The sequence below is a fragment of the Lysinibacillus macroides genome (assembly GCF_001281525.1).
GTDB lineage: Bacteria > Bacillota > Bacilli > Bacillales_A > Planococcaceae > Lysinibacillus > Lysinibacillus macroides.
Genome location: NZ_LGCI01000005.1, coordinates 797238 through 854908, shown reverse-complemented (window position 1 = coordinate 854908; position 57671 = coordinate 797238). Strand labels below are relative to the sequence as shown.

Below are 57671 nucleotides of genomic sequence, written 5' to 3'. Positions count from 1 at the left end.
AAGCACTTTCGCTGTAATTTTTTTAATTTTAGGTGCACCAGCCCAATAGTTTTCATTCGCTTCAAAAATGGCATATTGATCAACCTTATGTTCCGCTAATTGATAAGGTCCTGTTCCATGGAATCCATTAATGCCATCTTTTGTTTCTCCATTTTCAAAATCTTTTGGTGACAAAAATACATATGGACGTGTCATAGCTAGTTCATCTAATGTTGGATAATAAGCTTCAGATAATGTTAATTTCACTGTATGTTCATCTACAACATCTACACTTACAATTTTGGTTGATAATTTAATCCAGGCATGCTTTTCTTTATTGTTTTGTACAGCCTCCATATTTTGTTTCACGGCATCAGCATTAAATGGCTCACCATCATGAAATGTAACGCCCTTTCTTAAATGGAAAGTATAAACTGTTCCATCCTCTGATATATCCCAATCCTCAGCTAATAATGGCTTAATACCCTTTTCCGTATTTTCTACCAGAGACTCATATACCATGCCTTGTGCTGACATAGAGCCCGGATATAAATGGGGATTCATATCATTAATATCCTTTACTGTGGCATAGACTAGCTCATCTGCTATTTCGCTACTTTCTTCTTTTGTAGTAGTGCAAGCCACAAGAATAGATGAAATACATACGACAAAAATAATACAATAAACTTTTTTTAACAAAATTGCTCTCTCCCTTTGCTCAATATTTTTAGGAACCTTCATATTTATAGGAGGATCAGAACATTTGATATGTATAAGATGGAATTTATCCATAGATGTTATAATCATAATTTGTTTAAATAGTAAATATATTGTATATTTTCTTTTTATATAGTTTTTAATCATAATTTTATTTCGATCTTTTCCCACTATATTTCGCAAAAATAGTATATTTGTTATTCAAACAATGAAGCTTTTCTTAGGGGACAATTTGATGACAGTAGTACACGAATAAATAAATTATATATACCACTCCTATAAATAGTAATGATAACTATTATCATTAATATTTTTAAATTTATCACATTTCTTGGTAATGTCAACCTATTAAATATATTTATTTTGGCAATTCCCATAAAAATTGCTCTATTAATTCCACCGCTTCAAGGGCTCTATCCGTCATTTTCCCATTCTATCCTTCTGTTCGGAGCTTTCCACTACTTTCATCGCGCTATCCTTCACTCTGAAGTTTCTATCCGCCACTTTTTACATTTTATTCCCCTCCTCGAAGCTTTCTACCAATTCCACTATACTGCTCTCCTCCATCTCAACAAAAAAAAGCGAGGATGCATTATTATGCATCCTCACTACCATTGCTTATTTAAAGTTTTTTAATTGATCACCAATGACATCGCCAAATGAGAAGCCGGTATTTTCTTCCGGTAATTCATAGTCCACAACTTCTTCAGCTTCAGGGTTTTCAAGTAACTCCTTAATGCTTAGCGCTAAACGACCTTCCTCAGCATTAATATCTAGTACCTTAACTTGTACCTCTTGCCCCTCTTTTAATGCTTCATGCGGCGTATTAATATGTTTATGTGCAATTTGCGAAATATGCACTAAACCTTCTACTCCTGGGAACACTTCTACAAAGGCGCCAAATGATGTAAGACGCTTTACTTTCCCTTCTAACACTGTACCCTTTGCAGCACGTTCTTCGATATTTGACCAAGGTCCAGGAAGTGTTTCCTTGATGGATAATGAAATGCGCTCATTCTCTGGGTCAACAGAAAGCACTTTTACCTTCACTTCTTGTCCTTCTGTTAAAACCTCGCTCACATCGCTCACATGCTCATGAGACACCTGTGAAATATGCACAAGACCGTCAATACCGCCAAGATCAATAAAAGCACCAAATGATGCTAAACGCTGTACTTTTCCATCCAATACATCGCCAGCTTGAATTTGATTAATAACCTGTTTCTTTTGAGAAGCTTTTTCTGTCTCTACCACTGCGCGATGAGACAAGATTAAGCGATTTTTGTCTTTATCAAGCTCCACAATTTTGAAGCTCAATGATTTCCCTTTATAGCCTTCAAAATCGTCAACAAAATAGTCTTCTACAAGTGAAGCTGGCACAAAACCACGCACTCCTAAATCTACAACAAGACCACCCTTAACAATATCCTTTACTTCCGCTTCGAAAACTTCCTCAGCAGCAAATTGTTGCTCAAGTGTATCCCATGCTTTTAACGCATCTACTTTACGTTTGGATAGTACATAATTTTCTTCTTCAACCTTTGTAATCATCAATTCTAATTCATCCCCAACGGAGATAACATCAGAAGCTTTCTCAATGTGTAAGCTTGATAATTCACTAATCGGCACAATACCATCAAACGGTGCACCTGGAATTGATACAGATACTGCTTTTTCATCAACCTGCTCTGCAATACCTTTGACGATATCACCCTCGTTAAATGTTTGTTCTGCATAGTTCATTTCTTCAGACATATGTAACCCTCCTTCGCATCTTCCCTTACTATTTTATTCGATATTGAAGACAAAGACAAAAATAAATCCTTTAAATTCAAAAAATGTCTGAAATTTTAGGATTAATCACATTCTTTCTTGGGCTAATTTTAAAATAGCTTGTGCTGCCTCATCAATGGACAAGGCTGTTGTATCTAAAAATATGGCATCTTCAGCTTGAACAAGTGGCGATGCTTCACGCTCACTATCCTTTTTATCACGCAGGGCAATTTCCTCGCGCAGCTTTTCGAGAGAGGCGTCAATACCTCTTTTTTGATTATCAATCAAGCGTCTTCTTGCACGCTCTTCCACTGTCGCCGACATAAAAATCTTTAACTCCGCATTTTTTAATACGTGTGTCGCAATATCTCGACCATCCATGACCACACCACCATTCGCAGCAAGCTTTTGCTGCTCTTCCACTAATTGCTCGCGCACCTTTGCATGAGCAGCTACTTGTGATACAGATGAAGTTACCTCATTTGAGCGTATTTCTGCTGATACATTATCCCCATCTAAGAAAACAAGCTGTCCCTGTGGAGAGGGCTTTAAATCAATTGTGCTTGCTGCGAGCATATCCGCTAATTTTTCTTCATCATCTAAATGTATGTTTTGTTGTAATGCTTTATACGTCACTGCTCGATACATGGCACCTGTGTCAATATACGTAAAGCCAAGTGCCTCCGCAACAATTTTCGCAATTGTACTTTTGCCAGCACCAGCGGGCCCATCTATGGCAATTTGAATATTCTTTTTCATCTTCATTCGATGATTCCTTCCCTTCCTTATAAGTGAGCATATAGGGAGGAGAGGAATCGCCTTCTCTCCTTTAAATTTAAACTTTACTTTGTTTTTAACAGTTAAAGCATAGTAAATAAATACTCAGGCTAGTCATTTTTACAAGCTCCCACTTCAAGTGGTGGGCTATTGAAACGCTTCTTCCCTACTTCTGTCTCTTCATATTGTACCATATAACCTAGAAAAAGCCCTCTGCTTAGAGAGAGCTTTCGAAAAATACTTATGAGTAAAAGGGATCTGTTTCTTTCCGATGATTGACTAGCTGGCGTTCAAAGCAAAAACGTACAATATGCTGCTGATCCACATCATCCGTATCTGTTAGCTGGATTGTCACAATGCGTTTATGATCTTTTTCAAAAATACGCACTACTGTTGCCGCTGTCATAATGTATTTTACATCACTGTTGGCAAATGGAAGGACAATTGTTAAGTCGACCTCATCACCCTCATTGAAAGCTACTTCTCCTTTTAGGGTAAGTGCCAAGCCACCAGCACTAATGTCTGCTGTGACAAGTTGATATTTATAATTTTGGAACTGAACAGCCACATCTACGGGTGTTTCAACACGGACATATTCACGTCGCTGAATTTTAATAAACTCCTCTGGCTTTGGGCAGTGTAGCATAATCATTGGAATCGTGCCTGCCTTACGACCAATCACCTCTGTATTAAAAGCAAAAGATTGGTTCGTCTCTGTACGAAAGGTCGCTCTAAATTCCGAGCCATCGATTAAAAATGCGGTTTTCTTTGTCGCCATATTAACTGGATAATCAATATAAAGAATATGTTCTTCTTGCTCAAGTACTTTACAGTTGAATCTCTCCATTTTCTCTGTATAAGTAGGTTCGAGCTGTAGTTGTGTACCAATTTTTATTTCCATGAGCATCTCCCCGCGCAAAAAATATGGCTTTATTATCTCATGATACACCTATTTTGGCTATAAAAATTGGTAGTATTTTCTTGTCGTTACGTTAAATATTCCACTTTTAAAACATTATGATGTTCCGCATCAATCACAATTCTAAACGTTTCCTGTGTTGTGTCATCACGCATTGCAATGACCTCATAGCAAAGACGCTGTTCAAATTGCCCATTATCTGTATAAATATTTTTTACTTCCTGTACATGCACATCATCTTGGAAGAACGTTTTCCAGTCAATTGGCTGGGCTGTTTGCGGTTTAATATTTTCTTCTTGAATATATTCCATCGCATTTGCCCCTAATAACTCTCCAGTATCCTTAGCGATTTTTAATTGCACACCATCCGCATAAATAAGTGCTTGATCTTTTGGATTTACCCGTGCAAAGGTTACATGCCATGCTTGATGATTTTCACGTGATTCTACATAAGCCACATCTTCCATACCTAGTTTCTTCACATAGGCCTGTGCTTTTTTCAAAACTTCCTCTTGTGATAGCTGTGCCTCATCTACAGGACGCTCTACTAAATATGATAATAAATGTCCCCCCTTTTCTGTCAAATCAACATAGCCTAAACGAATACCTTGATGAAATTGGATATGATAGAAGGGATATGGGGCTGTATCACTGCTTTTTGTCACAGTAAATGTAGCATCCTTTATCGTAGGGAATAAATATTTTATTTTTTCAATTGCTTCTTTTTCTGTTATCGCTGCATCCTGTAAGGCTTTCAACTCAATTTTTTTCTGATAATCTGATTCACTTAAAGTTAACGGGAAATCTTTCTCTCCGTAACCCTTTAATGTATCTTTTACTGTATCAAAGTTAGTATTTGGATTTTTCTGATCTACTTGTTGCACCCAAATATCCATTTTGCCATCATTTTTATAAAAATCAACGGTTGCCGCTGTCCATTCATCTGACAGAGATTGTAAATTCGTTGAGATTTGTGGCATTTTTTCACGCCACGCTACATAATCACCTGTTTTTGCTGTTCGTCTTGCTTCATCGCCTAGTCGCCCTAAATAGTTTAACCATTCATTCGACAGCTCTTGCCCAATAGGAATATTAGCAATTGAAGAACGAACTTCCGAGCTTAAACGCCAAACTGAATCAAGCTCACTGTGAATAGCCTGTTCGTCTTGAAACAGTAAGGATTGTGATACCGCACGTTGAAGATGAGATAGCTTTTCAGATGCATCTGTTAGCTTATCTGTATATTGTGCGAGCACGGTACGCTGTAAATTTTCTTTATCACCATGTAAATTAATGCTGTATGCTCCTAACCCAATTACCGCAGCTGTTAGAATCACGAGCCATGTTTTCATCAATCTTCCTCCTTTCTATGAACAGAAAATATGCTCTCCTATTTGTTTAATTTGTGGACGTGACCAAATCCATTTACTTGTTGCTGTTTTTGGATTGAAATAATAAAGCGCATTTTCAGAAGGGTCCCAGCCATTCATGGCATCAATCACCGCTTCTTTTGCTCGCTCATTTGGCTCAAGCCAAATTTGCCCATCTGCAACGGCCGTAAATGCTAACGGTTGGAAAATGATACCTGAAATAGTATTCGGGAAATCTGGGCTTTCCAAACGATTTAAAATAACTGCGGCAACCGCTACTTGTCCTTCATATGGTTCTCCCCTTGCCTCTCCATATACCGCATTCGCCATTAGCTGTAAATCACGCTCTGTATATTTGGGAGGAACTTGTGTCTGTGTTCCATTATTATTACTACTTCCACTACTATTGCTACTGCCACCACTAGTATTCTTTTTCACTTGCTGATCAAGTGGCTGCCCACCATAATAAGTAAATTGATTTCCTGCATTTAATTGAGCTTTCACCCATTTTTCGTCATAATCTGAATTGCCCGTTAACGCTTTCTTTGTCTTAGCGCCTGCAATTCCGTCTACTGGTAACCCATAATTTTCTTGGAAATTACGTAAAGCCCAGTATGTGTTGTAGCCAAATTTGCCATCAATTTTACTCTTATAAAAACCTAAGTATTGTAGCCTCGCTTGCAATTCAACGACATCATCTCCATAGGCACCCCGAGTAATTTGCTGATCGCTAAATGCATTCGCATCATTTTGAGGAATCGCAATTATACTAATTCCTAATATTAAAGCAAAAAGTATGCTTACTAAACGCACTTTTATCACTCCTTTTTTTTATAGCTTGAAACAAAAGGAGTAATTTATACATGATAAAAATGAAATAAAGCGTAGAAATCTTTGACGATTTCTACGCTTTATATTTTCTTTTGCATGTGAAGATGCTGCACCAGATGATAATGTGCAAGCTTCACTTTACGCAAGCCAAACCACCATAAAAACAACATAAAAGGAATCATTAAATAAACCCAGTGACCTTTGAATGATAATATTGTATTGTATAGAATGTGAAGTACGACTGGTGCACAAAGCGCCATAGCAATCATCTCTTTTGTCTTAACAAGTTTCGAAAACTTAGCCCGTCCATAATAATAGCCCATTACGACACCGAACAAAGCATGACTCGATACTGGTAATAAGGCTCGCATAAATGCCGTGTCTAAGCCAAATGAAAGTAAATAAAGAACATTTTCAATCGTAGCAAAGCCAAGTGAAATGCTTGCCCCGTACAATATACCATCGTAAGGGTCATCAAATTCTATATGATTATAGATGGCAATTAATAGCACAAACCATTTAAAAAATTCTTCAATGACACTCGAAAATAGTACGTCTTGAAGATAAAGATATGGAAAAACTCCTTCCTCTGTTAATACATACTGTAAAAACATGATTGGGAACGTTAAAAATGCGCCGTATAAAAACGTTTGTAGTAAAGTTCTTCTTGGCTCCGTAGCCATCTGATTGCGCAAATAGAAATAACTAAAAAGCGCTAGACCGGGAGCAATGGCAGCAGATAATAAAATGATCATGATGCCGGCTCCTTTCAACAATAGACTGTTATTAGTATATCATGTAATGACCAAAAAATTTTTAAAAGGGGCTTTAATTTTTATGAAAAAGACAATTTTATTAATTCATACAGGTGGCACCATCTCTATGGCAATGAGTGAAGAAGGAGCTGTAATGCCAAATAAAGAAAATCCACTGACAAAGGAAAGCAATAAGTTAAATACATTAGCAACAATTATTGAAATAGAAGCTTTTAATCTGCCTTCACCACATATTACGCCAACAGAAATGCTACAATTGCGTAACATCATTATGGAACGAGTATCAGCGCAACCAATTGACGGTGTTGTGATTACACATGGCACAGATACATTAGAGGAAACTGCCTATTTCTTAGAGCTAACAACGAAGCTAGCTATTCCTATCGTATTGACAGGTGCAATGCGCTCATCAAATGAACTTGGTGCTGATGGCATTTATAATTTAGTCGAAGCCGTCCGAGTAGCAGTTGATGAAGAAGCTCGCAATAAAGGTGTACTGGTTGTCATGAATGATGAGGTACATCTTGCTGTAAATACAACAAAAACAAGCACAAGTTCTGTGAATACTTTCCAATCCCCACAATACGGGCCAATTGGACTGATTACAAAATCACGAATCTTATTCCATCATGCTCCTATTCGTCGACAATATGTAGAGGTTCATGATTTATCTAAACGTGTTGCCATGTTAAAAGTTTATGCTGGTATGGAAGAAGATTTACTAGCTATTGTGCTTGCATGCAAATATGACGGGGTCGTCCTTGAAGGGCTTGGACAAGGGAATGTCCCTCCAGCTGTTGTCAAGGGAATCGAAAGCCTTTTAGAACGAGATATCCCAGTCATACTTGTGTCCCGCTGCTTTAATGGTATTGCAGAAGCCGTTTATGGCTATGATGGCGGCGGGAAAATGTTGGAAGATTTAGGCGCAATTTTTGCCACAGGTATTAATGGTCAAAAGGCACGCTTAAAATTATTAATTGGGCTTAACACAACAAGCAATCCTCTCAATTTAAGAGACTTTTTCCTGTAAAGCCAAGGCGTTTATAGGCGATACTTAATTATGCCCCTACCACCTGTTCATAGTAACGCAAAATTGTACGAAGGCGGATAAGGGCATCATGAAAATCAGGTTGAATAGTAGCAAATTGAAGGAACCCTCTTTGTCGTAAATAATGGCTGTCACCATGAGCCAATAGCCCATTTAATGCTAGATCAATGTGTAGGTTTGCAAAGGTACTTGGCAATTTAACTGTAACCAGCATTGGATAGTGGGCTGTTGGTAATTGGTAACGCATAAATGGTAGCTGCAGTAGTGCCTCGAAGCGTTGCTGTAGCTGCTTATAACGTGCGGGATAGGCTTGTAAGGACACATCCACATTATTAAGTAATACAGCAGGAAGCGTAAATGGAATAGCGCCTTGCTGATAATTGGCTAAATCGAGATAAGCAGGTAATGTAGCAGTGGGTTGTACAAGAGCCTGTGAAAAAACAAATGCTAACCCGCTTAGTGCGCCAATGGCTTTCCCACTCACCGCAGTTGCTAAATAACAATCTTTTAAAGAGAACGGCATCGTACCAAACGTACTAATACTATCCACACATAATTTGATATTGTAGTGCTGCGCTAACTTAGCAAGACTCGCCAAATCATTGCAGGTTCCTGTTGAAGTTTCTCCATGGACCACCAGCATCCACTGATAAGAATCCCGTTCTAACAATCGTGCCAATTCTTTGTGCTCAAAGGCTGTTCCCCACTCTTGTGCCACGACATCAAAATGTAAGGACCAACGAGCTGCTTGTTTATGTAAACGTTCACCAAATTCTCCATTGGTAAGAATCAGCCCCTTCCCTAATTGCTGTGCCTTTAATTGCGCAAGCATCACTTCATTTGCCAATGTCCCTGTACCCACAATGATCCCAACATGATTGGCACTCGATAAATGGCATAACTTTTGTTGAACCCGCTCATAAAGCGCACGGAAGCTTAATGAACGGTGTGATACATCTGAATAACTGATAGGTTGTAGTTGTTTGACAGGTCCTGGATAAAATGTAGAATGATTTGTAGCTAATCGATGTTGTAGTGTCTGTTCAAATACTTGTCTTGTTAGCACCATCGGTAAAAACTGTGCACCCTCTGCTCCTACAGCCTCTGCAAATTGGGTAAAGCCCATTTGCTTATAAAGCTTCTTTTCACGCGTTGTCCCTGAAATGACAGCAGCACTATAACCCTTTTCATAGGCAAATGTATTTAAAGCTTGTGTAAGCTTCAATAACACTCGCCCTGTTCGGTAGCCTCTTTTCACAGCAAGTAAACGTATTTCACAAAGTTTTGTGCAATTTTCTCTTGGTAAAAATTGCTCTACCTTGCCAATTTTCTCATCAATTGAAAACGGACGTTGCTCTCTAAATGCCACCATTCCAATTAGTTCTACTTCCTTGTACACCACTATATATGTATTTTCCTCATGGAAGCGATCGACTTTTTTTCTTGATGGATGAGGCATGTGCTGTGGAATTTCCTCCACAAACGTTTCATAATTTAATTGTGCAATGGCCTCAAACTCTCTATTTGTTTGTGCTATTTTACACCAATACATCCTCAATTCCTCCTTTTCCATGACTCCTTTATATTACACTTATGTCTGAAGAGCATGCCTACAATAGCAATCATTAGGCATGTATAAGGCTCTATTTTTCCTGCTTGCATAATAGCTCCTACATAGAAAATAAAACCACCAACCATGCCCAGCGTTAAACTTCTTGTCAAGGCTAGTACGATCACAGTGCCAATCATCATCCATACAAAAAGACTCGGTGATAAGGCAAGGCCAACCCCTATAAAAGTGGCTACACCTTTTCCTCCATTAAATTTCAACCATATCGGAAATAAATGCCCAATAATTACTAAAGCAGCTCCACTAATAATTACCCATTCATCGAAATTCCAAAAACCTCCTAAGTAAACTACTAGTCCCCCTTTTAGCGCATCTCCAAGAAATGTCCACATAAATGCAGCTTTCCCTAGAATGCTTCCTGCATTGCGTGCCCCTAAATTTTTACTGCGCTCCTCTTGTAGATTCACACCATATACCTTTCCAACGAAAAATGCCGTCATAAAGTTTCCTATTAAATAGCTGAATAGCCAGTACAACCCAATCACCCATGTCCCTCCTTACAAAAAAGCTGTATAAGCTTTATGCCTATACAGCCTCACCGATTATTTTTTTCTTTGAGCAATCGTTCGCGCAATACAATCTCCATGGAAGCGTCCATTTTCTATAAAGATTTCATTGGCATTATTCCCTGCTGCAATTACCCCTGCAATAAACAAACCTTCTACATTTGTTTCCATCGTTTCAGGTGTAAAATAGGGACGTCCAGTTTCCTCATCAATCGTTACACCCATTGCTCGAATAAAGGCATGGTCTGGATGATAGCCTGTCATCGCAAACACAAAATCATTTTTAATAACCTTTTCCTGACCATCCATTGCTAAAACAACCTCATGCTCCCGTATTTCTACTACATGGCTTTTAAAATGCATAGCAACTTCGCCTGTTTTAACTACCCCTTCAAATTCAGGTAATACCCATGGCTTAATGCTTGGCGAATACTCACTGCCTCGATAGACAACGGTTACACGAGCACCCGCTTTATTTAACTCTAACGCTGCATCCACCGCTGAATTTTTACCACCAATCACCAGCACATCTGTATCGAAAAATTCATGACCCTCTTTAAAATAATGAAAGACCTTTGGTAAATGCTCACCCTGAATATTTAAGTAATTTGGATGATCATAGTAGCCTGTTGCAATGACTACATATGGCGTTTCATAACGATTTTTATCAGTTGTCACTGTAAACCTATCCTGCTGTTTTACAACACTTTGCACTTTTTCAAAGCGATTAACCTGAATATTTTTAATACGCACAACCTCACGATAGTAAACAAGTGCTTGATTGCGCTTTGGCTTACGCCCCTCAATAATAAAAGGCACATCGCCAATCGCTAAACGTTCACTTGTACTAAAAAATGTTTGATGAGTAGGGTAATGATAAATGGCATTCACAATATTTCCCTTTTCAATCACAATCGGTTGTAATCCAATATTTTGCAAAGCTATTGCTGCTGCTAAGCCACAGGGGCCGCCTCCAACAATAATTGCATCTGCTTGCTGCATTTCCTGACACTCCAATCAACTTTAGATGAGCAACCGTTGTCAATCCTTGCTTTCATCTAATAATCAAATACTTCTTTATTATACGCCTTTTAGCACATTTTGCCTGTTTATTTACTCAAAATATCAATATCAATTACATGACATTGTGGTTTTGCTCCAAGGCGTAAAGGCAATAATGTTGTACCATAGCCATTACTTACCAAGGTCATCACACCATCACGCTCCCTGTACGAACCATTTGGATGCACACCATATGGGCCAAATCGAATCTGGCCACCATGTAAATGGCCACCCATCATTAAATCAGCCCGAAACTTTGCTCGAACTTTCGCAAAAACACCTGGATTATGAGCAATAAAAACGACTAAATCATGTTCTCCCACCTTGGCAAAAGCTTTGTCAAAACTATGCTCCTTGATTGTGGTATCTTCAATAGCACTGAGCCAAAAACGGTTTTTTGCTGGTAATTGCACCGCATCATTGACAATAATTTGAACATGATGTGTCTGGAAAACATCCTTTAACCGCTCTTCTCCCACTTCTCGATCATTGTTTCCCCAAACGAAATAGGTTGGTCCTATCGATGTTAAAAGCTTTAGATTTTCATGGATACGTGAGATAGGTGTACGACGATCCGCAAAATCACCACCAATAATAACAGCATCAAAATGCCCTTCCAACTGCATAATCATTTTTTTATTAATTTTCCGTAAATGCGTGTCAGAAATAAAAAATAATCGCACCTTTTCCTGTTCACCCTGCAATGTGAGCTGGTGATATAAAACATTGTTTTCATGTGCTACCTTCCACATATAAAGCAGAAAACCAATGACTACTACAGCCAATAGTCCTACATATAACATTCCCTCACGTCTCCTTACGACAGCAAAAAGACGATTCGTTTCTGAAGAATCGCCTTTTGCTCAATCAGACATACGTTTTGGTATGAACGTCTGTCAGTTATTTTATACTTGCTCACCATACAGTAATAGCTGATTAAGGTAGCTTAATGACTTGCCCAACTATGACAGTATTAGAAGACATACCGTTGGCTGCACGGATTTTTGCTAATGTCGCTTCACTGCCATCACCATAATGATTTAAAGCAATGCGGTATAAATTTTCATTCGGCTTTACAGTATGTGTACTTGCTTGAGCGGCTTGCCTTGCTGCTTCTTCAGCCTTTCTAGCCTCTTCCGCTTTTCTTGCGGCCTCTGCTTGTTGCTGAGCGATTCTTGCTTCTTCCGCTTTGCGTGCCTCCTCAGCCTTCCTAGTTTCCTCGGCTTTACGTGCCTCTTCTGCTTTCCTTGCTTCCTCTGCCTTTTTCGCTGCTTCTGCTTGTTTCGCCGCCTCAGCCGCCTTTTGTTCAGCCGCTAATTTTTCAGCATCCTTTTGAGACTGCTCTTGTGCTTTTTGATCATCTTTATCCTTATCAGATGATGACGCTTCTGAAGGATCTAATTCCACAAGCTGTTCAGCCGAATCTTTTTCAGCCTGCTCAATCGTTTTTCCTGGCTCATAAAACTTCCAAAAATAGATTAATATTGTTAATGGAATTAAAATAAAAATCACAAACAAAATAGTCATTAACGGTGTCTTACGTTGTGAATTTTGAGGCTTTTTGTTTTTATTCCCATTTTTATTCATTCTCGAAACTCTCGATAATGTTTGTTGTTCCTTTTGCTCATCTTCAAATGATTGACGATGTTCTTCTATTTTATCACGATAATCTTCTTTACTCATTCGCCCTTCCCCCAACCTTACTACGCTTTCTATAATTCTATTATGACGAATTTTACGAAAAAAGTAAATGATCCTCTGTTCACAACTACATACCTATTAAAAGCTGCTGTAGCCGCCTTTCCCAAGAAGCCATTTCGCTTTTCTTTTCTTCCTGTAATCGTACTTTCTTGATTTTATCATAATGGATGCCACAATTTTCACAACAGTTTTCTGGTCTTTTCTGCAATTTTTGCCCAAAATACTCGACAAGTTGTTCACGAATACAGTCTTTTGTCTGAATAAGCTTGTGCATATCATCTACTGCACGATATTTTTCTAGGGCTAAATGATTGAATCGAGCCTTTACCTGCTCTGTAGACTCCCGTTGAACCCAATAGTCCAATACACGAAAGGCTGTTTCACTTAATTCACCGTTTTTTAACATAGAAACTGGCTGTCCTTGCTGGGCCAGCAGCTCCTGATAACGATCAACATGACCCGCTGTTGGTAAATCCCCTGTTACCACAAACTTTGCTAGCTCCTCATCCCCCTCACAGTACAATAAAATAGCAAGCGCAGACTGACCATCACGGCCAGCACGCCCAATCTCCTGCATATAATTTGCGATATTAGCTGGCATTGTTTCATGAATCACCTGACGTATATTAGGTTTATTAATTCCCATTCCAAAGGCATTTGTTGCCACAATCCACTCTAGCTCATCATCTATAAATTGCTGCTGAATAAACTGGCGATCCTCCGCTCCATACCCTGCATGATATGCTGCTGTACGAATGCCCATTTGTAAAAAGGCATCACAATACTGCTGTGCACGCTTACGAGAAGATACATATAAAATACCCGGTCCTGCTGTCGCTTTCATATGCTGCATAAGCCAGTTTGCTTTCTCAGCCCTATTCTCTAACAGCACTCGGCCCAGATGAATATTGGGGCGGTCTACATTATACATAAATTCAAACGGTGTCTGTAATGATAATGTTTCACGAATATCTTGCACTACCTTACTCGTAGCAGTTGCCGATAAGGCTAAAATTGGTGGACGATTGTCCTTTGCAAACCATTCACCGATTCGCAAATAATCAGGGCGAAAATCAAAGCCCCATTGCGAGATACAATGTGCCTCATCTACGACAATTAACCCTAGCTCCATCTGTGTTAGCCGCTCTTGTACCTGCTGTTGTAGCAACATCTCAGGCGATGTAAAAATAAAACGGTACTGTTCTAAAAAATGGAGAACATAACGCTTTTCTGTTGGTGCTAAAAATGAATTTAAAGCGACCACTCTCTTTTCCCCAAAACGCTTTAGCTCCTCTACCTGGTCCTGCATCAGAGACAGCAATGGCGATACGATTAAGACGGACTTTTGTAGGGCATAGGCTGGAAGCTGATAGCACAATGACTTGCCCATTCCTGTTGGCAGTAAAGCAATCACATCATTTCTTTGTAGAATGGCCTCAATCACTTCTTTTTGTCCTGGACGAAAGGTTGTATAGCCAAAATGCTTGTGCAATAGTTGGTCAAGTTCCATTTATACGTCTCCTTTCGCAAGGACAAGCTTCAATTGAAAATAGCTTATATCCTCCAATGCTTCATGTAATATTTTCAATTTTTTTGTTTGATACTGCTTGGATGCCTGCCAAATTTTTTCGGCTTCTTCAAATGAGACGAACGGTCCGATAGAAAAGTTCGGCTCATACATCGCTATTTCGACAAAATGATCCTCTATTGTGCTACGTTTTAGCTGACGAATTTGCGCAATCTGTTCAATGGAATAGCCTTGCTCATATAATTGTGCGGTTTGTTGTGCTGAATCCGTTAATAATATTTTAACTTTTAGCCCCTCTGCTATTTGCCCAAGCAATGGGTAAGTATGCTGCTGTACTTCATTTAATAATATATGCAATAGCTCAATAAAGGCTAACTGACTATCTAAAACAGTTTCCCTCCGTCCACTTGCAAGCTGTTGCCATGTCCAGCCTGGTAAACGATAGCCACTTAATCGGTAAAGCACTAGCTGCTTGTTTGCTTCTGCCACTGGAAGTCTTCTTAATACCTGTGTGCATTCTTCTAATAACAGTTGCTGTAAATGACCTTTTTGGTAATATTGATCCTGCAAAAATGACCGTACCCATGCTTGAATGGACGGATCTCGACTAATCGGTGCAAAAGAACGAACCGCCGCATTTTGATGTGACAAACTTTGCACAATTAAAGAGAGTCGTGCAAAAAATATATGTTCGTTTCCTCGATAATGCCAGCCATCAAAGAAAAAGGTCGGCGTTTGGGCAGCACGTTGCAGCCCTAGCTTTTCCATGTAAAAGTGACCAGATTCCTGCACTTTTAACCAACTATATTGCATAAATAACGTAACTGCCTCATCAAATGTTGCGCGAGGCAGTTTTGGCAATAAACCAAAATATTGATGCAATTGAAATAGGCCAATATCTTGAACGGTCTGGCCTGAGCGCTTCCCTTTTAAGATATGATAAGCAGCCGAAATAGTCCGTTCCTTATTGAGTTTTTGAAAGATTTGCAAGAGAGTTTGATGAAACATTGACGCAAATTCCTCCAATTTAATAGTATTTAAGTTGAAATGTAAGATAAACATCTTTAAAATGAGTATGAAGCTTTGTAGGAACATAAAAGGAGAGAAAAAAATGGCTAAATACACAATAGTTGATAAAGATACATGCATCGCTTGTGGCGCATGTGGAGCCGCAGCACCAGATATTTATGATTATGATGATGAAGGGATTGCCTTCGTTATTTTAGATGATAACATGGGAACTACTGAAGTTCCAGAAGATCTATTAGAAGATATGCAAGACGCTTTTGAAGGCTGTCCAACTGACTCTATCAAAGTAGCAGATGAATCTTTTGATGGAGATGCACTAAAATACGAATAATTGTATCAATCCCTTTGAAGGCATCCTTAAAATGGATGCCTTTTTTATCAAAAAAATCCTATGGTCCATCACTAGACACATACCAATCTATTGAAGGAATGAGCATCTTTGAGCAGTTACAGCTAGAACATAGTTTATTTCCAATCACCGAAAACCATATAGATCCATTGAAAAAACTTGCCGCAAAATGGCAAACCATTTTCCCGTTTGTATGATAATTTATATTACTTTATTACCTTTCACTTGGGCACCGAGGCTAATTTATTAGCACGATAAGCTTAGTTTCTTGCTTATCTTAAGGAAGATGTTCAAATACAGGATGCTTCCTTTCATCAAAGCCAAACAAAACCATTACAATACTTGTGCAGACAATTCGTACACAACATTGTTTTAGCATCACTGTGTATAGGGCAGTCAATCAAGCACTGGATAAGTGTGAACACTATGTAAAACATAGTGCAGCTATTTAATTTTTTGCAAGTTTAGTCGCTACACTTTTCATGTTATGATTGCAACACTATTTTAGGTATGATAATATTTTAGTAGTTGGTACTAATAACAGATATTATCTCATAAAGGAGTTCTTTATCATGATGGATAATTTATTACAGTTAAAAGATAAGAATATTGTTGTGATGGGTGTAGCAAATGATCGTAGTATTGCTTGGGGCATTGCAAAACGTTTATTTGACGTTGGTGCAAATGTCATCTTCACGTATCGTCAAGAGCGCTCATTAAAAAAATTACAAAAACAATTAGAAAATATCGGACAATCCGATTCTCTTGTTGTGCAATGTGATGTGAATAGTGATGACAGTACAAAGGCAGCGTTTGATGAAATTGGAGCAAAGGTTGGCGTTATTCATGGGATTGTACATTCAGTGGCTTTTGCCCATGCCGAAGATTTACACAACCGCTTCCTTGAAACAACTCGAGAAGGCTATGCATTCGCACAAGATACAAGTGCTTATTCATTAATTTCAACAGCAAAAGCAGCACATCCTTATATGACAGAGGGTGGCTCTATTGTGACAATGAGTTATTTAGGTGCAGAGCGTGTGCTTGATGGCTATAATGTGATGGGAGTGGCAAAGGCTGCACTAGAGGCTTCCATGCGCTATCTGGCTGCTGATATTGGTCAGGATAATATTCGTGTCAATGCGATTTCAGCAGGCGCAATTCGCACACTTGCGGCGAAAGGCGTTCCATCCTTTAATACGATTTTACACAAAATCGAAGAAACAGCTCCTTTAAAACGTAATGTTCAACAAGACGAGGTAGCAGATATGACGATTGTGATGCTCTCTCACCTATCACGTGGTGTCACTGGTGAAACAATCTACATCGACGCTGGCTACAATATTATGGGTTAACAACAAAGAAGTATGGAAGATGCAGCATCTTTTCCATACTTCTTTTTGTTATTTATAACATCGTCCCTATACTTTGTATCAATAAAATTAGACCTGCTGCTACCAATAGAAGATAAATTAATGATCTAAACAGCTTTTGATTTAATCTATTAAATAGAATTTGTCCCAAAATTAGACCAATGAAAACTATTGGCAAAGCATACATACTATACAGCCAAACCATTTTACTTGTACCTTCAAATGTGACTTGAGATAGTAAGCTAATCAGATAAATAAAAATATAGTAGGCTATCGAAACTGCTCTAATTGTTTCTTTATTTCTATGCGTGCTCGCAAAATACAGTAATAGTGGCGGTCCTGCCATTCCAATACTTGTTGTCAACATGCCTGAAATGAAACCAACACCATAATCCCTACCACTTGTTTGTTGAATAGAGAGATTTTTCATTAAGAGAATCGTAAGCCCTATTAAGAGGATGGCAATGAGCAACTTGAATGTCGTCACATTCACAAAGGCAAAGAGGAGACTACCAAAAGGCGCACCCACAACACTACCAATCATCACCTTCTTAAGTAAAGCTACATCAATATCCTGTCTCACCTTCCATATTAAAGAAAGCGAAATAACAAGGGACAATATTATATTTATTTGCATCGCCTCTTGTGGTAAAAAAAGCAGCAGTAAAAAAGGGGTGGCCATAATAGAAAAACCAAACCCTGTACTTGTTTGCAAAATAGCTGCTGCTAGAATAATAAAAAAGTATAAAAGTAATTCCTGCAAAACGTCACCTCACATCAAATGCTATCGAGTGGTTGCGATACGTTGTCTAGCAATGATCCTCTTTAATAAGAACGATAGTACACAAGCAATTAATAAAAATAAAGCAATCATCGCTATAACACCTACCCAGCCATACTTCATCCAAAATACGCCTCCCACTGTTCCCCCAACACTTGAACCAACATAATAGAAAAATAAATAGAGAGAGGAGGCTTGTGCTTTATCATGTGACGCCCGCTTACTCACCCAGCCACTTGCAATGGAATGTGCTGCAAAAAAGCCAAAGGTAAAAACGGTAATGCCAATAATTTTTAAACTAAGCAACTCGTTCAATGTTATAATCGCGCCTATAAACATAATGGCAATGGCCAATAAAAGCATACGTTGACGACCATAACGATCAGCTAAACTACCAAACCAAGCAGAGCTAAATGTCCCCACTAAGTAAATCACAAATATCCAGCCTACAATCGTTGCACTTAAATGATAAGGAGGCGCCATTAATTTAAAACCAATATAGTTATACAGTGTAACAAAGCTCCCCATTAACACAAAGCTAATTCCATAAAGACATAACATGGAAGGGTCTTTTAAATGTTGCCAAAGCGTTATCGTTAATGCTTTTATTTGCAATGGGCGGGCGCTGAAATGCTTAGAGTTAGGCAGCATCCAGACAAACAATACACTAATAACAACACTAATGCCCCCTAGCACCAACATACCTATATGCCAATTATAAAAATCCGTGAATGTACTAATGATCACTCGTCCACTAAGCCCGCCAACAGAATTCCCACTGATATATAAGCCCATGGCAATACCTAAGCTTGCTGGCTCTATTTCCTCACCTAAATAGGCCATCGCAATCGCAGGTAAACCTGCAAAAACAGCACCTTGCACTACGCGTAATAGTAAAACCATTTCAAAATTAGAGGCAAATGCAAGTGCAAGCGTAAGGAGAGAGGCAGCAAAAATGGATATGGTCATCAATGATTTTCGTCCCCATGCCTCTGACAGGGAGCTCACAATAATTAAGCTTACTGCTAAAGCAAAGGTCGTCACTGAAAGAGATAAACTAGCAATGGCTGGTGATACTTGAAATTCTTCTGCAAATGTAGGGAGCAATGGCTGGGTACTATATAAATTAGCAAACGTAATAAAGCCTGCTAAAAATAAGGCCCAATTGGCTTTATAAAATGCGCTTGTCCCTTTTTGTATATATGCCATAGTACGCTCTCCTTCACTTTTTCACCGTATAACTATTATTCTAGTACACTATTTGTGAAAACACACGAACACTTTGTCAACAAATAGACAAATTTGTTTCGATGTTTGCTTAGCAGCACTATACGATTATTATTGATAATCCTGCATCTTTCCCAACTATCGCAACAAATTGTACCCAACTTTTAGTAATTTAGTATTTTGAGTTGTCAAATAGTATGCTACAGTAAAAGTAACCATCTAGCACCATTGTTATCAGCCAATTGCTTTTATTTATGAACTAAATTTGGGGGAATTATTATGAAAATTATTGAAGCATTGTCTCTTGCAGCACCTTATATACACCTTGCCTTAAAAGAAGAAGCTATCGTAGGTGTCGTTGACAAAGAAAGTGAAATCGTTGTTAAATATTTAGCAGGTAAACGAGTAGATTCAGGTTATCGTGACGGACAAAGGGTTAATCCCAGTGATCAAAATGTTTATATTGCCTTTAGTGGCAAAAATGCAGATGTCGTTATTCCAAAGGATGTATATGGTGTAGCCATCAATGCTTTTTCATTCCCAATTCGCGAAAATGGCAAAGTCGTAGGTGCGTTAGCATTTGGTCTGCCGATCGATAATGAACTGAAACTTGAGGATTATATGGGTACAATGGATAAAATCGTAAACAACCTCCAAGATAAAGTACATACCATCGCTTCTCATTCAGAGGAATTAGCCGCTACAAGTGAGGAAATTAATAAGCAGGCACAGCACGCTTTAGAGGATTCTGAAAAAACAAATGAAGTGACAGATTTAATTAAAAGTATTTCGCGTCAAACCAATTTACTTGGCTTAAATGCATCTATTGAGGCTGCTCGTGCTGGACAGCATGGTGCTGGTTTTAATATCGTGGCACAGGAAGTACGAAAATTATCTTTTGAGACATCAAGCGCTACTGAAAATATCGAATCATCGTTACGCAATATTAATAGAAATCTTGAAAATCTGAAACAAAATATGGGACAAATCAATGATGCAACAAATGAACAGGCCCAGCTCGTTCAAGATTTTAGCGAAATTATTGAAGAATTGACTGTACTTAGTCAAGAAATGAAGGGCTTTATGCACGACGCCTTAAAATAATGAGGTGAAACCCATGATGATAACAACTGATAATGACTTAACCTTACGTACAATTACTTTAGAGGACGCAGCAGCCGTTTTTGCCTTAACCGATGCTTCCAGGGTTTATCTGAAGGAGTGGCTACCCTGGCTGGATTATACAAGGGACATAGCAGATACAACCGCCTATATTGAGGGCTGTATAAAAGGACATGAAACTAATAGTAGCCTTTCCTTTGTTATTCTTTTTAAAGGGGAAATAGTTGGCATCACTGGCTTTAACAGCATTAATCCTAACAATAAAATTGGCACAATTGGCTATTGGCTTAGCGAAGGAGCACAAGGTCATGGCATTATGACCAATACGGTCAAAGCCTTATTACAATATGCCTTTGAAGTATTACGGCTTCACAAAGTTGAAATCCGTGCAGCAGAAGGCAATCAGAAAAGTCGTGCCATTCCTGAACGTCTTGGCTTTGTAAAAGAGGGGACGATTCGTGCAGCAGAATGGCTCTACGATCATTATGTGGATCATGTTGTATATGGCTTACTTGTAAGCGAATGGCAGCAGCAAAAATAACAAAAGCGACCTGACAACTATAAATTGCCAGGTCGCTTGCTTATTATTGAGCATACTCTCCTATAAATTGAGCGATTTCGCACTATTATTGAGCACATTCTCTTATGCATTGAGCGGTTTCACATCATTATTGAGCGCACTCTCCTGTGGATTGAGCGATTTCGCATTATCAGTATCTTTCTCCAGCCCTGCTGCAATTTGCTCAAGCTCAGGACGTAGTGTATGTTTACCGGCATAGCTTTCAATTAGTTCCTTGACATCAATCCCAGAAGTTTCCTTCAATGACTCCTGCAAGGTAGACATTAAATTGGTTGCATAGGCTGTCACCTTATTAGCGCCACTGCCACCTTCACCGCCACCAGTATCCACAACGGTAATCTTATCAATATTGCCAAGTGGACTTGCCAGCTCTTTCGCATATTCTGGCATCATGCGAACAATCATATCAAGCACAGCCGCTTGCCCATAATGCTCAAAGGCTTCGGCAATTTTACGTTTCGCCTCGGCTTCCGCAAGACCACGCAAGCGAATAATTTCTGCCTCTGTTTCCCCTTTGGCACGCTCAGCATCTGCTTTAGCCAGACCATCTAAGCGAATTTTCTCCGCTTCTGCCTTTGCCAAGGACTCGATACGATATTTTTCAGCATCAGCCTGTGCAAGCTCACGCATTTTTTCGGCTGAAGCATTTTGTTCAACCGCATAACGGTCAGCATCTGCTTTCTTTTTCACCTCGGAATCATATTGCTTCTCACGACGTAAAATCTCTTTTTCCTCTAATTCAATTTGCTTTTGACGCTCAATAATACGAATTTGCATTTCTTGCTCGGTTACTTCTTGCTTGGCACGCGCTGTTTCAAGTTCATAGGCTTGGTCAGCACGAGCTTTAGCAATATCTTGCTCACGGCGGAATTCAGCCACCTTTAATTGGTTTTCTTTTTCCGCTTCCGCAATCTCGGTTGCACGCTCAAGCTCAGCTTTTTGCGCTTCCTTCGAGGCTTCTGCACGCTTAATACGTGTTTCTTTTTCCGCATCAGCCGTTGCAATATCAGCATCACGTTTCACTTGTGCAATACGAGGCTTACCAAGTGACTCTAAGTAACCATTTTTATCACGTACATCCTTAATCGTAAAGGACACAATCGTTAAACCCATTTTAGCTAAGTCTTGAGAAGCCACTCGCTGTACTTCCTGAGAGAACTTATCACGGTTTTTATAAATTTCCTCTACTGTCATTGAACCTAAAATGGAACGTAAATGACCTTCTAATACTTCACGCGCCTCATTTTCACGCTCATCCTTCTGCTTGCCTAAAAATTGCTCTGCCGCTGTAGCAATTTCAGAAATAGAGCCACCAATTTTAATAATGGCTGTTCCATCAGCCATTACCGGTACACCCTGCTCTGTATAAACCTCAGGTGTTGTTACATCTAGCTTACTGGATAATAGGCTTAGTGGCTGTGCTTGCTGGAAAATTGGGAATACAAATGTACCGCCACCACGAATAATTTTTATACGATTTCCTGACTCATCCTTATGTACATTTTTGGAGCCAAGATAGCTACCTGTGACAATCAATGCCTCATCGGGACCCGCCGTACGATATTTTGTGACATACAAGCCAATAAGTGCAATTAAGATAAATACGACAATACCGATTGTAATTAAAATCTCTATAGACATAAATCGATCTCTCCTTTATATAAATTTTTTCTCATAGGATTTTACAAGAAGTGTGCCATCCTTCACCTCGACAACAAGTACTGTAACATCGTAGTCAATGGCTTCATTATCATAGCCTGTTGCCCTTTTTGAAATCATACCACTTGCCGTTTCAATCACAACCTCTCCAAAGCCATCTACTGGAATTGGCACGATGACCCTTCCTAATTGACCACCTAACGATTCCTCTGTATAGGCGAGGGAAACATCGGCTGACCGAAGCGGCACAAGTACAAATAAATAAAAGATGGCACTTAGAATAGCTCCGATGATACATGCAGCAATAATGTTCCAAACGCTAGAAAACAAGGCTAGTTTCTCCAAAATAAATCCTGCTGCTGACATCAACGTTAGAAATGATAGAATCACACTCGGATTAAAAATAGGCAGTCCTTCCCCAATACCTTCGACAGCATCGCCAAAAAACATTAGCAATATTGTAGCAAGACCAGCGAAAATTAAAACCACCAAAAAGATCTGCTCGAGTGAATAGCCAAATAGCGTCAAGTTGCTCACCCCTTTTCATCTTGTTACCTACTATACGGATGTCTCCTATAAAAAGTTTCAAAAATTTTCAAAAAAAAGAGGAGCATATCAAGAATGCTCCTAACTAATATGTATAAAATTCTTCCTTATTTTATGATTAATAATTGCACATCATGTCTGCCATATTGAGCAGCAATCCGTTCAGATTCCACCAGTATATCTAATCTATGTCCTTTAATCGCACCACCTTTATCCGCAGCAATTGCCTTAAACCGTTCATAGGGAGTTTGAATTTCAACAATGGTCCCTAATGGAATAATGGTTGGATCGACTGCTACAATTCTTAAATGATTAAAATAAATACGATTCCGAACATTTATGCCAGTAGCAGTAATACCACTACAGCCTCTACAATCATGACCATAATAGGTTGCATGAAAATTTACCCACTCATTATGACTATTCTCTGAACGTGAATGTTGTATTTGTTTCTGCTGTTCTTTATGGAGCTCCTGCTCGACTCGTAATTTTTGTAATGCTAATTGCTTAAGATATTTTTCTTTTTTTAACTGCTCCGCTTTACTATTAATAGCTATTACAGCTTTTTCATATTTATACTTGGGTGCATTTTGAAAAACCTCTCGATAATCTAAACTATGATTATCATATCTAGTATGTTCTAGTATGATAAACCAACAAAGGGTCATAAAATATACAACTAAAATACCTTTATAATTCATCATTTCTTAAAACTCCAATATCAGCTCTTTTATGTATAACCATTAAATATCTAGTATTTTTATTTTTTCTAAAAAACTCTCTAAAATTTTATGTGCCTCCCATTCTAAATAATCCATTTCCCTAGAAATATGTAAATTTAGCTCACCCATTTCTTTATAAGCGAGTGCCATAGCGCGACTATCAATTTTTAAATGATAGATATGTTCATCTTTTAGAATGTTCATTTCACTCATTCCCTTCAATGAATTTTAATTGTTTATACTTATAATATTTCCAATTAATTTATCTAAATATTTTTGTGCAGCCCTCCTTGAATGGAATTTTTTCGTATAAATAAAGTCATCCTCTAATTGTACTAACCTCCATTTATTATTTTTATCATCTTTTAGGACACTAACTCCATATTTTTCATAGATAGCGTTTGGATGCTTCGTATAAATCGTTCATCACCCCTTTCATTTTCTAAAAATAGTTATACGTCTTTTTAGTTCTCTATGATTTCTTGGGCTGCCCATTTCAGGCAAGGAGTTGGCTTAAATTTTTTCATCTTTGCCAAGTAAACAATGGCTAATGCTTCAGCATCTATTATGCTTATTCTGCCTTTTGATTGTTCAACTATGGCAGATGCAAATTCCTTCACTAAAAACTTTTCCATTCAAATACCTCTTGTTTTTTCATTAATTAACCTATAAAGATTCTATATTCCATCCATTCTTTCTAAAACCTTATGCTTTGGGTAGTAAAGCATTAAATAATTTTTAAGACTTTTTAAACATGTAATGCGGGTATCGATAATAGATTTTCGCTGAAGTCCATTATATAAATAAATAATTTTTTGGAATTCCACCACACAATAAATATTCTCTTTACTCTCATCTAACTGCACTAAACTATCGAAATAGATATCCATGTCCTGAGCTTTTTTATAAATAAATTTGGTATCACCTACCCCTTTTATTAGTTCAACCTCATCCTCATTCCATTTATCCATCACAACTAAACTTGAAAAAGAGCTATCCATACATTCACATGCAAGCATATTACCTCCTTCATCCTTTAAAATGACATTCGATATGCTGCCATAGAAATTATTCATTAACGCTTCAGACACATCACTATCTTTATAGATAACTAGCTCAAGTATTGCTGTTGTTTCCTTGTCATTCATGCAAATCCCTCCTTAGCCTGCAAGATCACATTAAAGATATTTGATTTCATCTTAACACGAACAAACGTTCTTTTTCAAGTTCATTTTTAGAGAATATTTACAGATTTAAGCTTTTTATGATTTCTCAATCTAGTAGAAGCCTGCTTTTCGCTCTGCTCGTATACCTTTTCTCTTACTCAGCTCTTTATTTTTTGCCAAACAAAAAAACTGGTATTTCACCAGTTCTACAAGTCTACAAGAAAGAAACCATAATTTTCTTGTATAAAATCAAAATCTAACTTATGCTGCAGTATAGAATAGCTTACATACTGACTATCTTTGTTGACATAGCCAGTATCATACTTATTAGCAACTTTCTCTAACACTTCTTTATTCAACAATTTTTCTTCTTTATCCTTGAGTAGTTCCCATATATACCACATCATACCTGAGACTTGAATGGTACTTGCGATCAAATTACGATTGTCGAAAATAGTTTTCGCCAAATTTAAGGCTCTATTTCCAAAGGATGCTTTAAGCTGAATATCTTCGCCCTTCGCATTTGCTTTTTTGAATATATAGGTACTATCTGAAAAGTACTTTTGTCCCTGCTTAGGTTGTCCACTAGTTGAAGATACCTTATCTAGCCTCTCCAATCTCCAATATAAATCTTCCGAGATTTCAATTGTTCTCGTATAGCCCTTGTCGTTTCTCAATCTAGCATAGCAAGCGCCATGTTCGTGTTTCAAATCTTCCATTTTTAAATTTAAAATCTCACTATAGCCCTCCCCCTTAATGCCCTCAAATAAACAAAGCAAAAATACTGCATGTCTTTGGTCATCAAACGACTGCATATATGTTACTAATTGCGCTCTTGTATAGCGAACAATGGAGGCTTTATAAATAAATTGATGGCAATAGTCCATATCAATAACGCTAGGAAGCCTTTGAGAACGATTATTTGTATAACCGTTCATAATAGCCCAATCAATATATCTGGCAATAAAACCAATAGAGGCGCTAATAGACTGTGGGCTTGGGGACTTAAAACTATAAAATAATTCTTCCAACTCTACCTTATTCATATCAAAGATATCTTTATTTTTTTGATTTTCTAGTAATGCTGCTTTATTCAATAATGATAAATAAGTGGTCAAACTATTTTCCTGGACATCTAATGATTTGAGATACCATTCCTTAATATCCTTATTTAAAACATTTTCTTTCAGCATCTTTTACACCTCATTCTTAAATTAGTTGTTGAAACATCTGTTGAATTTTTGCTCTATTACGTGCACTGATACTACCATATTTAAGAATTCCAACTTCCTCCCATATAGGATTATCAATAGCAAAGTCAATTTTATCTAAATATTTATGGACGTTTTCAAATGGAATATGATGCTCAAACATAAGAGCAGCTAATTCTATATGGCCAATAAACATCCGGCTTTTAAACATTAATGAATGTTTATCAAATAAATTCGGCTTATAATAGGCAAATACATACATCATATAGTCATTGATCACTTTCGCTACCTTTATCACTGCTAGACGGTTTTCTAAATGAAAGCTGTTCTCGATAGCATTTGATAATTCCGAAAAGGTAATGACCTCCCCATACGAATATTTAATAATGGAATTGGATGTAATTCTTCCTTTTAATTCCCCTTCAGCCTTTAATTCAATCACAACCTCATCCGATAATTTATTTTTTGCCAGCTCCTGTAGTCTTGGCTTTGGAATGGGATTAGCCTTTGCCATATCTACCTGCACGCGTTTACACTGAGCCTCTGTCATATTGGAAAAAATAACAATCATACTTCCTGCCAAGTCTACCTTTTTCATATAGGCATTGTAGAGAGAGAATGTACGATGGGCACCATCCAAAATATCCACTAAAGTACCTGCTAATAATGTAAGTGTTTGCTCTCTTTCATTATAATCAAGCTCAATCCCATCCGCGCCAGAGCCTACTTTGGCATTATAGCGTAATGTAGAGGTTATTAAATCCCCCTCTAAGGCTTGCTTTTCAATAGCTTGCAAAGATTTAGGATTAAGATTCATCACCTCTATAATTCCATTTTTCACCTTTTTCTTTTTTGCTTGACGCTGAATATTTGGGTTATACATAGTAATACCGCTCATCCAAAGCTTACCAATCATTGAATTAGGAATGACTGCAACATACTCATTGCGTCCTACTTGCAGAACATTCTCAAATGTATAGGGTAATGTGATCGTTTCTTCATAGGGCGACTCTTTTATGTACATTCTTAATTCTTTCACCTCTGACGGATTAAGCCATTCTGCTAACCAATTCGCTTCACTATCAGCAAATTTTAAATGAAGCTGTTCTCCAAGCAATAATAGCTCCTGTAAATTCGCCTCATTTAAATTGTTCTTATCATTTATTAACGCAAGTATATGACCTATGCTCATATGATGTTGATGAAGCTGCATAGAAACTTCTTCTAAAATTGAATCATGTTGCACTAATAAAGGAATTTTTTTTTGAATCTCCTCTATTAATAATTCTCTCGTTTTGCCGACCTTCAATTTTCATCACTCCCTTATTTTACCTTTTTAAAGTTAATCAATTTAATAGTAACATATACTATTTTAAAAAGTAATAAATTTTAAATTAATTAACTTAAAAATATCTGTGTTTTTCAAACCAATAGATAAATTAATTGAAAATTTTGATTGATTTATTTACTAATAGGATTATAATAAACAAAAGCATAAATATGGAAGGTTTAAAGGAGATGAACAGATGATGGCTTTTCAAACAAGTAAAGATACAAAGTATAACCAATTAGTATTATCCGATACAGCCGTTATTAAAGAATTATTAACATTTAGAGGAACCGTTGATGATACAAACTTCACTCAGGGTGTTTGCGCGACCAATTCTTTAAAAATGAATACAGATGTCATTGCTTTATTTGCTGATTTAGATAAATTAATTGAAAAATCTTTAAATAAAGAACAAACTACATTACTCTCATATATTGCGAGAGACTATTCTTATTATACGATTGGCAAACTATTAGGGATACCCGTTAAAACTGTAGGAAGTAGATTTAATACAATTTGTCAAAAAATCAAACAAGAGAATGATCGCCAATGGAGAAAAGTTACCTATATTCAAAAACTACAGCTAAAAACGAAACGATGCAGTAAATGCCATGATATTTTGCCAGCTACAGATGAATTTTTTAGTGTCAATAATAGTAGTAAAGATTTGTTTCATTCACAATGCAAAAAATGTAAAAATAAATAGAACATTCGTTTGGGCAGAAAAATTGGATTTACAGCTACACTAGCCACCCTAATAAGTAGAAGGAGCGTACATATGAAATTACAATTACCTCACACGATCATCGAATTAAATATAGAGCTTCCTATAGCGGAAAGAGTTCAATACATACAATCAATTTTAGAAAATGAAAAAATCACTTTTAGAGGAGAGGAAATCTCTTTAGAAATGTATTTAACAGCAACCTCTCAAACTTACAAGACGATTATTTTATTAGATATGCTTGGCTACTACATAACAAAAGGCTATTTCACAAGAGAAGAACTTTTATTAGAGGAAGAAAATTTACACTATATTAAGGAAGCCAAGAAACGTCATAAAAGACGTAGAACATTAACAAAATTACTGAAAAACCAGAGCTCACAACATCGATTACAAGATAATTATGTACTCTCCCACTATAAGCAAAAAGAAATTCAAAAAGGCTCCAGCAGACATAATACATTTTCCAATACTTCCTATTTTGAAGCTTTGACCTTTGGGATTGAAGATATAGATGAGGATTCCATTTAATAAGTGAATTAATTTAAAAAACATAATAAAAAATGAGGGATTCTAGTAGGTCTGTACACTTTTCACAGACCTATCATGAAGGTTTCATTTTAATAAAAGATATTTTAGGCAAACTCGTAAACCCAGCATGATTATCTCTATGAAATGAAAGAGGGTGATGACCATTGTATGTATGAATTAATGTAAAATTATAATCTTTTATTAAGACACCTTCAACATTACACTCTTCTTTAGGAGGATAAAGGAGAATGAAAATTGTAAAAAACCTAACTGAATTTTATCACACATTGGTAAATAATGAAAAACTGCTTCGGTTGCTCTACTACATACCAATGGATCCATCAGATGATCCACTGGACCCATTAAAAATGGATGTCTCTCAATTGCCTGAGAAAGATCATATACTTAGCAAATTAATCGTTATTGGTGATCAAACGAATGATTTAGCACCTGAAACACATTGTAGAATCTGCTTATATACAGGTCCTCGCATGCCTCAAAAAAATTATGTAAAAAGCCAAAATCAATATATGGATAACCCTTATTCAAGTACACAACACTATATTTTTGATATTTATACCCCTGTGTCTATTACTCCTATTGATTTTCGTCTCGATTGGCTTGGTGAAATATTAAATGAACTATTATTTCAAGAGAGTATTGAAGAATTTGGAGATTTAAGATTCCATAGTGGACTGCCTATTCCCAATGTCCCTCAAGATTTTATAGGCTATCGCTGGATTTATAGCATGTCCTCAGGTCAGCTGCCTACAGGTTATCGATTATGAAGTACACTACTAACAAGGCTTTTGGAAAACCCTTTCTCTATAAAGGGTTAAATATTTATCCTGTCAAAATGAAGGATACTGATGAATTTTATGATGCCGTGCAATGCTTGCTTTTACCGAAGAATGATTTTCAACAGCCAGAGATTATACGAATGTCGTATCTCCTTTTTTTACTGACTGTGTCTCAAAGTAATGATGAGCATCGAGTGCTAGAGAAATTACTAGCATTATATCGTTTAGTGTTTAAAACCGAGGATATACAAATTTCAATCAATGAAAAGGGTATGGCTTTTGTAATTGTGAATGGTATCACATTACATGAGCGCGATTTTGATACTATCAAAACCATTATTAGTGAACAAAATCTTATTGATTTAGATGATGAATTTATTGATCCTGACACAAAAAAAGCTATTCAGGAAGCACGTGCCTTTATGGCTAAACGAAAAACAAAGCAGGCTGATTTAGAGCAGCAAATCATCGCCTATCATTGTAAATCGGGCCTACCCTATCATGAAATTGAGCAGTTAACTTTATATCAATTCCATAAAGGGCTCCTCCGTATGGACTATATGGTAAGTAGCAATGCCATTCTTCATGCTCGCTACTCTGGAATGATCGAATTTAAAAATGACCAAGACCTCCCTCATTGGCTAGGTCATATTGAAGAACCAAAGAAAAATGAGGATGTCATTATCACAAAATCAACATTTGATCAACAAATGAAAAAACTAGGACTCGAGCCTAGTTCAAATAAAAAATAACAATTAAAAAGGATGGTAATTTTTATGTCACAACAAAATCAATTTTTAACTTCAGTCGCAAATGTTCGTTTATTTGATCGCTTAACAGATGAATTAATTTTAAATGGTAAAACATTGCTTAATTCATCTATGACACAGGCTATTCAAACACAAGCTATTTATGCTGGTAAAGGCTCTAAAAAGGTATATGAGCTGAATTATCAAAAGGAATTAACATTCTCTATTGAGGATGCAGCTTTTGATACTGCCTATATTGCCTTACAAAACGGTGCAGAAATCAATCATCAGCTAGCGGAATATTATACAGATGAAATGATTTTACTTGATGCAAATGGTAAAGGTACATTAGCTGAAACACCTATTGGAAAGGTGCATGTAGAGCAGCTAAATGGTACATTCGCACAATATACGGCTACTGGTAAAGAGATTACGGTTCCTGCCTTAGCTGGCAAAGAAGTTCAGGTAGTCTATGTTGTACAAGAAATGATGGATACAATTGAAGTTTCTGCGGATTCCTTCCCTAAAGCAGTTCGTATGGAATTAAATGTAGATATTCGTTCGAATAACGGCAAAACAGGCGAAGTCATTATTGAAGTGCCAAACTTCAAACCAAATGGAGCTATTGAAATCTCCATGACACATGAAGGTGTTGCATCCTCTTCTCTAGCTGGTAGCTCACTTGCCGATAAAAAAGGAAATTATGCTTATATCAAACTTCGTAACCTATCCGAGGAAAAAGTACAGTTTACGGCACTTGCTGCAAGCCCTTCTCATGTAGTCCTTGACTCTACTGTTGCTGGTGATTCACAACCTATTACCGTATTAGGTATTCGTGGTGCAGGCTATGCCAACGTTCTTTTACAAAATAATGAGCTAGCTTGGACATCTAAGGATCCAGCCATTGCCACGGTCAGCGCAGATGGGGTTGTGGCTTTAGGAGCTTCTGCAGCAGTCAATGATCAAACAATTATTGAAGTCACTGATGGTACATATACTGAAAAGCTTGTTGTCGATATTATTTAAGTAAATTAATTAAAAAATGGGTAGAAAATCAACTTTCTACCCATTTACTTTTTAGTAGCGGAGGTTGAGCATGGCAAAACGTGAAACAAAACTAACATTAGCGGATATTCAAAAAAGCGCTGAAGTCGTTAATACAAAGCAAAAATTTTATATTGATAAAGACCAAGAAAAATTTATTTATTATTACCCCAAATTTAGTAAACGTAAAATAACGATTTTAATTAATGATCTATCCCATACAATGTCCTATGTCGAGCAGCATAAGCTTGACTTTTTCAACAACGATGATGAATTACATCATTATATTTTATTTTTAATGATTAAACATTTCACTGACCTACAAGCTGAATTAAAAGATAAATCCATCGAAACGCATTTTGCAACAATGCATCAGCTCGTCGATATTGGCTGGTATGAGTTGTTCCTAATGGACATGTTCACAATCGCCGAAGTATCTAATGCATTAGCTGAAATTAGTAAGCGACTCAATTTAAGCATTAAATATGTAGAGCTTGAAAAAGAGCTTCAACAACAATTACAAACAGGAAACACCCCTACATAATACGAAAACTATGAAAATCTCATAAAATAATAATGTTCAATTGATTATCCAGCTATTCGTTTCAAACAGTAGCTGTATTTTCATTTGTCTTAATTAGGAGGGAAAATCGATTGAGTACTGGTGGTGAACAAAAAAAACCAACAGAGCTATTGATTGCTCTAGGTATCAATGAGAAAATCTCAAAAAAAAATATCCATACCTATCTAAAACAGTTAAAAAACATACCAAGTCTAACAATCAACTTAGATGTTAAGGGCTATAATAGCCAATTGTTTATTGATTATGGTAAACAAATTCAAGCATTAGAGCAGCAATTAGATACACTGAATGGCAAGCTACAAAACATTGGTGCTGAAGCATCCGCTCCCCTATCAATTTTTGAAAATGTTAAACAGCAAATAACCGATTCTATCAAATCTATAGACACACTAAATAAAACATTCAAGGATGCAAAAATAAATGTCAGCTCCTTCTATAAACAGCTAGCAAAAGTCCCAACGAATGACCTACAAGCACTTAGCAAATTAGTGTCACAGCTAAAAGCAGAAATTGAAACGGCTACTATTGATCAATTTAAGCTAAATGGTATTCAAAAAGTACAGCAAGATTTGCAAACCTTTAAAACCAATCTATCCAGCATATATGAGCTACAAACATCCTATATAGATACATCCAGCTTTGACCAATTAACAGCCCAAATCACTGATTTAAACAATCAGCTTAGCGATATCCAGCTTGGTGAGGGTTTAAACATTGCAGATATCTCGAATGTTTCAGCTCAAATCGAAAAAATGAATCAAGATATAATCGAATTTGGGCAAAATACAGGTCAAGCAGCCCAAAGCTCTGCTTCATTGGGATCATCTATCATGGACAGTCTAGCTCTCACATCTACCCTTAAAACCATTGGCGAAGATATTTCCGGTGGATCAGCCCCTATTAAATTGTTGCGTAATCTTCATGGCATTGGGATCGTAGGTGGGCTTTTTTTCGATATGTATACGGAAGAACAAAAAAAAATTAACCAAACAGTTGCGGAATTTGAGGCTAGCCAAAAAGCAATGCTAGGCCTATATAGTCAAAATGCAGAAACTATCGATAGCCTTATTCCAAAATATGAAAGATTAAGTAAGATAGTTAATGATGGCAATGCCGACAATAATACTTTAAAAGAACATGAGAATATTCAAAATCAATTAGCTAACCTGCTCCCTTCCTTAGCTGCTAGTGAGGATGAATATGGCAAAAAAATAGTAGGTTCAGCAGAAGCCATCAAAATAAAAACACAGCTTTTAAAAGAACAACAAGCAATAGAAAATAAGGCTGCTTCTGCTAAAGAAGTGGAAGCTAGAAAAGCCACAATAACTAAGAATGAAGAAGAACTCAATAAGTTACTTAAAAAAAATGAAGACGAGTTATTACGGTTTGCTAGAGGTAATAATAGAAGAAATGCTGGTGTTAGTGCTGAATACAAACAAAAAGTATTTGATAAAAAGGATTCTTCTGCGGGTGGAAGGCAGCCCTCTTCTGTAGAAGAAGTGGTAGATTCTTTCTGGGGTTTATTTGAAGGGAAACCTATTTACGACTCTGTAGAAAAATTACAAAAATTTTTACCTGAGCTTCGAACAATGCTTACTGAAGCTAAAAAATCAGGTACTGATACAGATGTTCAATATTTAGAATCCTTAATACGTGATGCTGAACGCACTTTAAAGTTAACTAAAAATCCCTTAAATGAAATCAACAATTTATTGCCTGAAATAAAAACTAATTACATCAATAATTTAGAAGCTATTATTGAGAAAAATAATGCTTTAACGGGAAGTACAGAAGAGGTTGCACAAGCTCTAGGTGCCCAATTAATCTCCACAGCTAATGCTGATGAAATTCAAAATTTGAATTCTGCATTAGAAGCTTTATTTAAAGATAAAAACGCACCAGAGTTTATAAATGCTATTAATGAACAGTTTAATAAATTATACTATGCACCACCTGAACAATTTGAAAAAATGCACCAAGAAGCTTCTAATTATATAGAAGATATACGAAAAAAATTAAAATCTGCCTATCCAAATATGGATGATGCTACACTTACAAACCTTCAAAATGGCATAACACAATATCTAGCAAGTATCACAAAAGACTATGAGAAATACGGAGAGACAATGAAAGCAACAGGATTGTCACTTCATCATTTTACCTCTTCATCTGCAGCATCTGGCAATGAACTTGAAAGTCTAACAACTAAAATGAAGAATTATCAAAATGTAGCAGAAGAAGAAATAGGTATTTCAAGTTCTTATGTGGATGCTCTAAATAATTCTATATCTTCCTATCAAGAAATCTCAATGCAATTAGATGAGCACTCTCAACAAACACTAAACGATATTTTAAATAAAGAACATTTAACTACACAGGAACAAAATATAAAAGACCTTTTAGATGCTCGTTACGCAATCATGCAAGATTTAGCTACTGTCTATCCTGGTTTATTAAAAAATGACTCTATATTAATTGGTCTTTCAAAAGAAAAAATAAATATGATGATTGCGGAAAATAATGCAAACGAGGTATTATTAAAAGCCTACAAACTCTTTCGTGATGGAAAATTAACTGCTGAGCAAGAGGCAACATTAGCATCCGCTTTGGGTACTAAAGCTCGTATTGAAAACCTGAAAAGTGAACTTGAAGCCATTCAAAAAGTAAGTAGCTCTACATTTAATAAATATGAAGAAATACAAGCTAAATACAATCGCGGCGAAGAACTAACGGACAGTGAAGGTAGATTCTTACTAGCTGCTTCTCAATCTCGAGGGGACTACGTTGGCTATGGGGAATACTCAGAGAAGCTAAAAAAACTAGATGATCTAATAAGTATACTAAATACTGACATTGGTAAAGTTGATGGCTTTACCTCTACTATCAAAAAAAATGAACAAGCTACAAATAAAACCACTACAGCCCAAAAAAATGCAAACGCTGAAAAAGAAAAAGCTATATATATTACAGATAAATACAAGCAAAAACTAGAAGAGTTAAATTTCCAAATTAACAAGCAACAAAAATCATTATCAAAGCTACCTGAACACTCTAGTGAATATCGACAAGCTTTAGAAACACAGATTAAATTTGAAAAAGAAAAACTGAAAGCAATGCAGCAGCAAGAAACCTCCTTAAAAAACCAAATTGCCTCAGGGAAGATTCAAAAAACTGGTACTATCACAGGTAGCTCCTCTGCTCAAACAACAACAAGTAATCAAAAATTAAATGGTTGGTCTGGCACAATAACGAGTGGCTACCGAGAAACACGAATAATTAATAATAAAACTGACATTCATCGTGGCATAGATATTGCCTCCCCTCTTGGTACTCGTTTAGATGCTAATATTAGTGGGAAAGTTATCGCTAGTGGTAAGGCTGAGAAGAATGGGATGGATTCATCTTATGGAAATGTTGTTGTTATACAAGATGCTGATAATAGGAAGCATATTTATGCTCACCTAGACAAAGCAATTGCTAAACTAGGCGATACCCTTGTGGCTGGTACGCAAATTGGGACAATCGGTTCTTCTGGAACATCATCAGGGTCACACCTCCATTATGAAATAAACGTCAACGGACAACCTGTTGATCCATCAGCATTCTTAAAAGATGCTCAGAATGGGAAAATTTCTATAGTTTCTTCATCAGCTAGTAGTACAGTTGAGACAGCACAGGCAGCGATCGATCAGACTATATCTGAGGTACTGAACTTACAACAGCAAATATTAGATCAACAAGAGAAGATCGAAAATCTAGAACATGATATTATTGAAAGCTATTTATCAAAATTTGAACATCAAAAGACTAATTTCGATAATCAATTAGAAAATAGTGATAATCGACTGAAAAGGCTAACTGTATCTTCTGAGTCCTATCGTAAAGAATTAGATAAGCAGGCGTCTTTATTAAAGGATAAGAGGAAAGTTAATCAAAATGAAATCGCCTACCTTGAAGGTGTTATTAAAAGTGGCACTGTTTCTAAAAAAATTGTTGCCGAATATACGCAACGCCTACATGAATTAAATCAAGTTAATAGTGAAATTGATTTTACTATTTGGGACGTTGGCGCTAAAAAGCTGGAATCCTACATGACAAAGTTTGAAGAACAGCGTCAAGCTCCAAATAATACGATTGCGTATGAAAAAGCGAAAAGCGAAGAATTAGATACCTCTTCTCCTAGATATATAAAAACATTAGCCAATATCAATAATGCAATGAAAGAGCAGCAAATTGCCAACAGTCATGAACTAACGCAATTACAATCTTTAGTTAATGGCAATAAATTATTTGGTGATAGTTTAGATACCGCTAAACAACGTATTAAAGACCTAACCGTTGAGATGAAAGAATTGCAAATTGCGATTCAAAATGGCGATTATGATATTTTAATCAATATCAAAACACAATCAGATGAGAAAGTAAAAAACATAGAATCTGAAATTAATCGAGCTGAACTAATTCGTAAAATGTTTGATGAAGGTTCTAGTGACTATGAAAAATATACAGATATTATGATTGATGGGCAAAAAAGAATTGCTCAACAACATTTGAAAACGAGAGATACTTTACTAGAGGAATTACAACAGAGCGATATTACTGCCGAGCGTATCAAAGAAGTCATAGACTTAATAAATAATGAGTATAATGCCTATTTAAATGCGACTGTAGCCATCAAAGAATATAATAAACAAAAAAATGATGCGAAAGAAGCCCAGTTAAAGGACATTGCTGAGAAAGTTATTAATGCCTATAAAGATTACTATCAAGAGCTGAAGGATGAGCACCTGAAGCAACTTGATGAGGAAATTGAGCGCGAAAATAAAAAACATGAAACTATCATGAAAAATCTTCAAGATGAAATGGACTTATTTAGAAAAAGTGTTGAAGATAAATTGCGTTTACTTGACCGTCAAGAAGCCCAAAGAAGCTATGATATGGAAATTGAAGATTTAGAAACGGAACGTGCAGATGTTCAGAGTCAATTTAATATTTTAGCATTAGATAATTCTCATGAGGCGAAAGCTAAGCGTAAAAAACTCCAAGAACAGTTAGATGAAATTGATAAAAATATTGCTGAAAAACGCCATAACCGAGAAATTGAATTACGTAAAGAGTCTTTAAATGATGCATTGGAGGCTAAAGAGGAAGAAACAGATGAAAAAATAGAGCTCCAAGAAGCAGAGCATGAAAATTTAATTAATAAAATTGAACGTGAAAAAGAATACTGGGAATCACATTATAATGATCTACTTAATGATGAACGTGAATTTGCGAAAATGAGAGAAAGTATCATTGACGGTCACTTGGAAAATGTCGAAGCTGATCTTAAACAGTTTCAGGATAAAATGAAAGCCACACTACCAGATATGGGAAGAACATTAGAGGGAACTATGGATGCCGTTGGTCTATCCATTAAAAATAATGTAATTTTCAATTTGGAAGAGGCCTTGAACTTAATAGATAAATTTAATAATAGTCAAAAAACATCTGATAAAGGCTTATTTGAAGCAACCCCCCATACTAAGCAAAACACGCAGACATCTACAGGTAATTTATCTGAGGGCGACTTGCAAGTGCTATTAGGTAAATTTTTATTTGACAAAGTATTACCAAACGCTTCAGGAACAGATAAGGATACCATTCGTCAAAAGGCAACACAATTAGCAGACCAAGGCCGCAAAGATAGCAAAAACCCGCAATTTACTAAAGATGGCGTTAATTTTGAAAATGCATTTAACACATTAACTCATGCTGATAAGGACGCAGTGTATGAGTATTTTAACAGCAATAAAGGTATTTTAGGGGGAAAATATAACCATGTTATCGAGCAATTTATTAGCAGTATTTCTGGTAATAAATATGAAGCTACAACTAGCAAAAACAATCAAACTGCTAGCTTATCTACAGCCGATATGCAAGTTATGCTAGGTAAATTTATTTATGAAAAGCTCATTCCCGACGCAACCTTAAATGCTAACACGAAAACGGCTCTTAAAAACAAAGCGGACTATGTTGCGGCACAAGGAAGAGCTGATGACTCAGAGATTTCTAAAGATGTGACGTTTGATTCTGTTAAAAATACATATACTTCAGCTCAGATTGATCAATTAAAATCATTCTTTAATGCCAATTTAAATCTTATTGATAACACTACAACACGGGAATTAATGAAGAACAAGATTGCTTCTCTCGATACTGGTGGTTTTATGAATTGGACTGGCATAGGAATTGATGGTAAAGGTGGAAAAGCGATTATTGCTCATCCTCATGAAATTATGCTAAATAAAGCCGATACAAGAGGTTTATTTGATTCAATCAATATTATGGATAGAGTGATGTCCAGCTTAGCTCCTTTCTTCTCCAAATTTGTACCCTCTGCTAAAACCTCTCCCCTTCCTGGTGGAGATACTTATGGGGATATAGAGATTCATTTTAATGTTGATAAAATGAACGGTGACAGCAATGATTTAAAACGATTTAGTAAAATGATTGATGATGATTTATTACGTAGGAAAGGAATGAGAATATAGATGTTAGAGTCCATTCATTTTATGTATGACAATATCTCATCAAAAGATATGGGTGTCAACATTGCTTGGTCTAAGGGTGGATTATTTGAAGAAAATTTTCTTCCTAGCCGTAAAATTATTGAAAGAAAAGTTGCTAATAATGAAAAACCTTACTTTCAGAGAGTGGAACATGAGCCACTCTCTTTTCAGTTATCTTTTTATCTGGAAAATTGGGTGGAAGATAAAGATATACGAAAAATCGCCAGGTGGTTATTTCAGCCTTACTACAAGCCATTAGTTTTTGATAGTAACCCCAATAGAGTGATCCATGCGCTGATAGAAGGGAACTCAGCACTATTACATAATGGTTTAAAGCAAGGATATGTTGAATTATCTATTAGATGTGACTCTCCTTATACCTATTCACAGGAACAAAGTTTTACTAATTTAACGTTTAGAGATGCTAACACAGGCTATCACATTATTGACGATAGTCATACATTTGCACAAGGAGAATTTATAAATACAAAAGTGACATCGAATGGATTAACGATTGATAACATCAATAACTCTTGGGGAATATTATATGCCAACACTAAAAAATGGGGTGAATTGTAAGATGGAAACCACGAATCAACTTGAACTAAATATTACCACAGCAGCAACGTTTGAGGACGATGATATTAAACAAACAATTATTGAATATGGAAATAATTTTAAAGCATTAGAGCAATATGTAAAGAATGCTACTAATTCAATTAATGAATTAGATGATAATCTGCTTTACAAAGTTGGACATATTTTATGGAATAAGACCCCTGCTAGCGGTTCATTTGTTGGTTGGATTGTCACAAGAGAAGGCATTCATGCAAAACAATGGCTAGCCAATAAAAAGTATAATGTAGGAAATCTTGTTAAGCCTCCGATAGATAATGGAGGGCTTTATGAATGTGTTGTGGAAGGTCAAAGTTCAACTACTCCCCCTGTCTTTCTAAATACGTTAAACCAGGAATTTTATGATGTAGCAGGTGCAACTTGGAGAAGCGAATTCAATTATGAAGTAGGTGACTTAACCTTTCCTATAAATGGAGGTAAATTATACTACTATATTTGTGAAACAGCTGGCTATTCCTCCACAACTGAACCTGTATGGTCCTCTGTTCAAAATGATACAGCATTTATAGACGGTACTGTTGTTTGGAGAAAAGCTAAAAATATTATCTGGAAAAAGGTTGGAACAAATTGTGAATTTAGACCATTCGGAAAAATAGAATAGGGGTTTTATTATGAAATGGGGTTCTTTAATATATTCTACAGGCTCTTACGTCTCTAAAAGCTATGCAATATCCAATGTTTCATCAAAATACCTAACAACGATCCTTGCAAATATTATCAATATACATCATCAAAAAGTTGAATTTTTCTATTCTCTTTCCTATGACTATAGTAATTGGACTAAATGGAAATTAATAAATTTCAATGACAAAACCTTATTAAATGATTATAAATTAGAAGGATTAATTTTTAGATACAAAATTGTACTAAATGCCGATAAAAATGATAAAAAACCATATATACAATCCTTCTCTATTGCCTTTGATCCTTGTGAATTGATGGAAAATTTAGGTGATTGCATAATCAAGCCTAAACTCTGGATTCGAAAAAAGAATGGTAACGGTGATATTGAACTTACTAATATAATGTCCAATCAAACTTTAATAATGAAAAACTTAATTGACAATGAAGAAGTTTTTATTGATTGCCAAAAAGAAGATATCGTTTCGAACAGACAGCATTTAGGGGTTTATAGATATGATGACCATAATGATGAATATTTAGAATTAGCAGTTGGTCATAATTTCTTAAAGGGTAAAGGAGATTTTGATATGGTTATGAGGTACCAATATATTTTTATACAGGAGTGAGGTGAAATTCATTGAAATTAGGTGAAATAAACTATAATTTAAAACCTGATGATGCAAGAATCTTTCTATGTAGACCAGATAAGAAAACCATTGCTAGAATTGGCGAGGCTTATGATATTCTTTATAATACCAAAGTTTCTATCCTAAACGAAATTTCTTTTAAAATCCCTACTACCCTAATTGAAGACGGCGTTCCTGTTGATAACAAAAATATTGATAAAATTAAAAACCGTTATCTCTTTAAATTGAAATATGGACATATTACAGAGTATTTTTTATTAAATGAATCCAACAAGGCATATAGCGATGATGAATATATTCAATACTCTGCCCTATCCTTAGGCATTCAGTTAAGTGATAAAAATATAAGAAATTTTGAAGTTGTCAGTAAGACATTATCTCAAATTACTACTGAAATTTTATCTTCAGTAAATACAATATGGAAATTAGGCTATGTAGATAGCTACTTTGAAGAAATTTATCGAAGCTATGAGGTGGCATCAAATAATGCATTAGAAATTATTTATGACTTAGCCAAGCTTTGGAATGCCTTAATTGTTTGGGATTCTATTAAGTGTGAGATCCATTTCTATAGACCTGAAAATATAGGCAAGGATAAGGGATTTTATATACGAGATGGTAAATATTTAGAGTCATTTAATTTAGCGATCAATACAATTGACACAATTACTCGATTAAAAGTATATGGCCAAGATGGCTTATCCATACATCGATTAAATCCTACAGGCCAATCATATCTCGAAGATTACAGATACTACCTCTACCCTTTCAAACGTGAAAATGGGCTGGTTGTTAGTCACTCAAAATATTTAACAGATAGCCTATGTATGGCACTAGAGGATTATCAAGCATTAGTAGAATCACTCTCTGAGAAATTCACGAATTTAACCACAATGGTCACTACACAAAATTCGATTATCCAGACCGAGGAACAAAAACTAAGTGCTCTAAATACACAAAGGATCGTCATTGAAGATGAGCTAGATTTGTCAAATGCTAACTTTCAATCCTCCACCCTTAATCACCAAGACATTATTCAACGATTAGAGGCAAAGCGCTTAGAAATATCTAATCAAGAGGCTTTTATAAGAAGCTTAAATTATCAGCTTTCTGATTATGAAAATGACTTAAATGATTTAAGAGAAAAATTAGCAAGAGAAAATAACTTTACGGTTGAGCAGCTAGCAGAGTTATCAAATTTTGAAATTGAAAAAGAATACATTAACGATTCCATTATTGATGATGAAGATTTAATGGAAGAAGGCCAAGAAGTATTTAGAACATATCTTGAACCTAAAATTAAGCTTGATATGAATTTAATTGATTTCCTCTCTATCGTTGAATGTCAAAATGATTGGGATAAGCTAGGTTTAGGAGATATTGTAAGGGTTAGATACGACCGTTTACAAGTAGATATAAAAGCTAAAATTACTGAGATTGCACATAATTTTGAAAATGAAAGCATTTCTGTTGTGATTGAAAATGAATTTGATGAAGAGAATAACTGGCTAGAGCAACTAAATAAAGCGGGTAATACGTCCACTATTGTTCAAATGGATAAATGGAAATGGAATTTGTCTGAAAAAAATAATGGTGCCATCAATGATATTATCAATAATAAATGGGATGCCTTAAAAAATGCAGTGATGGCAGGATACAATCAGAAAATTGAAATCAGTGAACGTGGAATTATTGTAAGAGATTTAGAAGACCCTTTAAGCTGGTTAGTGATCCAAAATGGATTTCTAGCAATTACCAATGATAACGGTGAGTCTTGGAAACATGCTATTTCTAAGGATGGTATATTTGGTGAACGTATTTTTGGAAAGATCATATCAGGTGTCAACCTAATGATTGAGGATGAATCGGGTATATGGATCACACAAGGCTCGAGAACGACGATTTATAACCGTCAAGGTGATGAGGTAATGTATGTAGGCCTAGTTTCTGAGAATCAAAAAGATAGCGCAGGAAACCTAATACCTCAAGACAATGAATGCTTTGGACTTGTCTCTTGGAATCATATCACAAGAGTTGCCCTAACAACATGTGAAGGCTTCTCAGTTAGTAAAAAAGATAATGATGAGTGGAAAAAAGTATTATGGGCTAATACTGATGGCACACTGTATTCCCGACATATGGTCGCTGAGAACATTAAAGTCGTCAATAATTTAGATGAAGTAATTTTAGATGCTGAGAATAATTACTTTAATATTGGATTATTAGACAAGATTGTCGCAGACGGTAAATTAACAACACTTGAAAAATTAGAACTGATTAAAGAATTGTATAAAATTCATTCAGACTACAAATTGCTTCTGCAACAAGCTCAAAAATATATAAGAAGTGATAGAGATAATCTAACAGATGTTGAGGGTGCTTTTAATGTAGCAATGCAAACCTTCCCTACTGTTTATTCAACCACTGATAAATACTCAACAAGTGCATTAAAAAATGCTTACTTAGAGCTAATGAATGGCATGTCTAGCTATATCAAAATCATTAATAATGGGTACTCAGAATCACAAAATTTACATATTGATATGACAGATCCTATTACTGAATCCACGAGTCACATTGAGAATCGTGGTATTTTTGTGCAAAAATTTAAAAACTATTATGATGAGGCAACCCGACTTCGGCAACAAATTGAAGACTCACTATTTTATTCTGGTATCACAATGGGTAGATATCACAACAATCTTATTATGAATGATTTTGGTTTTATTGCTGTGCGTAGCGATGGTAAATATAGAGCCTACCTAAATGCTACTAATGGACTTGCCCTACAAAAATGGGAAAATGGCCAATGGGTTAGCAAATTATTTGCAACATTAGGAGATGCTAAATGGGAAGACGGGACACTGTATGCTGAAGGTTTGGTAACTAAAAATCTGCGGATTGTTGATGGTGATTTAGGTGATGCCATTACATTTGACTGGCTGGACGGTATTACTATCTATGGTAGAAATGGCGAAGAAATTAGGCTCAATGCAAATGAAGCAATCTCCATTTATGTTAATGGAGATAAAAAGTTTTACGTTGGAACGGATGGCAGACTTTATGCAAAAGATATCACTACTCATAATTTAAAAATTGTAGATGGCTTCTTAGGTGAAAAAATCATCTTTGATCAAAATGATGGCATTACGATTAATGGCAATAACGGTGAACAAATTCGCCTAAATGCTAATGAAGGTATTGCGATTGATGTTCATTCAGAGCCTAGATTTTGGATAAGCAAAGATGGTTACCTCTACGCTCGAAAATTATTTATTATGAATGGTGAATTAGATGAAAAAATTCTTGAATCCTTAGGTGAGGATAATAGCTTTATATCTGATTTAACAGTCACTAAATTAAGAACTTATGACCCTAATGATCCTGATAATTATGTTCATATTAAACAAAAGTTCTTGCGATTTATCACTAAAAGCGGTTCAACAGAAAATACCAAATATGAAATGTATTTTGAAGGTTCAGGAGTGCAAGCCTACCCTGTTGCTATTTGGGGCAGTGGCTCAGGAAATAATACAAATAATAATAAAGCAAAGCAATATAAGACATCTGAAGGATTCTTTACGGAATATATCGATGAGGGTGGCGAAAAACATGCTATTAATTTAAACACGGATCGAACAAAGTCGATAGAAATCACTACACCTCGAACAGTCTCCATAAAAGGAGGTGGTGGCAGCATTATAATGAATAACTCACAATTAGAAATAAAATTTGGCAGTAATGCGATTACGATGTCCGCAAGCGGCATTAAAGTAAACGGTACACGTATTGACCTAAATTAAAGAAAGGAATTTTACATGGCAAAGATAGCTTTAAATAATGCGACAATCTCTGATACTACTGCATTCAATCACATCCAGTATCAACAATTTGATAATGGCAATTGGCTACCTAAAACAACAGAGGCAATTATCAAGGGTACTGTTACATCCACAGTAACAAATGTAATAATTAATGGTAAAGCCCCTATTATTCAAGGCAATAGAACGATTGAGAATGATACCTATACCCTACCTGCTGGTGGCGTTTATATCAATGGTGCTCATACCAATGCTCAGGGTTCAGTGACAGTCGGAAATAGTAGAAGTGTCTTTATTAATGGAAAATCAGTTGCTATTGAAAATTCCAATGTGACAACCCATGCAGGAACTAACTGTAAAATCAATGGTGGCGTTAGTTCTACTGTAAATATAGGCTCATAAAGAAGGTGATACATTGTCACTCCCTGTCAATTACCTAGAATTTAATAACCCTATCCATATTGTTTGGCGAAAAGGAACTCCCTCAGACCCATATATTGATAGGCTGGATATTGCCCGTGTTGTCAATCAGCGCGTATTTTTGTTAGAAATTCCCGATGAAATGTTTAGAGTTAGAATTTCTGGGATGTTTGAGATTAACTATGAAAAATTTATCAAACAAAACTTAAAGAACAACGAATTTTATGTAGACTATACAAATGGATTTATTTATTTTCATGTATCTAGGGAAGCTGAAACCATGTCCATTGTCTATAAAGGCAGAGGCTTAATTCTCTATCCTTCTACACGTATTGCTCATTATGATGGGACAGATTCTACAGAGACATTACATGAAATTATCGAGAAAAGTAAATCACAGGTTCGAGAATTGATTGATCGAACTGACAACTATGAAGAATATCTAAAAAAGCTTACTGTTGCTATTAACAATTCTAATCATGCGACTGATCAAGCTTTAGATGCAACTCAAAAGGCAAAGGATGCTACAGAATTAGTAAAGGATGCTTACGAAACAACAGTTTTAATTTATCAGCCTTTCGTAAATACATATGATGAGATTGCACAAAAATTCCCCTACCCTGAAGTGGGATGGACTACACAAGTCTATGACACTGGTATTCGTTACAGATGGAATGGAAAAGCATGGGTGCCTATTGATGCTTTAGGCGGTAATATCCCTCTTGCAAGTGAGATTATCAATGGCTTAATGAGTAAAGAACAGTTCACGAAAGTCAAAAATATTACTGAATTTGTTAATGAAAAAACGATAGTATTCATCATTCCAAAAGATATTTTGCAAGGTGTACAAGACCCCCATATAGTATTTGAATGGGATGGTGAAATTGTTGAAATAAAAGCATGTGTTTCAACTACAGGCTTACAACCTACCCCTATCCATGTACAAAAATCGACTAATTTTACAGATTGGTTTGATATTACGGATAGCCCCATAATCATCGCGGAAGAGAAACATTATGATAATCAAACATTTTTAGTAACAAATGTCCAAGTAAAGAAGGGAGATGTATTTCGACTATACATCCCTTCTTTTTTAATTGATGCTCAAAATTTATCCGTAAATATAAAAATATTGCTAAATGATTCAATATTATAATACAAAGGAAAGAAGGAATTTAATTATGACAAATGAACCTATGGTAAGTTGGTATGAAGGCACTAATGAAAAATCAAAAGAAGTAAAATCGACTGTTAATTTTGGTACAGTTGATGCAGACTCCTCTTCTCCTATTAAAATTTTCTATATTTGGAACAATCGTGGTGGTTCTGATGATTGCTCAAAAATGGAAGAAGTTGTGTTCACTACTCGTGACCGTAATGGTGGTACAGGCGATACAGTTGGTAATATTGTAGAAGCTGTTCGTGATAATTGGTTTCACGTCAGAGTTGATTCATTAAATGAATCAGACTTCACACCTATTGGTAAAGGTGGTATTCCTGATAATCCAACAGGTGTGAAACCGCTCGGTACAAATGGAACAACAACTAATAAGAACGCAGCTACTGCTTCTGTATGGACAGCCTCTATTCCATTAACTCTTGGCGCATACGTGCAGCCCACTGTACCAAATGGTTTCATTTATAAGGTTACTAAAGCAGGGACAACAGATGGCACACAACCTGGATGGATTACAGTAGAAGGAAATCCTGTAGTAGATGGAACTGTAGAATATATTTCTGTAAAAATTGAGAAAATACCTGCTACACAAGAAATTTTAGGTTTAGCCAATGCTACTAAAGATGATGGGACAAACGCTAATTTAGCAGGTGGGAACTTTGTTCAAGTTTCAGTGTATGCCGAAGTCCCTATTACAGCAAGTGCAGGGAAAAATCAATTAGTTCAACGTGTTTCGTATCGTTACGTTTAATACATACAAACAATATAAATTTTACAGGGTAAGGGGCTTGCTCCCCTACCCTATTTTTATCGCATTTTATAAGTAAAAAACTTCAATACAATGAAGGAGATTGATAGAAATGATATTTGCCGATTCAAGAAATATACAAGCGGTTAGTATTCCCTTTAATTGGAATGCTGACTATGCAGATGGAAAAAACTATGCGGAGTATGATCTGCTCACGCATAAGAAAAATGATTTTTATTTAATACAGAAAAATCAGGTCATTCGTTTTGGTTTGTTTGGTCAAGGAATGAAGTTTTTCTTTGAAATGTCAGATGGTTCATTTAATCTAAATGGCAGAAGAATTGAAGTTGAATACATCGATGAAGAAAATAGAACCTATCATTTAACAACAAACTTCGCACATAAAGACCTTATAACATATAAAGAAGCCTATTCTGATTACAACAACATGCAAGGTATTCAGCAATCTAACTTAAAATCCATTAATTTTGGTTATAAAACAATTTACCAAAAAGATAATATTCAACTATTTTTCCAGCCCATCATTTCACTTCCTTTTAATAAGAGTGCTTTTATTGAAGTGAAATTAACCTCAAATAAAGACCTAAATGGTTATTTGATATTTAAGTCAAAAGGATTGGAAGTAGAGCGCTTCTATGCCCCACTAGAAGCGAATAAAGCAGGACAATTGAATTGGACAATCAAATAATAGAAAGCGTGGAAATACATGATGAAAAGATTTTGGCTACTTGTTCCTACTAAAAATGATTCCTTAGAAATAACAACTGCAAATAACAAGCTATCTTTAATTGAATCTTCAAAAAAAGAAGCCCACACAATAGAAACAGGAAAATACTCACTTGAAAAATTAATAGATAATTTGGTTAGTAAAGGTTTAAACGCCAAAATTGGAGAAATTAAAGCACCTAAAAATTCAAAATTAATTGTCTTATTTTTAGATAATTGGTTTACAAATATAAGTGGTAGTTTCTTTGCTTTTATTAATGGTATTGAATCTATTACACAGGAAAGGAAAATGCTCTATGGCAATTGTTGGCGGTAACTTAGAACGTAAAGAGATAGGCTTACCTATTGGCATTTCTGGTACTCATAACAACACAGAGATAGATTCAACAACAGGTTATTTACGATTAGCTCAGATTGATACGGATGGGCAAGGAAACCCTGTTTACGCAGAGGAAGGTACTTGGATTTCAGATGTTATTAATTTAGAGGATAAGTTTCATGATTTTGAAAAAGTGTTTAGTAATAGTGGTAATAACGGCTCAAGTTCATTTGCCATTTTAACAAGAGTTTCTGATAACAATCTGGATTGGTCTGATTGGACACCTATTGCGCTTGATGGAACAATTCAATCTGATACAAAGCAATACATTCAAGTTAGAATTGATTTATTTGCAGGGTTTGTGACAGATATTTTTTTAGTTGCTAATTCAGATTTTGAGAGTAATGAGTTTGTTGAAGATTCAAATGGGCTTAGATTAAAGCGGAATTATCAATATGACATGATGCTTGATTCAACATGGGTTGATGTAGGGAGCTTACACAGGAAGAAAGTTACTCATAAGGATTGGTTAAGGATTGATAAGCTAAATGTATATAAAGAAAAAACTTATACAAATAACTTGATTCCCATTATGACAAGCTACACTTCTCCTAGTGGTAAAGTAGAGTATGGTAATTCAACTTATTTAATATGGGGTAACTATAAATATGAGCCTTATCATCTTTTTGGTAGTGGTGAGTTCAGTAGTGCAAACAATACACCTATTTGGGTTTCATATGAGTTTACAGAACCAAAAAAAATTAGAAAATACAGAATAAGAACTCACTCTTGGAGTTATGAGAGAAGTCCTAAAAGTTGGAAATTCGAAGCATGGGATGGATTGAATTGGATTGTATTAGATACAAAAACAAATCAACCTACTTGGACAAATATTAATTTCAGAGAATACGTAATTAAAAATGATAATTACTACAAGAAATACAGAATATACTTGGAATCAAATTTTGGTGGAAGCCAAATTCATCTTAATAAATTAGAAATGATGGAAGAGATTGAAGATAAATCACTTATTTTACATGATGGTGAGTATAAGAAAGGAAAAGAAGTGCTTTCACCAAAGTCAAGCAATCTAATAGAACAATTAAAGTTTAACGACACTGATGTAGTTAAAGGTGTGAAAGAAACTATTTTTAACTCTCCTATTAGTCCAACTCGAATCTATGATTCTCAAGAAGGTTATGTAGTTAGTTTTAATGGAGTCAATCAATATTTGCGCTCAACAGTCAATAATTTATTTCCAATTGGCGATAAAGTGATAAAATATAAAGTTAAAACTTCATCAATGAAGCCACAAATTGTCATATCTACCTCAGAATCATCTAAACGAGGATGGTTTATTGGTCTTTCTGAAATAGGAACATTACATTATGCAGTTAATATCACAGGTGCTACAAATTGGAATATATCTGCTCAAAATGGTAAAGCTATGGTATGTGACAATGAGTGGCATGAAATAATGTTAGAATACAAAGATGGTCAGTACATTAGATGGTATGTAGATGGTGAATTAGACTATCACCTAACACATTCTTATAAAGAGTCTACAACTGCAACAAATAATTTAGTTATAGGTTGTAGAGCATCCGATTCAGGAGTTTCAACTAATAATCCTTACTATTTTGAAGGTCAATTTGCTAATTTGGAAATATATAAAGGAGAACTTAAAGAAATGGTGTTGTGGTCAACTGTATCTACCACTCTCCCTGCATCTCAACAATTTTTAGATAAAGGAATGGACAATCTATCTCCCCTACTTGACCGTAGAATAGAAACATTAGAGCCTATGTCGATGACAGAAAAAAATGAGGTTTTAGGTGTTGGCGAAGTTGGTAAAGTGTTTAGTAAAACTATTGATTTAAAGAAATATTTTGATATTAGAAGTATGAAAGTTGAGGTGAGATAAATGGCTACCAAAAAAATACTTATTCAATATCAAAATAGATTATATTCTTCAAAAATAATTAACATAATTAATCATACAAAAATGACCTCTAACACTACTCCTGCTCCATTAAAGATTAGTGCAAGTAGTACAAATACTGGAAACTCTAACTATCAACCTTGGAAAGTATTTAACGGAACTAATGCAGGTGGGGTTATTGACTCTTGGCTGTCAGGTAATGTTACGACAGGTTGGATTCAAATTGATTATGGAGTTAAAAAAATAGCAAATAGAGTTGCAATTAGCGCACAAATAACATCCGCTTGGTCAACAATATTGAATGCTCCTAAAGATTTTAATATTTTAGGAAGTAATAATGATGTAAACTTTGAGATAATAGGACAATATAGAAATCAAATTAATTGGAGTAGTGGTGAAACACGTAATTACAATATATCAAAACCAAATTTTTATCGTTATTACCGCATACAGATATTATCCGTTAATGGTGCAGGGCAGATGTCTCTTTCTGAAGTTTTATTTTCTTATACTTATCCTGAAGTAACAGAGATATCATTTTTAAATACAGGAAAATTAAATTCAAATAACTTCATTAAATATGGAGTTAATTTAAATGAATATACGCTAAATGTACTATTTTCTCATAAAAAGTATATTTTACAAGACACTATATCAGAAAATGAAGAAGGTCTTTGGGAAACTCAATTAGGTAGAAAACCACTCAGCATTAGTTTCAGTTAGTGCTGAGTTTTTATTTTCTTAATACAAGTAAGAAAGGAATGATTAAATGGCAGGAAACATAACTTGGTACGAAATAAACATGACCTCTAATACTTCTCCTTCTCCCTATGTGGCTAGTGCTAGTTCATTGCATAATAGTGGTAGTACAGCATGGGGAGCTTTTAATGGATTGCCTAGTGGACAATGGGTAACTCCTGACAATGTAGGAGTAGGCTCGTGGATTCAAATTTATTTAGGAGAGGAAACAAAAGTAAATTGGATTCAAATAAATCCTCGTAACGACACATATTTTTACCAAAATCCATACAAATTTAAAATTCAGTATTCTATGAATGGAGCTGATTGGTCAGATAGCGAAATCATAGTATCTCATAAATTCACAAGCATAAATGATGGGTTCAAAACTAAACTAGAATCAACTATTAAAGGTAAATACTTTAGACTATATGTGACAGAATTATTTTTAGGAAATCATAATATTAGTATAGGTGAAATAATTTATGGTTATGAAAATTCTGATAGGATGATTATTAAAAGTCCAATGACAAATAAACACTATTCTCTTGCAGAAAACACCCTAATCCATCTACCTAACAGTTCACCTAAAAACATGATTTTACATGGTATTGAACAAGGTAAAGAGATTCAATTAGATGTACCTTTTACTAAGCATAACTATGTTAATGCGTTACCTATTGCTAATGTGAAGGGTAAAGTGTTTACTCAAGATATTGGTAGAATTAATACTTTGAATACAAAAGAGGTTAAAGAGAGTGATTTTAAGCTTTTGTATACTTGGTATGAAACTAAAATGACTTCTAATAATACCCCTTCTCCTTTGACTGTTAATGCAAACAGTGAATTTAATACAGACCAACAAGCATGGAGAGCCTTTAACGGTGATGTTTATGGATTACCGTGGGCAACAGTCAATAATGCACACAACAATTCATGGATTCAAATAGATTTTGGTACTATTAGAAAGATAAATATAGTTCAATTAACACCAAGAAATGCACCAAATATAAATCAAACTCCAAAGGACTTCTATATACAAACATCAAAAGACAATCAGAACTGGACAACAGTTGGTGAATTTAATATTTCAGATTGGGTAGAATTTACACCAAAAATGCTACAATTGAATTTCAGCGAAGCTAGATATTGCAAGATAACTCATAGAACAGTTAACGGTGGAGCTAATGCTTCTTGGGCAGAAGTTTTATTTGGATTAAGAGAGGTGAACTAATATGGCAAGAGGACAGGTGTTATTGCAACCAGAAAATGGATGGAAAAGATATAATGATACTTTTTCTAGTTTGTATTGTGTAGGAAATTGGACTTATGCTTCTGTTGCTGGCTACCATCAAGGTGATAGAATTTTGTCTAATAAAATTGGTGACTATGTAAAATTCAAATTTACTGGTTCTAATATACGTATATTAGGAGCTTTAGGGCATACAGGAACAACATCAATAAATTCAAATCAAATAGACGTAAAAATAGATGACAATCCTATTGAATCATTTTCTGCGGTTTCAGATACTTCTCCTACAACGTTATATCAAGTAATTATGTATGAGAAATTAAATTTACCTCAAGGTGTTCATACTATAACAATAGAAAATAAACAAGATTTAAATGTAGTTTTAGATGCTGTTGACATTGATGTAGAAGGTGAATTGTTAAGACATGATTATTTCGAAACAAACTATTCAGAACCTATGCGTAAATATGGTGTCGCATGGTTTGGTTTTGATGAGGTTAGTGGAAATGTTTATGATAAATTAGGTAGTAATTATATAGGTACAGTATCAGGTGCAACTAGGGTTGAAGGTTGGAATGGTGAAGGATATGCTATGTCATTTAATGGGAGCAATCAGTATATTCAATTTAGTAGTAGAGCTATTCCGACAGGTGAAAAAAGTATTAGATGCAAAATTAAAGCATCAAATTCACCTAATTCTTCGTGGCAATATGTGATTACTGAAAGTAATGGAGCAAATTTAGGCACTTTAATAGCTTTAAATCCCTCTGGTCAATTATGTTTTATAAATTATAAAGCAAACAATGGAGTTACTCGATTTTACTTAGTATCAAGTATTAGTATAGTGGATAATAAATGGCATGATATATTAGTCACATGGAACGGAACAACTGATGAAAAAGGAGTGAAAATGTATATTGACAATATGCTTCAACCTAATAATATCGCCTTATCAGATTCGCTAGAGACTACTACTAGCGGAAGAAACTTAACAATTGGATATAGTGGTACTACTGCATATTTCAATGGTCAATTAGACGATTTACAAGTCTTTAATAAAGCCCTAATCCCTTCTGATTTTACTCAAAAGTGTTTAGCAATCAAATCTGAATCCAATAAAAACCTTGTCCTATCTTCTATTGTAACTCGTGTAAAAGAGATTCCTAATACAGAAGAATCTACTTTATTAAATCAAGGTGGAGTTATCCATGAGATTGATTCAGCAATTGATAGACCCCCACTTGACCTAACAGGAATTTCTACTGAATATGAAATTGTAAGTACTAATAAATCATCTTTAAACAATGGGAAGATGTTTACTATTCCCATTGATAATAATTTTAAAACAGCATTGGTTGAGGACAACTATTAATTTGGTTGTCCTTTTAATATGGAAAAATATTGGAGGTCAATACAATGGCTAATAGTAAGGATAATTTAAGTAAGTATGGTAAAGCTTTTATTGGCTTTGATGAACCTAGTGGTAATGCTATGGACTCGATTGGTGGTTATACAGGTACTTTGTATAACTCCCCTGCTCATGTGACAGGTTGGAATGGTAAGGGAAAGGCTATGTCATTTAATGGCATTAATCAATATGTACAATTTAACAATAGTATTGTACCTAATAATTCGTCATACACTATTCGTTTTAAATTTAAAAAGGATACTTTTCCTACTGTTTGGGGCAACATTTTAGCAACAACCAACTTTAGTGGCACAGCAAATGGTACTCATGTTGGAATTAGTACAAATGGTAGATTAAGTTTTGCTAATATAAAAAACGGTGTCAATAATATAAATGGTGTTACTACTTCTATATCTATATGTGATGGACAATGGCATGATGTAGTGATATTTTTCGATATTGAGAATAATAGTTTGAATATATTTATAGATGGAATTAACAGAGCTTCTAGGACACTTCAAGATGTTAATATTACTAATAATATGAATATGTTTATTGGAAGAAGTGGTGGAACTGATTATCTCTTATGCTCCATTGATTCGCTAGAGGTTTATCATCAAATTATTTCCCCTATCCCCGATAAATACCTAGTCCAGCACAACGCCCAACACAAATACCACAACGGCGCATCATGGCAAACAACTACAGCAATCGAAGAAAACTTCATTCAATATGGTATGAACAATCTAAATCATATTACAGAAACCCAATGGCAAGAACTATCAGGAGATAAATCAATCGTTATGTGGTCTGATTTTGAGGATAAACAATACGCATCTGTTGTACTAAATAAAGAACCATTTACAGCACAGGATTTACTAGGTGAAACACCTCAGGTTATTTACTACACCGATTCAGACGCTTCCCAAATCGTTGTAGAAACAGGTGTTGACCCATATAGTGTCTATGATTATATTGGTGAGCTACCTACTGTGATAGCATATACAGAATCAGCAGATGATATTATCGTTTCAACAACTACTGAGCCATTTGACCTTTATGATGAATTTGGTGATGAAGTTGAGGTTCTTTGTCATATAGGTGGTGAAACTGTCAATGAAGCAGATTTAATCCTTGAGGCAAATTGGTCACCTGTTGATGAATTAGAGGGGGATTTTGAGGTTGTGACATGGACGGATGAAGCGCCTGATACTGCTCAACGAGTGCTTGAAATGACAGCCGTACCGAAACCTCAATTTATTAAATTGGTCAATCCTAAACGTTTATACGGTTATTTAGATGAAGTAATCGCAACTGATATTTCTCAATCCTATCGTGATGAGACTCGTTATTTTGTGGCAGATGATGATACTAGTACATGGTATGTTTTGGATAAAGAAAGTAAGACTTTTGTTGAAGCAGATACTTCTACAGAACAGGCAATCTCAGCAAATGGTATGAAGCATGGTGAGCTGAATGCGATTACAGATAAGCAATGGCGCACTTGGAATAAAAAATACCTTAATATTGGTATTTTCCTAAAAGACAATCCTCGTGACACGATTGTTTCTGTTGTTGAAAATGTTTCATATAAAGACTATCTTCCACGTAATACGACAACTGTTTCAGATACAAGCTTATATATCTTAAATACAACAGCAAAAATTGATTTGCAGTTAAATGGAAATCTATTGACAGGTGTCTTAAGTGATGATGATTTAACACGTGTACAATATCGTGTATCCCTAAATGGTCAAAACTACTATCCGCATGATGGTAGTTGGACAACCTTAGGAAGCTCCCCTCAAAATATTGCTTTATCTTTTGCAAGCTCTGATATTAGGATTGATGATTGGAACACAGTGAAAGTAGAGTTTAGGGATTTCTACGGCACGATTGATTACTGGCAAAATCGATTTATGGGGGCTTATTCAGGTCTTATATTTAAAGATGTCTATGGTCAGTATTACTCCAGTGAAATCGGTGAACTGTTAAATTATCTTGATTTTGGTGTGATTATTGCAGGTCAAACTACAATTGAGCATGAAGTTATTTTAAAAAATCAATATGGCTATGATGTTAAAGATATTCATTTATATGCTAATACCACAAACTTCCCTACAGGAATGACATGTGAATTTAGTACAAGCCTATCTTCTTTCACACCTCAACCTGAATTAAGATTAAATAAAACATTGAAAAATAATGAAGAAATGTCATTTTTCATTCGATTAAAAACTGAATTAGGTGCAACGCCTGACGCAAATGGCTCATTTGACATTATCGTGAGAGCAGACAAAGCCTAATCACAATACAATGTGATAAGGAAGTGATTTTATGGAGGATTCAAATATTAATTTTTCCTCTCAAACTAGTGAAGATGAAATAGTAATAGCTTCTATTGCTGATTCATCTTTTATTTGTGTTGAATATGAAGTAAAGCCTAACAACTTATTTCAGGCAAAATATAAATTAATTGCTGTTGGTCAATCTGATACATCTAGTGAATTAACCTCAAGAGTAAAAAATAATGCTACAACTTTTGTGGAGATTACAGCTCGTACTATTGGACATGATCATAAAAATACAGATATTAATATTATGTATAGAGGTATGGCTGATGTACTTACTGAAATTCAACCCATAGGCTATAACAACCTAGCAATTGACATTGAAGTACCACCACATAATAGAATGTGGGCTACCTATGAAGTACAACAACCTCCTATTGTTACAGAGGTTTTTAATCCTTTCCAAGATGCTTTTACTAGAGAGAATCTTCCTTACCAATCCATTAACTATGGCTCCAGTTTATCTATGGTTGTGGGAAGAAGTGCTGATGATATTTGGCGTTCTTTTGTGCAATTTGATTTATCATGGTTCAATCCTTCCTATAGATTAACAGATGCAAAGCTTCGCTTATATTACACAGGCTCAGTTCCACAAAGCCTAAAGCTTGAGTTATTTAATGCTAATAGTACATGGTCGGAGTATAGTATTACTCACTTAAATAGGCCTACCCCTATTGAGCTAATTGCTGATGATTTCACTGTAAACATGGAAAAGAAATATGTAGAGTTCAATACGCTTAAAATCGTAGAAAATTGGATTCAGCAAAAGCAAGTCAATAATGGTTTTATACTGCGTGTAGCCAATGAGTCATTCAATGGCCTTGCTACTTTTAGAACCCGTGAGTCTATGAACCCACCTGAGTTAATTGTTAACTATTACGACTCACGAATTTTTAGCTTTGGACGCTCACAGGTGTTAACTGAAATTAACACCATAAAAAAAGGTGTTTCAGACTCTCACACAGAGATTGAAGTAGATTCAGTATTTCGTTTTAGTGCAATAGATACTTATATTTACGCTCACAGAAAAGAAGTTCCTTTAGATGAAGATATTATAGTTGAAATTACTGCTTCACTTCCTAAAATCCATTCAGAAATTATAGTGGCAATTCCTGTTGATGACGATATTTTTACTGGCATTAACGTGAGAATACCGGAATATAAAGAGATGAATGTCGAGCTAAGTATTTCAAGACCTATTGTACCAACTGAGATTTTTTCAAGCTATATTATTAACTTGCCTACAGAAATTGTTGCTAGAACTGTAGACGATAGTGAAATCTCAACTGCGCTGACAGTGTCACGATCTAGTGTAGCAACAGAAATATTGCCTAGATTATCTGGCATTGATGACATAGCAACTGAGATAGCGACTACAAGAAAACAAATACCTATTGAAATCAGCGTTTCCGTAGAAGCATACAATGACACAACTGTTGAATTAGAGGTAATAAATGAAAAGAAACAGCATCTAACGTTTGCTGAGATTTCTGTCTCTCGTGAAGAAGTTCTCATCGAAATTTCCCCACGAGTTGAGAACCAAATTAGTTTATATACTGAAATTTCAACAACTAGAGATAGTGTTTATACTGAGATTTTCAATAGATATGCAAGTCAAGTATTAGTGGAAATCGAACCGATCATTAAAAGTGATAGTAAAACTGAAATCACAGCTTCTACACCAAAAATTTGGTTAGAAATTACTTCTAGGGTTATGGAAGAAAACAATGTAGATACTGAAATCTTTATCCCTTTTGAAAATCTATTAGAAACAGAAATAACAGCACATATAACGAATAATGTTGATACTATTATTGATATTATCTCCGTTAATAAGATAAATGTTGAAATTACTGCTACAAAACCGAATGTGTGGACAGAGATTGTTATTCCTACTTGGGTCGACCTAGATATTCCAACAACGATTGAACCACGTATTCTCATGGTTCATAATATAGCCACAATTATTGTTGTAAATGGAAAGGTCTCTGGCTACGCATTTATTATGTAAAAAGAATGGAGCATAAAATTATGATAATAAAAAACTATGAAATTGGAGAATTACAATCTTTCCTTTTTAATTTAATTTTAAAGAATAAAGAGTCCAGAATGAGAACACGTTTTATTAATTTCTTATCAAATCAATT

At 35.5% G+C, this 57671-nt stretch carries 52 protein-coding genes (2 of these 52 cut by a window edge); 28 read left to right on the top strand and 24 right to left on the bottom strand.

Features of this window, described 5'->3' with window-relative positions:
- The 7 genes from cntA to prsW form a co-directional block, all read right to left on the bottom strand.
- A protein-coding gene (gene cntA, locus ADM90_RS07010; RefSeq protein ID WP_412176981.1) for a staphylopine-dependent metal ABC transporter substrate-binding lipoprotein crosses the window boundary here: on the bottom strand, positions 1-681 show its 5' portion. 918 nt of this gene lie to the left of the window's left edge; only the first 681 of its 1599 coding nucleotides appear in the window; the start codon lies at positions 679-681; the stop codon falls past the left edge of the window.
- A 633-nt stretch (positions 682-1314) separates the two neighbouring features.
- A complete protein-coding gene (gene rpsA / locus ADM90_RS07005) occupies positions 1315-2451 on the bottom strand; it encodes a 30S ribosomal protein S1 (protein WP_053994299.1) in 1137 nt (378 codons plus the stop codon).
- Between the two features lie 105 nt (positions 2452-2556).
- Positions 2557-3228: a (d)CMP kinase gene (cmk, locus tag ADM90_RS07000; RefSeq protein ID WP_053994913.1), complete on the bottom strand. Its 672-nt coding sequence runs from the start codon at positions 3226-3228 to the stop codon at positions 2557-2559.
- A 259-nt stretch (positions 3229-3487) separates the two neighbouring features.
- On the bottom strand, positions 3488-4147 hold the full coding sequence (locus ADM90_RS06995) for a flagellar brake protein (RefSeq protein ID WP_053994298.1): 660 nt from the start codon (positions 4145-4147) through the stop codon (positions 3488-3490).
- 86 nt (positions 4148-4233) lie between these two features.
- On the bottom strand, positions 4234-5517 hold the full coding sequence (locus ADM90_RS06990; RefSeq protein ID WP_053994297.1) for a PepSY1/2 domain-containing protein: 1284 nt from the start codon (positions 5515-5517) through the stop codon (positions 4234-4236).
- Positions 5518-5532: 15 nt separating this feature from the next.
- Entirely contained in the window at positions 5533-6348 is an 816-nt protein-coding gene (gene sleB / locus ADM90_RS06985; RefSeq protein WP_048389795.1) for a spore cortex-lytic enzyme, read from the bottom strand.
- Between the two features lie 98 nt (positions 6349-6446).
- Positions 6447-7121 (bottom strand): glutamic-type intramembrane protease PrsW, encoded by a 675-nt coding sequence (gene prsW / locus ADM90_RS06980; protein WP_053994296.1) that lies wholly within the window; start codon positions 7119-7121, stop codon positions 6447-6449.
- Positions 7122-7203: 82 nt separating this feature from the next.
- Here prsW and ADM90_RS06975 point away from each other — a divergent pair, with 82 nt between their 5' ends.
- On the top strand, positions 7204-8172 hold the full coding sequence (locus ADM90_RS06975; RefSeq protein WP_053994912.1) for an asparaginase: 969 nt from the start codon (positions 7204-7206) through the stop codon (positions 8170-8172).
- A gap of 28 nt (positions 8173-8200) precedes the next feature.
- On the opposite strand, the gene ADM90_RS06970 is transcribed toward ADM90_RS06975, so the two are convergent.
- The 7 genes from ADM90_RS06970 to ADM90_RS06940 form a co-directional block, all read right to left on the bottom strand.
- Positions 8201-9742 carry an aminotransferase class V-fold PLP-dependent enzyme gene (locus tag ADM90_RS06970; RefSeq protein ID WP_053994295.1) on the bottom strand — a complete coding sequence of 514 codons (1542 nt, stop codon included), beginning with the start codon at positions 9740-9742 and terminating at the stop codon, positions 8201-8203.
- Positions 9743-9744: 2 nt separating this feature from the next.
- Complete coding sequence (locus tag ADM90_RS06965) at positions 9745-10305, bottom strand: glycerol-3-phosphate acyltransferase (protein ID WP_053994294.1); 561 nt, start codon at positions 10303-10305, stop codon at positions 9745-9747.
- A 57-nt stretch (positions 10306-10362) separates the two neighbouring features.
- Positions 10363-11328 (bottom strand): YpdA family putative bacillithiol disulfide reductase, encoded by a 966-nt coding sequence (locus tag ADM90_RS06960; protein WP_053994293.1) that lies wholly within the window; start codon positions 11326-11328, stop codon positions 10363-10365.
- Between the two features lie 107 nt (positions 11329-11435).
- Complete coding sequence (locus ADM90_RS06955) at positions 11436-12191, bottom strand: metallophosphoesterase (protein ID WP_053994292.1); 756 nt, start codon at positions 12189-12191, stop codon at positions 11436-11438.
- A 133-nt stretch (positions 12192-12324) separates the two neighbouring features.
- Positions 12325-13071 carry a LysM peptidoglycan-binding domain-containing protein gene (locus ADM90_RS06950; RefSeq protein ID WP_053994291.1) on the bottom strand — a complete coding sequence of 249 codons (747 nt, stop codon included), beginning with the start codon at positions 13069-13071 and terminating at the stop codon, positions 12325-12327.
- An 85-nt stretch (positions 13072-13156) separates the two neighbouring features.
- Positions 13157-14599 (bottom strand): RecQ family ATP-dependent DNA helicase, encoded by a 1443-nt coding sequence (locus ADM90_RS06945; RefSeq protein ID WP_053994290.1) that lies wholly within the window; start codon positions 14597-14599, stop codon positions 13157-13159.
- Positions 14600-15625, bottom strand: coding sequence for a YpbB family protein (locus tag ADM90_RS06940; protein WP_053994289.1), 1026 nt, complete (start codon positions 15623-15625; stop codon positions 14600-14602).
- Positions 15626-15728: 103 nt separating this feature from the next.
- Here ADM90_RS06940 and ADM90_RS06935 point away from each other — a divergent pair, with 103 nt between their 5' ends.
- Together ADM90_RS06935 and ADM90_RS06925 are read left to right on the top strand one after the other, a co-directional pair.
- The gene (locus tag ADM90_RS06935) at positions 15729-15977 is read left to right on the top strand and encodes a ferredoxin (RefSeq protein ID WP_053994288.1); all 249 of its coding nucleotides are present in this window, start codon (positions 15729-15731) and stop codon (positions 15975-15977) included.
- A gap of 590 nt (positions 15978-16567) precedes the next feature.
- A complete protein-coding gene (locus ADM90_RS06925; RefSeq protein ID WP_083448477.1) occupies positions 16568-17350 on the top strand; it encodes an enoyl-ACP reductase FabI in 783 nt (260 codons plus the stop codon).
- A 52-nt stretch (positions 17351-17402) separates the two neighbouring features.
- On the opposite strand, the gene ADM90_RS06920 is transcribed toward ADM90_RS06925, so the two are convergent.
- Both ADM90_RS06920 and ADM90_RS06915 read right to left on the bottom strand, forming a co-directional pair.
- Positions 17403-18131 carry a sulfite exporter TauE/SafE family protein gene (locus ADM90_RS06920; RefSeq protein ID WP_053994286.1) on the bottom strand — a complete coding sequence of 243 codons (729 nt, stop codon included), beginning with the start codon at positions 18129-18131 and terminating at the stop codon, positions 17403-17405.
- Between the two features lie 21 nt (positions 18132-18152).
- A complete protein-coding gene (locus ADM90_RS06915; RefSeq protein ID WP_053994285.1) occupies positions 18153-19358 on the bottom strand; it encodes an MFS transporter in 1206 nt (401 codons plus the stop codon).
- A gap of 297 nt (positions 19359-19655) precedes the next feature.
- Here ADM90_RS06915 and ADM90_RS06910 point away from each other — a divergent pair, with 297 nt between their 5' ends.
- Both ADM90_RS06910 and ADM90_RS06905 read left to right on the top strand, forming a co-directional pair.
- Entirely contained in the window at positions 19656-20480 is an 825-nt protein-coding gene (locus ADM90_RS06910; RefSeq protein WP_053994284.1) for a methyl-accepting chemotaxis protein, read from the top strand.
- Between the two features lie 13 nt (positions 20481-20493).
- Positions 20494-21039, top strand: a complete 546-nt coding sequence (locus ADM90_RS06905) for a GNAT family N-acetyltransferase (RefSeq protein ID WP_053994283.1) — start codon at positions 20494-20496, stop codon at positions 21037-21039.
- Between the two features lie 102 nt (positions 21040-21141).
- Here ADM90_RS06905 and ADM90_RS06900 read toward each other — a convergent pair whose 3' ends face one another.
- The 8 genes from ADM90_RS06900 to ADM90_RS06870 form a co-directional block, all read right to left on the bottom strand.
- Positions 21142-22719, bottom strand: a complete 1578-nt coding sequence (locus ADM90_RS06900; RefSeq protein WP_053994282.1) for a flotillin family protein — start codon at positions 22717-22719, stop codon at positions 21142-21144.
- A 15-nt stretch (positions 22720-22734) separates the two neighbouring features.
- Positions 22735-23265 carry a hypothetical protein gene (locus tag ADM90_RS06895; RefSeq protein WP_053994281.1) on the bottom strand — a complete coding sequence of 177 codons (531 nt, stop codon included), beginning with the start codon at positions 23263-23265 and terminating at the stop codon, positions 22735-22737.
- Positions 23266-23390: 125 nt separating this feature from the next.
- Positions 23391-23987 carry a 3D domain-containing protein gene (locus ADM90_RS06890; RefSeq protein WP_053994280.1) on the bottom strand — a complete coding sequence of 199 codons (597 nt, stop codon included), beginning with the start codon at positions 23985-23987 and terminating at the stop codon, positions 23391-23393.
- 39 nt (positions 23988-24026) lie between these two features.
- Entirely contained in the window at positions 24027-24209 is a 183-nt protein-coding gene (locus tag ADM90_RS06885; RefSeq protein ID WP_053994279.1) for a hypothetical protein, read from the bottom strand.
- 260 nt (positions 24210-24469) lie between these two features.
- The gene (locus tag ADM90_RS24450; RefSeq protein ID WP_161804057.1) at positions 24470-24640 is read right to left on the bottom strand and encodes a hypothetical protein; all 171 of its coding nucleotides are present in this window, start codon (positions 24638-24640) and stop codon (positions 24470-24472) included.
- 42 nt (positions 24641-24682) lie between these two features.
- Positions 24683-25153, bottom strand: coding sequence for a hypothetical protein (locus tag ADM90_RS06880; RefSeq protein ID WP_053994278.1), 471 nt, complete (start codon positions 25151-25153; stop codon positions 24683-24685).
- Positions 25154-25377: 224 nt separating this feature from the next.
- On the bottom strand, positions 25378-26364 hold the full coding sequence (locus ADM90_RS06875; protein ID WP_053994277.1) for a phage lytic cycle repressor MrpR family protein: 987 nt from the start codon (positions 26362-26364) through the stop codon (positions 25378-25380).
- A gap of 16 nt (positions 26365-26380) precedes the next feature.
- Positions 26381-27691, bottom strand: a complete 1311-nt coding sequence (locus ADM90_RS06870; protein ID WP_053994276.1) for a ParB N-terminal domain-containing protein — start codon at positions 27689-27691, stop codon at positions 26381-26383.
- Positions 27692-27908: 217 nt separating this feature from the next.
- On the opposite strand from ADM90_RS06870, the gene ADM90_RS06865 reads away from it, so the two are divergent.
- From ADM90_RS06865 to ADM90_RS06755, 23 genes are all read left to right on the top strand, one after another.
- Positions 27909-28418 (top strand): hypothetical protein, encoded by a 510-nt coding sequence (locus tag ADM90_RS06865; RefSeq protein ID WP_053994275.1) that lies wholly within the window; start codon positions 27909-27911, stop codon positions 28416-28418.
- Positions 28419-28490: 72 nt separating this feature from the next.
- A complete protein-coding gene (locus tag ADM90_RS06860) occupies positions 28491-28967 on the top strand; it encodes a hypothetical protein (RefSeq protein WP_053994274.1) in 477 nt (158 codons plus the stop codon).
- A 248-nt stretch (positions 28968-29215) separates the two neighbouring features.
- The gene (locus ADM90_RS06855; protein WP_053994273.1) at positions 29216-29755 is read left to right on the top strand and encodes a hypothetical protein; all 540 of its coding nucleotides are present in this window, start codon (positions 29216-29218) and stop codon (positions 29753-29755) included.
- Positions 29752-30519 (top strand): hypothetical protein, encoded by a 768-nt coding sequence (locus tag ADM90_RS06850; protein ID WP_053994272.1) that lies wholly within the window; start codon positions 29752-29754, stop codon positions 30517-30519. Before ADM90_RS06855 ends, ADM90_RS06850 begins: the two co-directional genes overlap by 4 nt.
- Positions 30520-30543: 24 nt before the next feature.
- The gene (locus tag ADM90_RS06845; protein WP_053994271.1) at positions 30544-31542 is read left to right on the top strand and encodes a hypothetical protein; all 999 of its coding nucleotides are present in this window, start codon (positions 30544-30546) and stop codon (positions 31540-31542) included.
- A gap of 70 nt (positions 31543-31612) precedes the next feature.
- Positions 31613-32104: a hypothetical protein gene (locus tag ADM90_RS06840; protein ID WP_053994270.1), complete on the top strand. Its 492-nt coding sequence runs from the start codon at positions 31613-31615 to the stop codon at positions 32102-32104.
- Positions 32105-32214: 110 nt separating this feature from the next.
- The gene (locus ADM90_RS06835; RefSeq protein ID WP_053994269.1) at positions 32215-38676 is read left to right on the top strand and encodes a peptidoglycan DD-metalloendopeptidase family protein; all 6462 of its coding nucleotides are present in this window, start codon (positions 32215-32217) and stop codon (positions 38674-38676) included.
- The gene (locus ADM90_RS06830; protein WP_053994268.1) at positions 38677-39273 is read left to right on the top strand and encodes a phage tail domain-containing protein; all 597 of its coding nucleotides are present in this window, start codon (positions 38677-38679) and stop codon (positions 39271-39273) included.
- A gap of 1 nt (position 39274) precedes the next feature.
- A complete protein-coding gene (locus tag ADM90_RS06825) occupies positions 39275-39931 on the top strand; it encodes a hypothetical protein (RefSeq protein ID WP_152927975.1) in 657 nt (218 codons plus the stop codon).
- Positions 39932-39941: 10 nt separating this feature from the next.
- Positions 39942-40580 carry a phage tail domain-containing protein gene (locus ADM90_RS06820; protein ID WP_053994266.1) on the top strand — a complete coding sequence of 213 codons (639 nt, stop codon included), beginning with the start codon at positions 39942-39944 and terminating at the stop codon, positions 40578-40580.
- 11 nt (positions 40581-40591) lie between these two features.
- On the top strand, positions 40592-44404 hold the full coding sequence (locus ADM90_RS06815; protein WP_053994265.1) for a phage tail protein: 3813 nt from the start codon (positions 40592-40594) through the stop codon (positions 44402-44404).
- 15 nt (positions 44405-44419) lie between these two features.
- Positions 44420-44824 carry a hypothetical protein gene (locus tag ADM90_RS24995; protein WP_053994264.1) on the top strand — a complete coding sequence of 135 codons (405 nt, stop codon included), beginning with the start codon at positions 44420-44422 and terminating at the stop codon, positions 44822-44824.
- Between the two features lie 13 nt (positions 44825-44837).
- Positions 44838-45998: a hypothetical protein gene (locus ADM90_RS06805; protein WP_053994263.1), complete on the top strand. Its 1161-nt coding sequence runs from the start codon at positions 44838-44840 to the stop codon at positions 45996-45998.
- Positions 45999-46023: 25 nt separating this feature from the next.
- Complete coding sequence (locus tag ADM90_RS06800) at positions 46024-46770, top strand: hypothetical protein (protein ID WP_053994262.1); 747 nt, start codon at positions 46024-46026, stop codon at positions 46768-46770.
- A gap of 109 nt (positions 46771-46879) precedes the next feature.
- Positions 46880-47476, top strand: a complete 597-nt coding sequence (locus ADM90_RS06795) for a hypothetical protein (protein WP_053994261.1) — start codon at positions 46880-46882, stop codon at positions 47474-47476.
- 18 nt (positions 47477-47494) lie between these two features.
- Positions 47495-47830 (top strand): hypothetical protein, encoded by a 336-nt coding sequence (locus tag ADM90_RS06790; RefSeq protein WP_053994260.1) that lies wholly within the window; start codon positions 47495-47497, stop codon positions 47828-47830.
- A complete protein-coding gene (locus ADM90_RS06785; protein ID WP_053994259.1) occupies positions 47811-49757 on the top strand; it encodes a LamG-like jellyroll fold domain-containing protein in 1947 nt (648 codons plus the stop codon). The genes ADM90_RS06790 and ADM90_RS06785 overlap by 20 nt, the downstream gene beginning before the upstream one ends.
- Entirely contained in the window at positions 49758-50498 is a 741-nt protein-coding gene (locus ADM90_RS06780; protein WP_053994258.1) for a discoidin domain-containing protein, read from the top strand.
- A 46-nt stretch (positions 50499-50544) separates the two neighbouring features.
- On the top strand, positions 50545-51747 hold the full coding sequence (locus ADM90_RS06775; RefSeq protein ID WP_053994257.1) for a discoidin domain-containing protein: 1203 nt from the start codon (positions 50545-50547) through the stop codon (positions 51745-51747).
- Position 51748: 1 nt separating this feature from the next.
- Positions 51749-53137: a LamG domain-containing protein gene (locus ADM90_RS06770; protein ID WP_053994256.1), complete on the top strand. Its 1389-nt coding sequence runs from the start codon at positions 51749-51751 to the stop codon at positions 53135-53137.
- A 44-nt stretch (positions 53138-53181) separates the two neighbouring features.
- Positions 53182-55479 carry a laminin G domain-containing protein gene (locus tag ADM90_RS06765; RefSeq protein WP_053994255.1) on the top strand — a complete coding sequence of 766 codons (2298 nt, stop codon included), beginning with the start codon at positions 53182-53184 and terminating at the stop codon, positions 55477-55479.
- A gap of 31 nt (positions 55480-55510) precedes the next feature.
- On the top strand, positions 55511-57535 hold the full coding sequence (locus ADM90_RS06760) for a DNRLRE domain-containing protein (protein WP_053994254.1): 2025 nt from the start codon (positions 55511-55513) through the stop codon (positions 57533-57535).
- 20 nt (positions 57536-57555) lie between these two features.
- Positions 57556-57671 carry the beginning of a hypothetical protein gene (locus tag ADM90_RS06755; RefSeq protein WP_053994253.1) on the top strand. Its footprint extends 349 nt past the window's final position, so only the first 116 of its 465 coding nucleotides appear in the window; it begins with the start codon at positions 57556-57558; its stop codon lies beyond the right edge, outside the window.

Excerpts from the sequence above, each read along its gene's own strand:
- rpsA (WP_053994299.1), bottom strand. The coding sequence starts at position 2,451 with ATGTCTGAAGAAATGAACTATGCAGAACAAACATTTAACGAGGGTGAT.
- cmk (WP_053994913.1), bottom strand. The coding sequence starts at position 3,228 with ATGAAAAAGAATATTCAAATTGCCATAGATGGGCCCGCTGGTGCTGGC.
- ADM90_RS06995 (WP_053994298.1), bottom strand. The coding sequence starts at position 4,147 with ATGGAAATAAAAATTGGTACACAACTACAGCTCGAACCTACTTATACA.
- ADM90_RS06990 (WP_053994297.1), bottom strand. The coding sequence starts at position 5,517 with ATGAAAACATGGCTCGTGATTCTAACAGCTGCGGTAATTGGGTTAGGA.
- prsW (WP_053994296.1), bottom strand. The coding sequence starts at position 7,121 with ATGATCATTTTATTATCTGCTGCCATTGCTCCCGGTCTAGCGCTTTTT.
- ADM90_RS06975 (WP_053994912.1), top strand. The coding sequence starts at position 7,204 with ATGAAAAAGACAATTTTATTAATTCATACAGGTGGCACCATCTCTATG.
- ADM90_RS06970 (WP_053994295.1), bottom strand. The coding sequence starts at position 9,742 with ATGTATTGGTGTAAAATAGCACAAACAAATAGAGAGTTTGAGGCCATT.
- ADM90_RS06960 (WP_053994293.1), bottom strand. The coding sequence starts at position 11,328 with ATGCAGCAAGCAGATGCAATTATTGTTGGAGGCGGCCCCTGTGGCTTA.
- ADM90_RS06955 (WP_053994292.1), bottom strand. The coding sequence starts at position 12,191 with ATGTTATATGTAGGACTATTGGCTGTAGTAGTCATTGGTTTTCTGCTT.
- ADM90_RS06950 (WP_053994291.1), bottom strand. The coding sequence starts at position 13,071 with ATGAGTAAAGAAGATTATCGTGATAAAATAGAAGAACATCGTCAATCA.
- ADM90_RS06945 (WP_053994290.1), bottom strand. The coding sequence starts at position 14,599 with ATGGAACTTGACCAACTATTGCACAAGCATTTTGGCTATACAACCTTT.
- ADM90_RS06940 (WP_053994289.1), bottom strand. The coding sequence starts at position 15,625 with ATGTTTCATCAAACTCTCTTGCAAATCTTTCAAAAACTCAATAAGGAA.
- ADM90_RS06935 (WP_053994288.1), top strand. The coding sequence starts at position 15,729 with ATGGCTAAATACACAATAGTTGATAAAGATACATGCATCGCTTGTGGC.
- ADM90_RS06925 (WP_083448477.1), top strand. The coding sequence starts at position 16,568 with ATGATGGATAATTTATTACAGTTAAAAGATAAGAATATTGTTGTGATG.
- ADM90_RS06915 (WP_053994285.1), bottom strand. The coding sequence starts at position 19,358 with ATGGCATATATACAAAAAGGGACAAGCGCATTTTATAAAGCCAATTGG.
- ADM90_RS06910 (WP_053994284.1), top strand. The coding sequence starts at position 19,656 with ATGAAAATTATTGAAGCATTGTCTCTTGCAGCACCTTATATACACCTT.
- ADM90_RS06905 (WP_053994283.1), top strand. The coding sequence starts at position 20,494 with ATGATGATAACAACTGATAATGACTTAACCTTACGTACAATTACTTTA.
- ADM90_RS06900 (WP_053994282.1), bottom strand. The coding sequence starts at position 22,719 with ATGTCTATAGAGATTTTAATTACAATCGGTATTGTCGTATTTATCTTA.
- ADM90_RS06890 (WP_053994280.1), bottom strand. The coding sequence starts at position 23,987 with ATGATGAATTATAAAGGTATTTTAGTTGTATATTTTATGACCCTTTGT.
- ADM90_RS06885 (WP_053994279.1), bottom strand. The coding sequence starts at position 24,209 with ATGAACATTCTAAAAGATGAACATATCTATCATTTAAAAATTGATAGT.
- ADM90_RS24450 (WP_161804057.1), bottom strand. The coding sequence starts at position 24,640 with ATGGAAAAGTTTTTAGTGAAGGAATTTGCATCTGCCATAGTTGAACAA.
- ADM90_RS06880 (WP_053994278.1), bottom strand. The coding sequence starts at position 25,153 with ATGAATGACAAGGAAACAACAGCAATACTTGAGCTAGTTATCTATAAA.
- ADM90_RS06875 (WP_053994277.1), bottom strand. The coding sequence starts at position 26,364 with ATGCTGAAAGAAAATGTTTTAAATAAGGATATTAAGGAATGGTATCTC.
- ADM90_RS06865 (WP_053994275.1), top strand. The coding sequence starts at position 27,909 with ATGATGGCTTTTCAAACAAGTAAAGATACAAAGTATAACCAATTAGTA.
- ADM90_RS06860 (WP_053994274.1), top strand. The coding sequence starts at position 28,491 with ATGAAATTACAATTACCTCACACGATCATCGAATTAAATATAGAGCTT.
- ADM90_RS06855 (WP_053994273.1), top strand. The coding sequence starts at position 29,216 with ATGAAAATTGTAAAAAACCTAACTGAATTTTATCACACATTGGTAAAT.
- ADM90_RS06850 (WP_053994272.1), top strand. The coding sequence starts at position 29,752 with ATGAAGTACACTACTAACAAGGCTTTTGGAAAACCCTTTCTCTATAAA.
- ADM90_RS06845 (WP_053994271.1), top strand. The coding sequence starts at position 30,544 with ATGTCACAACAAAATCAATTTTTAACTTCAGTCGCAAATGTTCGTTTA.
- ADM90_RS06840 (WP_053994270.1), top strand. The coding sequence starts at position 31,613 with ATGGCAAAACGTGAAACAAAACTAACATTAGCGGATATTCAAAAAAGC.
- ADM90_RS06830 (WP_053994268.1), top strand. The coding sequence starts at position 38,677 with ATGTTAGAGTCCATTCATTTTATGTATGACAATATCTCATCAAAAGAT.
- ADM90_RS06825 (WP_152927975.1), top strand. The coding sequence starts at position 39,275 with ATGGAAACCACGAATCAACTTGAACTAAATATTACCACAGCAGCAACG.
- ADM90_RS06820 (WP_053994266.1), top strand. The coding sequence starts at position 39,942 with ATGAAATGGGGTTCTTTAATATATTCTACAGGCTCTTACGTCTCTAAA.
- ADM90_RS24995 (WP_053994264.1), top strand. The coding sequence starts at position 44,420 with ATGGCAAAGATAGCTTTAAATAATGCGACAATCTCTGATACTACTGCA.
- ADM90_RS06800 (WP_053994262.1), top strand. The coding sequence starts at position 46,024 with ATGACAAATGAACCTATGGTAAGTTGGTATGAAGGCACTAATGAAAAA.
- ADM90_RS06795 (WP_053994261.1), top strand. The coding sequence starts at position 46,880 with ATGATATTTGCCGATTCAAGAAATATACAAGCGGTTAGTATTCCCTTT.
- ADM90_RS06790 (WP_053994260.1), top strand. The coding sequence starts at position 47,495 with ATGATGAAAAGATTTTGGCTACTTGTTCCTACTAAAAATGATTCCTTA.
- ADM90_RS06785 (WP_053994259.1), top strand. The coding sequence starts at position 47,811 with ATGGCAATTGTTGGCGGTAACTTAGAACGTAAAGAGATAGGCTTACCT.
- ADM90_RS06780 (WP_053994258.1), top strand. The coding sequence starts at position 49,758 with ATGGCTACCAAAAAAATACTTATTCAATATCAAAATAGATTATATTCT.
- ADM90_RS06775 (WP_053994257.1), top strand. The coding sequence starts at position 50,545 with ATGGCAGGAAACATAACTTGGTACGAAATAAACATGACCTCTAATACT.
- ADM90_RS06770 (WP_053994256.1), top strand. The coding sequence starts at position 51,749 with ATGGCAAGAGGACAGGTGTTATTGCAACCAGAAAATGGATGGAAAAGA.
- ADM90_RS06765 (WP_053994255.1), top strand. The coding sequence starts at position 53,182 with ATGGCTAATAGTAAGGATAATTTAAGTAAGTATGGTAAAGCTTTTATT.
- ADM90_RS06760 (WP_053994254.1), top strand. The coding sequence starts at position 55,511 with ATGGAGGATTCAAATATTAATTTTTCCTCTCAAACTAGTGAAGATGAA.